Source organism: Streptomyces sp. NPDC058864 (assembly GCF_042742985.1).
Classification (GTDB): Bacteria; Actinomycetota; Actinomycetes; order Streptomycetales; family Streptomycetaceae; genus Actinacidiphila.
On sequence record NZ_JBHYMQ010000020.1, the window covers coordinates 1 to 57,671 of the forward strand.

45 protein-coding genes and 8 tRNA genes (1 of these 53 running past the window's edge) are annotated in these 57,671 nt (G+C 73.0%); 24 read left to right on the top strand and 29 right to left on the bottom strand.

Annotated elements, in window-relative coordinates; all coding sequences use genetic code 11:
* Nucleotides 1-75: 75 nt before the first annotated feature.
* A complete protein-coding gene (locus ACFW3D_RS17640; RefSeq protein WP_500505054.1) occupies nt 76-2,589 on the bottom strand; it encodes a caspase, EACC1-associated type in 2,514 nt (837 codons plus the stop codon).
* 37 nt (nt 2,590-2,626) lie between these two features.
* The gene (locus ACFW3D_RS17645) at nt 2,627-2,995 is read right to left on the bottom strand and encodes an effector-associated constant component EACC1 (RefSeq protein WP_500505055.1); all 369 of its coding nucleotides are present in this window, start codon (nt 2,993-2,995) and stop codon (nt 2,627-2,629) included.
* 193 nt (nt 2,996-3,188) lie between these two features.
* On the opposite strand from ACFW3D_RS17645, the gene ACFW3D_RS17650 reads away from it, so the two are divergent.
* From ACFW3D_RS17650 to ACFW3D_RS17660, 3 genes are read left to right on the top strand one after another with little or no spacing between them, the layout of a single operon-like run.
* Nucleotides 3,189-3,350, top strand: a complete 162-nt coding sequence (locus ACFW3D_RS17650) for a hypothetical protein (protein WP_500505056.1) — start codon at nt 3,189-3,191, stop codon at nt 3,348-3,350.
* A 35-nt stretch (nt 3,351-3,385) separates the two neighbouring features.
* On the top strand, nt 3,386-4,081 hold the full coding sequence (locus ACFW3D_RS17655) for a hypothetical protein (protein WP_500505057.1): 696 nt from the start codon (nt 3,386-3,388) through the stop codon (nt 4,079-4,081).
* Between the two features lie 59 nt (nt 4,082-4,140).
* On the top strand, nt 4,141-5,025 hold the full coding sequence (locus ACFW3D_RS17660) for a helix-turn-helix transcriptional regulator (RefSeq protein WP_500505058.1): 885 nt from the start codon (nt 4,141-4,143) through the stop codon (nt 5,023-5,025).
* A 53-nt stretch (nt 5,026-5,078) separates the two neighbouring features.
* Here ACFW3D_RS17660 and ACFW3D_RS17665 read toward each other — a convergent pair whose 3' ends face one another.
* Complete coding sequence (locus tag ACFW3D_RS17665) at nt 5,079-7,457, bottom strand: DUF8508 domain-containing protein (RefSeq protein WP_500505160.1); 2,379 nt, start codon at nt 7,455-7,457, stop codon at nt 5,079-5,081.
* 429 nt (nt 7,458-7,886) lie between these two features.
* Here ACFW3D_RS17665 and ACFW3D_RS17670 point away from each other — a divergent pair, with 429 nt between their 5' ends.
* Nucleotides 7,887-9,089 (top strand): Ig-like domain-containing protein, encoded by a 1,203-nt coding sequence (locus ACFW3D_RS17670; RefSeq protein ID WP_500505059.1) that lies wholly within the window; start codon nt 7,887-7,889, stop codon nt 9,087-9,089.
* Nucleotides 9,090-9,101: 12 nt separating this feature from the next.
* Here the strand turns inward: ACFW3D_RS17670 and ACFW3D_RS17675 are convergent, their stop codons facing one another.
* Nucleotides 9,102-11,165, bottom strand: coding sequence for a hypothetical protein (locus tag ACFW3D_RS17675; RefSeq protein WP_500505060.1), 2,064 nt, complete (start codon nt 11,163-11,165; stop codon nt 9,102-9,104).
* A gap of 307 nt (nt 11,166-11,472) precedes the next feature.
* On the opposite strand from ACFW3D_RS17675, the gene ACFW3D_RS17680 reads away from it, so the two are divergent.
* The 3 genes from ACFW3D_RS17680 to ACFW3D_RS17690 all read left to right on the top strand — a co-directional run bounded on the left by ACFW3D_RS17680 (nt 11,473) and on the right by ACFW3D_RS17690 (nt 14,692).
* Entirely contained in the window at nt 11,473-12,153 is a 681-nt protein-coding gene (locus tag ACFW3D_RS17680) for a class I SAM-dependent DNA methyltransferase (RefSeq protein ID WP_500505062.1), read from the top strand.
* A gap of 18 nt (nt 12,154-12,171) precedes the next feature.
* On the top strand, nt 12,172-14,073 hold the full coding sequence (locus ACFW3D_RS17685; RefSeq protein ID WP_500505063.1) for a SpoIIE family protein phosphatase: 1,902 nt from the start codon (nt 12,172-12,174) through the stop codon (nt 14,071-14,073).
* A 181-nt stretch (nt 14,074-14,254) separates the two neighbouring features.
* On the top strand, nt 14,255-14,692 hold the full coding sequence (locus ACFW3D_RS17690; RefSeq protein WP_500505064.1) for a hypothetical protein: 438 nt from the start codon (nt 14,255-14,257) through the stop codon (nt 14,690-14,692).
* Nucleotides 14,693-14,794: 102 nt separating this feature from the next.
* Here the strand turns inward: ACFW3D_RS17690 and ACFW3D_RS17695 are convergent, their stop codons facing one another.
* From ACFW3D_RS17695 to ACFW3D_RS17720, 6 genes are all read right to left on the bottom strand, one after another.
* Nucleotides 14,795-15,394, bottom strand: a complete 600-nt coding sequence (locus ACFW3D_RS17695; protein ID WP_500505066.1) for a DUF4352 domain-containing protein — start codon at nt 15,392-15,394, stop codon at nt 14,795-14,797.
* Between the two features lie 177 nt (nt 15,395-15,571).
* Nucleotides 15,572-16,354 carry a HEAT repeat domain-containing protein gene (locus tag ACFW3D_RS17700; RefSeq protein WP_500505068.1) on the bottom strand — a complete coding sequence of 261 codons (783 nt, stop codon included), beginning with the start codon at nt 16,352-16,354 and terminating at the stop codon, nt 15,572-15,574.
* Between the two features lie 218 nt (nt 16,355-16,572).
* Nucleotides 16,573-16,645: transfer RNA gene (locus ACFW3D_RS17705), tRNA-Lys, on the bottom strand.
* Between the two features lie 89 nt (nt 16,646-16,734).
* A complete protein-coding gene (locus ACFW3D_RS17710; RefSeq protein ID WP_500505069.1) occupies nt 16,735-18,279 on the bottom strand; it encodes an amino acid permease in 1,545 nt (514 codons plus the stop codon).
* A gap of 267 nt (nt 18,280-18,546) precedes the next feature.
* Nucleotides 18,547-21,648: an FG-GAP-like repeat-containing protein gene (locus ACFW3D_RS17715; protein ID WP_500505070.1), complete on the bottom strand. Its 3,102-nt coding sequence runs from the start codon at nt 21,646-21,648 to the stop codon at nt 18,547-18,549.
* A 318-nt stretch (nt 21,649-21,966) separates the two neighbouring features.
* Complete coding sequence (locus ACFW3D_RS17720; RefSeq protein ID WP_500505071.1) at nt 21,967-24,042, bottom strand: DEAD/DEAH box helicase; 2,076 nt, start codon at nt 24,040-24,042, stop codon at nt 21,967-21,969.
* Nucleotides 24,043-24,215: 173 nt separating this feature from the next.
* On the opposite strand from ACFW3D_RS17720, the gene ACFW3D_RS17725 reads away from it, so the two are divergent.
* From ACFW3D_RS17725 to ACFW3D_RS17770, 10 genes are all read left to right on the top strand, one after another.
* Nucleotides 24,216-24,644 carry a hypothetical protein gene (locus ACFW3D_RS17725; protein WP_500505072.1) on the top strand — a complete coding sequence of 143 codons (429 nt, stop codon included), beginning with the start codon at nt 24,216-24,218 and terminating at the stop codon, nt 24,642-24,644.
* A 384-nt stretch (nt 24,645-25,028) separates the two neighbouring features.
* Complete coding sequence (locus ACFW3D_RS17730) at nt 25,029-25,379, top strand: metallopeptidase family protein (protein ID WP_018558408.1); 351 nt, start codon at nt 25,029-25,031, stop codon at nt 25,377-25,379.
* 81 nt (nt 25,380-25,460) lie between these two features.
* Nucleotides 25,461-27,032, top strand: coding sequence for a metallophosphoesterase (locus ACFW3D_RS17735; protein ID WP_500505073.1), 1,572 nt, complete (start codon nt 25,461-25,463; stop codon nt 27,030-27,032).
* A gap of 83 nt (nt 27,033-27,115) precedes the next feature.
* Nucleotides 27,116-27,188, top strand: a tRNA-Glu gene (locus ACFW3D_RS17740).
* A 319-nt stretch (nt 27,189-27,507) separates the two neighbouring features.
* Nucleotides 27,508-27,582, top strand: a tRNA-Asp gene (locus ACFW3D_RS17745).
* Between the two features lie 4 nt (nt 27,583-27,586).
* Nucleotides 27,587-27,663 (top strand) — tRNA-Phe (locus ACFW3D_RS17750).
* Between the two features lie 75 nt (nt 27,664-27,738).
* Nucleotides 27,739-27,900 carry a hypothetical protein gene (locus tag ACFW3D_RS17755; protein ID WP_500505074.1) on the top strand — a complete coding sequence of 54 codons (162 nt, stop codon included), beginning with the start codon at nt 27,739-27,741 and terminating at the stop codon, nt 27,898-27,900.
* A gap of 169 nt (nt 27,901-28,069) precedes the next feature.
* The gene (hrpA, locus tag ACFW3D_RS17760) at nt 28,070-31,987 is read left to right on the top strand and encodes an ATP-dependent RNA helicase HrpA (protein WP_500505075.1); all 3,918 of its coding nucleotides are present in this window, start codon (nt 28,070-28,072) and stop codon (nt 31,985-31,987) included.
* 72 nt (nt 31,988-32,059) lie between these two features.
* Nucleotides 32,060-32,134, top strand: a tRNA-Asp gene (locus ACFW3D_RS17765).
* A 149-nt stretch (nt 32,135-32,283) separates the two neighbouring features.
* On the top strand, nt 32,284-32,493 hold the full coding sequence (locus tag ACFW3D_RS17770; protein ID WP_500505076.1) for a DUF6274 family protein: 210 nt from the start codon (nt 32,284-32,286) through the stop codon (nt 32,491-32,493).
* A 263-nt stretch (nt 32,494-32,756) separates the two neighbouring features.
* On the opposite strand, the gene bldC is transcribed toward ACFW3D_RS17770, so the two are convergent.
* Both bldC and ACFW3D_RS17780 read right to left on the bottom strand, forming a co-directional pair.
* Nucleotides 32,757-32,963, bottom strand: coding sequence for a developmental transcriptional regulator BldC (gene bldC / locus ACFW3D_RS17775; protein WP_003949541.1), 207 nt, complete (start codon nt 32,961-32,963; stop codon nt 32,757-32,759).
* A 483-nt stretch (nt 32,964-33,446) separates the two neighbouring features.
* Nucleotides 33,447-34,301, bottom strand: a complete 855-nt coding sequence (locus ACFW3D_RS17780) for a DUF8083 family protein (protein WP_500505077.1) — start codon at nt 34,299-34,301, stop codon at nt 33,447-33,449.
* Nucleotides 34,302-34,474: 173 nt separating this feature from the next.
* Here ACFW3D_RS17780 and ACFW3D_RS17785 point away from each other — a divergent pair, with 173 nt between their 5' ends.
* Both ACFW3D_RS17785 and ACFW3D_RS17790 read left to right on the top strand, forming a co-directional pair.
* Nucleotides 34,475-35,581, top strand: coding sequence for a Leu/Phe/Val dehydrogenase (locus ACFW3D_RS17785; protein ID WP_500505078.1), 1,107 nt, complete (start codon nt 34,475-34,477; stop codon nt 35,579-35,581).
* Nucleotides 35,582-36,015: 434 nt separating this feature from the next.
* A complete protein-coding gene (locus tag ACFW3D_RS17790) occupies nt 36,016-36,279 on the top strand; it encodes a DUF3073 domain-containing protein (RefSeq protein WP_018558402.1) in 264 nt (87 codons plus the stop codon).
* Nucleotides 36,280-36,358: 79 nt separating this feature from the next.
* Here the strand turns inward: ACFW3D_RS17790 and purM are convergent, their stop codons facing one another.
* The 9 genes from purM to purS all read right to left on the bottom strand — a co-directional run bounded on the left by purM (nt 36,359) and on the right by purS (nt 46,004).
* On the bottom strand, nt 36,359-37,426 hold the full coding sequence (gene purM / locus ACFW3D_RS17795; protein ID WP_500505080.1) for a phosphoribosylformylglycinamidine cyclo-ligase: 1,068 nt from the start codon (nt 37,424-37,426) through the stop codon (nt 36,359-36,361).
* Nucleotides 37,427-37,454: 28 nt separating this feature from the next.
* Nucleotides 37,455-38,972: an amidophosphoribosyltransferase gene (gene purF, locus ACFW3D_RS17800; protein ID WP_500505081.1), complete on the bottom strand. Its 1,518-nt coding sequence runs from the start codon at nt 38,970-38,972 to the stop codon at nt 37,455-37,457.
* Nucleotides 38,973-39,078: 106 nt separating this feature from the next.
* The gene (locus ACFW3D_RS17805) at nt 39,079-40,758 is read right to left on the bottom strand and encodes a hypothetical protein (RefSeq protein ID WP_500505083.1); all 1,680 of its coding nucleotides are present in this window, start codon (nt 40,756-40,758) and stop codon (nt 39,079-39,081) included.
* A gap of 29 nt (nt 40,759-40,787) precedes the next feature.
* Nucleotides 40,788-41,585: a maleylpyruvate isomerase family mycothiol-dependent enzyme gene (locus ACFW3D_RS17810; protein WP_500505084.1), complete on the bottom strand. Its 798-nt coding sequence runs from the start codon at nt 41,583-41,585 to the stop codon at nt 40,788-40,790.
* Between the two features lie 47 nt (nt 41,586-41,632).
* Nucleotides 41,633-41,836 (bottom strand): DUF4177 domain-containing protein, encoded by a 204-nt coding sequence (locus ACFW3D_RS17815; protein ID WP_018558397.1) that lies wholly within the window; start codon nt 41,834-41,836, stop codon nt 41,633-41,635.
* Nucleotides 41,837-41,891: 55 nt separating this feature from the next.
* Nucleotides 41,892-42,734: a hypothetical protein gene (locus ACFW3D_RS17820; RefSeq protein WP_500505086.1), complete on the bottom strand. Its 843-nt coding sequence runs from the start codon at nt 42,732-42,734 to the stop codon at nt 41,892-41,894.
* A gap of 98 nt (nt 42,735-42,832) precedes the next feature.
* Nucleotides 42,833-45,082, bottom strand: coding sequence for a phosphoribosylformylglycinamidine synthase subunit PurL (purL, locus tag ACFW3D_RS17825; RefSeq protein ID WP_500505088.1), 2,250 nt, complete (start codon nt 45,080-45,082; stop codon nt 42,833-42,835).
* Nucleotides 45,079-45,762: a phosphoribosylformylglycinamidine synthase subunit PurQ gene (gene purQ / locus ACFW3D_RS17830; protein WP_500505089.1), complete on the bottom strand. Its 684-nt coding sequence runs from the start codon at nt 45,760-45,762 to the stop codon at nt 45,079-45,081. The genes purL and purQ overlap by 4 nt, the downstream gene beginning before the upstream one ends.
* The gene (purS, locus tag ACFW3D_RS17835; protein WP_089222639.1) at nt 45,759-46,004 is read right to left on the bottom strand and encodes a phosphoribosylformylglycinamidine synthase subunit PurS; all 246 of its coding nucleotides are present in this window, start codon (nt 46,002-46,004) and stop codon (nt 45,759-45,761) included. The genes purQ and purS overlap by 4 nt, the downstream gene beginning before the upstream one ends.
* A gap of 261 nt (nt 46,005-46,265) precedes the next feature.
* Here purS and ACFW3D_RS17840 point away from each other — a divergent pair, with 261 nt between their 5' ends.
* The 4 genes from ACFW3D_RS17840 (at nt 46,266) to ACFW3D_RS17855 (ending at nt 47,417) form a co-directional block, all read left to right on the top strand.
* Nucleotides 46,266-46,583, top strand: a complete 318-nt coding sequence (locus tag ACFW3D_RS17840; RefSeq protein ID WP_319138710.1) for an Lsr2 dimerization domain-containing protein — start codon at nt 46,266-46,268, stop codon at nt 46,581-46,583.
* A gap of 155 nt (nt 46,584-46,738) precedes the next feature.
* Nucleotides 46,739-46,810, top strand: a tRNA-Gly gene (locus ACFW3D_RS17845).
* 45 nt (nt 46,811-46,855) lie between these two features.
* A tRNA-Gly gene (locus ACFW3D_RS17850) sits at nt 46,856-46,928 on the top strand.
* Between the two features lie 416 nt (nt 46,929-47,344).
* Nucleotides 47,345-47,417 (top strand) — tRNA-Gly (locus ACFW3D_RS17855).
* 122 nt (nt 47,418-47,539) lie between these two features.
* On the opposite strand, the gene ACFW3D_RS17860 is transcribed toward ACFW3D_RS17855, so the two are convergent.
* The 4 genes from ACFW3D_RS17860 to purD form a co-directional block, all read right to left on the bottom strand.
* Nucleotides 47,540-48,436 carry a phosphoribosylaminoimidazolesuccinocarboxamide synthase gene (locus tag ACFW3D_RS17860; RefSeq protein WP_500505090.1) on the bottom strand — a complete coding sequence of 299 codons (897 nt, stop codon included), beginning with the start codon at nt 48,434-48,436 and terminating at the stop codon, nt 47,540-47,542.
* 69 nt (nt 48,437-48,505) lie between these two features.
* A complete protein-coding gene (locus tag ACFW3D_RS17865; protein ID WP_500505091.1) occupies nt 48,506-50,053 on the bottom strand; it encodes a N,N-dimethylformamidase beta subunit family domain-containing protein in 1,548 nt (515 codons plus the stop codon).
* A gap of 105 nt (nt 50,054-50,158) precedes the next feature.
* Complete coding sequence (locus tag ACFW3D_RS17870; RefSeq protein ID WP_500505092.1) at nt 50,159-51,838, bottom strand: hypothetical protein; 1,680 nt, start codon at nt 51,836-51,838, stop codon at nt 50,159-50,161.
* Between the two features lie 189 nt (nt 51,839-52,027).
* Nucleotides 52,028-53,278 carry a phosphoribosylamine--glycine ligase gene (gene purD / locus ACFW3D_RS17875; RefSeq protein ID WP_500505093.1) on the bottom strand — a complete coding sequence of 417 codons (1,251 nt, stop codon included), beginning with the start codon at nt 53,276-53,278 and terminating at the stop codon, nt 52,028-52,030.
* A 201-nt stretch (nt 53,279-53,479) separates the two neighbouring features.
* Here purD and ACFW3D_RS17880 point away from each other — a divergent pair, with 201 nt between their 5' ends.
* Entirely contained in the window at nt 53,480-54,226 is a 747-nt protein-coding gene (locus tag ACFW3D_RS17880) for an SLATT domain-containing protein (protein ID WP_500505094.1), read from the top strand.
* A gap of 27 nt (nt 54,227-54,253) precedes the next feature.
* Here the strand turns inward: ACFW3D_RS17880 and ACFW3D_RS17885 are convergent, their stop codons facing one another.
* The 4 genes from ACFW3D_RS17885 to ACFW3D_RS17900 all read right to left on the bottom strand — a co-directional run.
* A complete protein-coding gene (locus ACFW3D_RS17885) occupies nt 54,254-54,907 on the bottom strand; it encodes a putative DNA-mimic protein (RefSeq protein WP_500505095.1) in 654 nt (217 codons plus the stop codon).
* A gap of 57 nt (nt 54,908-54,964) precedes the next feature.
* Nucleotides 54,965-55,651 (bottom strand): GntR family transcriptional regulator, encoded by a 687-nt coding sequence (locus tag ACFW3D_RS17890; RefSeq protein WP_500505096.1) that lies wholly within the window; start codon nt 55,649-55,651, stop codon nt 54,965-54,967.
* Between the two features lie 126 nt (nt 55,652-55,777).
* Entirely contained in the window at nt 55,778-57,136 is a 1,359-nt protein-coding gene (locus ACFW3D_RS17895) for an aspartate aminotransferase family protein (RefSeq protein ID WP_500505098.1), read from the bottom strand.
* Nucleotides 57,137-57,236: 100 nt separating this feature from the next.
* Nucleotides 57,237-57,671, bottom strand: partial view of an adenylosuccinate synthase gene (locus ACFW3D_RS17900; RefSeq protein WP_500505099.1) — the 3' portion only. Its footprint extends 849 nt past the window's final position; the window shows 435 of its 1,284 coding nt (coding positions 850-1,284); the start codon falls outside the window, past its right edge; the stop codon is at nt 57,237-57,239.

Consider the following 57,671-nt stretch of genomic DNA (forward strand, 5'->3'; position numbering starts at 1 on the left):
GGCCGGGGCCGGCGGGGCCGGCGGGGCGGCGCGCGGGCCGCGGGGGTCCGGCCGCGCCGCGGGGGGCCGTGGCGGTCATGACCCTCCCGAGGTGAGGCGGGTGATGGTCTCGGCGACCCGGTTCGGCAGGTCCTGCGTGGCGGCCAGACAGGCGCCGCCGGCCTCCGTCACGGCCTTGTTGAAGCGCAGCGAGCAGCCGTAGCTCTCCAGCGAGACCACCAGCACGGGGACGTCCACGGCGGGCGGCTCCTCGCGGGCGCTGTCCTCGTCGTCGGTGATGAGGACGATCAGGGTCCCGGGGGAGTCCGCGAGGGAGCGGGACCACCGGCGCAGGGCGGCGGCCACGGGGGCGTCCCGCTCGACCGGTGCCAGTGCCCGGATCGCGGCGTCCCGCGCGGCGGCGTCGTTCGGTCCCAGCGGCAGGAGGGTGCGGCCGGGTACCGCGGCGATGCCGTACCGGTAGCCGGAGGCGCGGGCCAGGACGGAACGCACGACGGAGACGTTGGCGCCGGAGTAGGAGGAGCTGGAGACGTCGACGGCGAAGAGGACGTCGCGCCGGGTGCCGGCGGCCTCGCCGTGGTCCCGCAGCGCGGCCTCGATGTCCTTGCGGGTGGGCGGCCGGCCGCCGGCCGGGGGGTCGGCGACGAAGATCGCGCTGTCCAGCGGGGTGTCGCCGGCCTCCGCCGTCCCGCTGACGTCCGTACGGAAGCCCTGCGCCGCCAGCGCCCGCTGTCCCGGGCGGGAGCCGAGCCATGCGGCGAGGCGGTGCACGGCCTCGGCGCGGTCGGCGCGGTCGGCCCGGCCGGTCTCCCAGGTCACCGGTACGAGGGTGAGGTCGAGGGGCGGCACGTCGGAGGGGTAGTAGGCGGTGTAGGGGTCCGACTGGTCGCCCAGGCAGGGCGGATGAGACTCCAGGGCGGGAGTGACGAGGGCGGCCAGGGTGGACTCGGCGGTGAGCAGGGCCTGTTGGGTGCCTCGCCGCTCGACCAGCCAGGTGCGGACCGAGCAGGCCAGGGCCCGGTCGTCCGCCGGGGGCACGGCGTCGGTGGTGATCCGGGTGCCCGGTGTCAGATGCAGCAGCTGGTCCAGGGCGGCGTCCGAGGAGTGCGGTTCCGCGCTGCGGACGACCACGTCCTGCGCGTGGGCGGCGTCGACGAGTTGCTGGGCGGTGCTGCCGGTGCGGCCGACGCCCTCCAGCGAGGTGGTCGCGGCGACGACGGCCGGGGAGTGCGCGAGGGTGTCCGGACGGCCGAGGGCGACGACGCTCTCCGGGCGCCGGGTCTCGGCCAGGACCTGGGTGAGCGCGGTGCCGGCCGCCGGTATCCACACGTCCGGGTGCGGCCCGACGTCCCGTAGCGGCGTCGCGCAGTCCCCGGCATCCCCGGCATTCCCGGCATCCTCGGCGCCCCCGCCGTCCTCGCAGGCGCGTTCCGGCTCGGCCCAGGCGGCGGAGGCGCGGAAGGCGGCGATGGTGCGGTCGGCCGGCGCCGCGTAGACGGTGGTGTTGATCTGGCCGCAGCCCTCGGGCCGGCCGCCGAGCGAGGCGGTGGTGCCCTCGGCCTGGCTGTCCTGGAAGGCGTCGAGCACGGAGGTGAGCGCCGCGCGCGTCTCCGGCGAGGTGAGCACCCGCAGTTCGAGCGGGGCGGGACACAGCGGTGCCGGACGGTGCGCCCACGTCCAGCCGGTGACACCGCCCGCGAGCAGGGCCAGGGCGGTGCCGAGGCCGACGGCCCGGTGCCACAACGGCTGATGGGGGCCCGCCGTCCACGTCCAGGTGAAACCGGCGTACTGGGCGAGCCGGCGCAGCGGCGCCAGCCGGCGGACCCCACGGGCGGGGCGCGGGGTCCGCCGGGCCTGGGACAGGACGGTGTCGCCCGCGCTGTTGCTGGAGCGCTCGGTCGGGAACCAGGGGTCGTAGTCCGCGCGCTCGTCGAGCGTGGCGGCGTACTCGTCGGCCAGTTCGTGCAGCCGGACCCCGAGGCGCTGCACGGTGACCGGGTCGTACGGGTCGGTGCCCTCGGTCAGCACCCGGACCAGGGCGCCGGTGAAGGGCGTCGGGTCGATGCCGTCGCCCTTGTGGATGCGCGAGCCGACCGCCGAGGAGGTGATCAGGGAGAACGGCCGCTCGGGCAGCGGCACCAGGCCGGCGTTGCCGGAGTAGCAGCAGTCCAGCACGAGGACGACGCGTTCGGCGCGCGAGGAGGCGAGCAGCCTCAGCAGGTCGCGGTACGGGATGCCGTCGAGGCGGGCGCCTTCCTTGGTGGACTCCCGGGTCATCAGGTAGAGCTCGGGCTCCCCGGTGCCCAGGTCGACGTAGCCGTGCCCGGTGAAGTGGACCAGCAGCAGGTCCTGGGCCTGGGCGGCGGCGGTGCCGATCAGCCGCAGCGCGCGGTCGCGGGTGCGCGGCTCGGTGAGGGTCTCCACGGTGCGCGGGATGAACCTGCCGAGTCCGCCGGAGACGAGCGCGGCGCGCAGCCGCGCCACGTTGGCCCGTGCGGAGGGGATGTTGGAGAAGTCACGGGCGTGCTCGTACTGGGACACCCCGATCAGGACCGCCCGCGACCGGGACGCGAACGGTTCGTACGGCATGCCCGCCGGACCTCCCCAGGGCCGTCTTCCTCCGGATCTAGTTCTCCAGCGTCTGGCGGATGCGGGCCGCCATGGCCTCCAGCTCGCCGCGGGTCAGGGCGTCCCGGCCGGTGAGGACGCACTCCACGTCCCCGGCGCGGACGGTGACGCTGAGCGAGTCGCCGGGCTGGTTGCGCAGGTGGTTGCGCAGGGCGCGGAGCAGCGTGAGGGCGGTCGCCTGAAGGGTCTCCTGGAGGATCATCAGCAGCAGGTCGTAGGCGACGCCCATGCTCTCGCCGGCGGGCCGCTCCCTCCGCACGACCAGCGGCGCCAGTTCCTCGTCGGCCCGCAGCCAGACCTCCAGTCTGCGCAGGTCCTCCGCCGCGTCCTTGCCGCCCTCCAGCTCGATGGTCACATACGTGTCCATGACGCCTCCCCTCACTCCCAGCCTACGCTGACGTCCCGTCATTCACACTGCTCGTGCACGGAGTTGTGTGTAGCGGACAGGAAGTCGCGGCGGTCCGGGCGCGCCCGAGGCGCCCTACCCCGGCGGCGGCCGGGTGCGCCATGATGCCCGAGTACCCCTCGTACGGGCGTTTCGCCCGATCTTGGAGGCCGCGATGAAGCTGGGCAGGGCACTGGCGAACGGATACGCGCAGGAGACGGACGAGGACTTCACGGGCCGGGAGCGGTTCGTGGACGAGGAGGAGGTCCCCGCCGGCCGGACCCCGGACACCGACGGGGCACCCGCGGCGGAGCCCGCCGAGGCCGCGGCACGGTGAGGTTCGCCCGCCGGTTGCCCGAGGAACGGCCGGCGGTGCCCCCCACGGGGTACAAGCTGGCCTTCCCGCTGCTGGCGCGCGACGGCGCCCGGGTGGGCTTCCGGGGCGTGTCGCTGGGCGGGCGGATCGTGTACGACGCCCTCGACGACGCCGTGTGCGGCCACGGGCGGCGGCACCGCAGCCCGGCGCGGGGCTGCGACTGCGGCTTCTACTGCCTGCACACGGCCGCCGAGGCACAGGCCCTGACCTGCGCGACCGACTGCCGGGACGCGGTGGTGCTCCAGGTGAGCGTGCTGGGCGCGTACACCCGGTACGAGCGCGGGACGCGCTACGCCCGGCAGCGGGTGCGCACCGTGCGCATGGGCGCCTGTCGCTGCGGGCGGGCCGCCCGGGTCTTCGTACGCGACGGCACCGGGCCGCCGGGCTGGCGGGCGCTGACGGCGGCCTGCCGCCGCTGCGCGGCCGGACTGCGGGTGCTGCGGCCGGCCGAGTTCGCGCGCCTGGCCGGACCCTGGGTGAACGTGACAGGGGAGCCGCCCGCACCGGGCGCCGCCGAGCCGCCGGGCGAGCGGCGGTCGCACGAGAGGCAACCGTACGAGGAGCCGCTGCGCGAGGAACGGCTGCGCGAGGAACCGCCGGCGGAGGCGGACCGGCTCAGGGAGACGCCGGACCTTTTCCAGGAGCGGCCGGAGCGGCCGGACCGCCTCTACGACAGGCCTCCGTCCGGGTAGCCGCCGGCCCGTCCGGCCGTGCCGGGCCGCCTCATGATCGGCCGCCCATACTGGAACACATGGAGCACAACGCCGAGCTCAGGGACTTCCTGCGGGCCCGCAGGAACCGGTTGAGCCCGCAGGACGCCGGTATCACCGTCAGCGGTGCGCCGCGCCGTGTGCCGGGGTTGCGGCGGGAGGAGCTGGCGCGGCTGGCCGGGGTGAGCACCGATTACTACACCCGTTTGGAGCAGGGCAGGCACCTGAATGTCTCCGAGGCGGTGCTCGACGCCGTCGCCCGCGCCCTGCGACTGGACGCGGCGGAACGCGCCTGCCTCTTCCAGCTGGCGCGGCACCGTACCCCGCCCCGCCGCAGGCCGCAGCGGCCGCAACGGGTGCGCCCGGAGGTCTACCGCGTGCTGGACCTGCTGGGCGACCGCACCCCCGTGTTCGTCGTCGGCCGCCGTACGGACGTGCTGGCCGCGAACCGGCTGGCCCGCACGCTGCTCACCGACTTCGACGCGCTGCCGCACCGCGATCGCAACCTCGCCCGCTTCATGTTCCTCGACGACGCGGCCCGCGACCTGCACCGGGAGTGGGACAAGCACGCCGCCGAGACGGTCGCCGCCCTGCGGCTGGACGCGGCACGCCACCCCGACGACCCGGGGCTGACGGAGCTGGTCGGCGAGCTGACCATCAAGAGCGCCGAGTTCCGCGCCTGGTGGGCCGACCGCAACGTGCGGCAGAAGTCGCACGGCGTGAAGCTCTACCACCACCCCGTCGTCGGCGACCTCGCCCTGTCGTACGAGTACGTGCTTTTCCCCGGCGACGGCGACCAGCTGGTGTGCATCCACACCGCCGAGCCCGGCTCCACCTCCGAGGCGGCCCTGCAGCTGCTGGCCGCGTGGACCGTATCCGACACACCCGCCGGCGGGTTCCCCGACCCGGAGCCCGACCCCAGGTGACGCCGCGAGGGCGGCACCGGCGTCGCGCCGGTGCCGCCCTCGGCGGGGATGCGTCAGCAGCCGTCCGGCTTGATGCGGACGATCTGCGGGTCGTGGTCGCTCGCCTGGTCGGCGAACTCCGCGTTGATGTGCACCACGTCGTAGTCGAAGCGGTCCAGTGCCGGGCTGAGCAGGATGTGGTCCAGCGACTGCGAGTTGCCCTCGTAGACGTAGGTGTAGCGCTCGGACTTGGGCAGCGTGGTCAGCAGGTCCTTCAGCACACCGCCCGAGGTGAGCGTGGACACCGTGCCGGAGAACTCGTAGTCGTTGAGGTCGCCGAGGACCACGACGTTGGCCTGCCGGTCGGCCGCGAGCAGCGACTTCACGAAGGTGTTGACCTCGGTGGCCTGCAGCTTCCGCTGGGTCTCGGAGCTGCGCACCGGCTGCTGGTTGACGCTGTGCAGCGGCTGGTCGCCGCCCTTGGAGTTGAAGTGGTTGGCGATGACGAAGACCGGCTTGCCGTGGAAGCGGAACTCGCCGACCAGCGGCTTGCGGCTGGCGTTCCACGCCTCGCTGCCTGGGTTGATCCGGCCCGGCGAGACCGAGAGTTCCGCGCCCTTGCGGGTCTTGACGGCCTTGACCGCTGTGGTGGCGTCGCCGCCGGCGCGGTCGGTGAACTGCACGCGGTGCGGGTTGAAGAGGAAGACCTGGCGGATGTTGCCGCCGGGCTCACCGCCGTCGGTGTCGTTCGTGGGATCGACCGCACGCCAGCTGTAGCGGGGGCCTCCGGCCGCGACGATCGCGTCGGTGAACTTCTGCAGGGTCTGGTCGGCCGCGACCGTACCGTCGTCGGTGGCGCCGTTGTTGTCCTGGATCTCCTCCAGCGCCACGATGTCGGGCGAGGAGAGGTTGGTGACGACGCCGTCGGCGAGCCGCGCGAACTTGTCGGCGGGGTCGCTGGGGTCGAGGTTCTCCACGTTGTACGTGGCGACCGCGAGCTCACCGCCCTTCTGCTTGCGGGTCACCTCGCGCTTGAGGCCGTTGTCGGTCAGCGAACCCAGCTGCGTGGCCTGGAGGGTGTAGCCGCCGAAGCCGTCGTAGTCGATCGGGCCGGTGGTGGTGCCGGTCAGCTCGTCGCCGACGTCGGCGGTCGGGACGTCGGTGCCCGCGCCGATCGACATGACCTTGATGCGACCGGTGTTGGGCCCGTCGTACGAGCCGTACACCGTGCCGCCGCGGCGGGTGGGGTTCTCGTCCGGCTTCACCGTCACCCAGACCTCGTGGTACTGGGTGGTGCCGCCGACGACCCGGGCGTCGGTGAACCGGGCCAGCTCGCCCTCGTGGGCCTCGTAGAAGTCCAGGGCGTAGCGGGCCGGGTCGAGCGGCAGGCCCTCGATGCTGCCACCGCCGGCGTCGGGCGCGTACGCGGCCGGGACGGTGGACGCGTCCAGCGTGGCGGGGGCGGGCAGGGCGTTGCCGGCCGAGAGCACGGCGGTGGTCGGGGCGGTGACCTCGGTCACCGACTGGCTGCCGGTGCCCGGGTAGTACTCGGAGACCTTGCCGGTCACCAGCACCTTGTCGCCGACGGCGACGGTGGGCGTGACGGAGCCGGTGTAGACGAACACGCCCTCGCTGGTGCGGGCGTCGGCGTCGGCCTCCGGATCCTGGATCCAGTAGCCCTTGGAACCGGTGGTGCGGACGCCGGTGACGATGCCGGGGACCCGGGTGACGGTCTGGCCCTTGAGCGGGGAGACCCGGGTGGTGCCCTGGATGTCGTGGATCCGGGTGGTGCCGGGCTCGGTCGGCTCGGGGTCGGGCGTCGGGTCCGTGGTGCCGCCGCCCGGGGTCTGCCCGGCGGCATTGACCGGGGTCGGCGCGCCGGCGGTGAGGTCGGCGGCGTTGTCGTCGGTGTCGGCCAGGGACGCGCCGCGGGCGACGGAGGCGGTGTTGCTCGCGCCGGTCGCGGGGCCGCTGCCCTCGCGCACGACCGCGGTGCCGAAGCCGACGAGGTCGACCACGCGCGGATCGGCGGTGCAGTCGGCGGCGGTGATGCAGGTCAGCGGGGTGGTGCCGTTGACGAGGGCGATGGTGCCGCTGGTGCCGCTCATCGCGATCGAGCCGCTGGCGTCGGCGGCCGGCAGGGGCGTCGTACCGCCGGTGCCGGCGGACTCCGACACGAGGTAGCGGCCGCCGGGGGCGATCGCACCGGTCAGCGCGGTCGCCTGCCACTTGGAGGACGCGGACGGGGTGCCGGGCAGGTACTGCACGCTGTAGCCGGCCAGGTCGTACGCGGCCGAGCCGGCGTTCGCGAGTTCCACGAAGTCGTTGGTCAGCGTCGCACCGGAGTTGCCGCCGCCGCCGTAGACCTCGGCGACGACCGCCTCGCCGGAGGGGGTCGCATGGGCGGCGGGCAGCCCGGTCAGGACGACGGACGCGGCGATTCCGGTCGATATGAGCGCGAGCGCCGCGACGCGGCTGCGGTGTCGGCTCGGTCTGGCGTTCGGCACGAGGATTTCTCCTATCGGGGTCCAACAGCCCGTCAAACACGGGCAGCGCACGGCGGACCGGCTCAAGTTACGCGCGTAGAAAGAGGCGTGACAAGGGCAATGAGGTTAATTCTGCGAGTTCGCCGTGGCGCAACCGCGACACCGGAGCCGCCGGCGGACCCCCGGCCCCTGTCGTCGGACTCCCTCCGCCGGCCTTCGACCGGGGGCGCGCCAGGAGGTGCCCCCGCCCCGCGCGGCGCGGGCCGCGCCACCGTTCGGGCGACCCCCCGATGGGTCACCCGGCGCGCCGGGACCGGCCGGGGTTGCCACATTGGTGACGTCCCGTCAGTAGCGCTCGCCCCACCTCAAGCCCATCTCACCCCCGCGGAGCCCGACGTGCGCCCATCCCTCGGACGGCCCGGCCGCCGCCGGCGGTCAGCCCTCGCCGCCGCCCTGCCGGCGGTCGTCGCAGTCCTGCTCACCCCGGCCCCCGCCAGCGCCGCCCCGGCGGCCCCCGGAGCCGGATGCGCCCCGGTCGCCTACGCCGGCACCGGCACGCCCGGCCGCGGTGGCGACGGTGCCGCCGCCACCGCGGCCACCCTGCACGACCCGGCCGGGCTCGCCACGGACGCCGCGGGCCGCCTCTACATCGCCGACTCCGCCAACCGCGCCGTCCGCCGCGTCACCGCGGGCGCGGCCGGCGCCGCGCCCGTCATCACGACGTTCGCGACCACCGACTTCGCCCCGTACGGCCTCGCGGTCGGCCGGGACGGCACGGTCTACGTCTCCGGCGAGGGCAAGGCCGTCTCCGTGCGCGCAGACGGCCACGGCAGCACCACGCTGCTCACCGAGGCCGGCCGGCACGACGCCGTCGCCGTCGGCGGTGACCGCTCCGTGTACGTCTCGGGCGGCCCGGACGGCGGACTGCGGCGGATCCCGCCCGGCGGCAAGGGAGGCAAGGGCGGCAAGGGTGGCAAGGCCGACAAGACCCCGGTCCGCTACTTCCCCGGCGCCACCGTCGGCGCCCTCGCCGCCGACCGGGACGGCAACGTCTACGCCGTCGTCGACGGCCGCGTCCGGCGCATCGACCACGACGGCCGGGTCACCCCGGTACCCGGCGCCGCCCGGCTCACCTCCGGCGACGTCCACGGGCTCGCGGTCACGGAGGACGGCTCCCTCTTCTACCCCTCCCCGCGCGCCCGCACCTCCGGGGCCGCCCCCCTCAACCGCCCCTGGGGCACCGCCCTCGCCCCGGGCGGCCGGCTCTACGTCGCCGACCACGCCGCGCACCGCGTCTACGTCGTAGCCCGGCCCGTCCTCGTACCGGGGCGGCTCCGCGTCACGTCCGGCCCGCACGGCCACGCCACCGGCGACGTCCTCAAGGGCGTGACCGGGAGCGGGACGACGGTCACCGCCCACAGCGAACCCGTGCGGGGGGTCCTCGTCCAGCAGGCCAACGGCCTCTTCTCCTACACCCCGCGCGAAAACTTCTCCGGCACCGACGCCTTCACCGCCACCATCACGGACGCCTGCCGGAACGCGACGACCCGCACCGTTCTGGTGCGGGTCGTCGCCAAGCCCCTGCCGCGCGCCGGGTGACGCGCGGCCCCGTCAGCCGCGAGCCTCGGCCACGGCCGCGCCCAGGGCCTCCTTGATGCGCGGGCCCAGCCGGGCGAAGCCCAGCTCCTTCATCGCGGCGCGCAGCAGTTCGTCGTCCGACCGCTTCTCGCCGTCGCCGTCGATCCACCGCACCAGCGCGGTCAGTTCCGCCGCCGAGTACGCCGTCACGGCCTTCCCCGGCGTCACCTCCGGCCTCTGCGGCCGCCCCGCCGGCTCCGCCTCAGACTCGGACTCGGACTCGGGCTCGGGCTCGGCGGCGGGCGCGGGCGCCGCCTCCGCGACGGGCTCCGCCGTCACCGGGACCTCGGCCACGGCTTCGTCCGCGACGGGCTCTGCCACCACGACCGGCTCCGCCTCGACGGGAGGAGCGACCTCGGCCTCAACGACCGGCTCCACGGCAGGGACTTCCGCCCCGACAACCGGCTCCGGCTCACCAGCAGGTGCCTCAGCCGCGGCTTCGTCCGCAACGGGCTCCGCCACCACGACCGGCTCCGCCTCGACGGGAGGAGCGACCTCGGCCGGAACAACCGCTGCCGCCGGCGCTTCGGCCACCGGCTCCGTGACCGCCTCGACGACGGGCTCGGGTTCACCGGCGGGGGCCTCCGCCTCGACGACCGGCTCCGCCTCCGCGACGGGCTCCTCCGTCACCAGGACCTCAGCCGCGGCTTCGTCCACGACCGGCTCCACCTCGACGGGAGGAGCGACCTCGGCCTCAACGACCGGCTCCTGCACGGACGCCGCGACAGCGGCCTCCTCCGCGACCGGCTCCGCCTCTACCGCAGGCGCTTCCTCCGCCACTGGCGCTTCCGCCTCTACAGGCGCTTCGGCCGCTGGCTCCGCCTCCGCAGAAACGGCCTCGGCAACCGGCTCCGGCTCGGCCGGAACAACCGCCTCCGCGGGCGCTTCGGCCACCGGCTCCGTGACCGCCTCGACGACGGGGTCGGGTTCACCGGCGGGGGCCTCGGCCTCGGCGACCGGCTCCGCCTCCGCGGAAAGCTGCTCCGGCTCCGCGGCCGGAGCCTCCGCCTCGGCAACCGGCTCGGCCTCGGCGGCCTCCGGCTCCACGATGGTCTCGGGCTCTGCCACCCGCTCCCCCTCGACCGCAGACTCCGGCTTCGGCGACGGCGACGGCTCTGCCTCCGCCGTGGCGCGCGGTTCGGGGACGACCGGGCTCTCCGCCTCGCCCAGCAGCGCGACGACCTCGGCCGTGTCCGCCCGGCGCTCCGTCAGTTCCGCGAGTACCGCGCCGAGGCCCTGTGCCTCCAGACGGTCCCGCGTGGCCTTGAGGTTGGGCAGCCGGTACAGCGTGCCCTCGTCCGCGGCAAGGCGGTCGAGGAGCTCCGCGAGCTCATCGAAGGGGAGGGCGTCCAGCGCGGCCTCGGGCCGCAGGAGGCGCCCCAGTTCGGTGAGCCCGGTGCCGGCGGCCTCGGCGGCGCGGGAGGCCTCGTCGAGGAAGTCCGCGTCCGCGGGGACGGCCGGCCGGCCGGCGCCGCCGAGGGCGGCCCAGTCGGTGCGCTCGGTGGCCGCGGAGGCCAGGGCGGAGTGCACGGCGTCGCGCCGCGGCCTCCCGGTGGCCAGCCCGCGGACGCGTCCCCGCAGCGACCGGCGGCGCAGCCAGGTGACCTTCACTCCGCGGTCCCGGCGCCAGGCGCCGTTCGCGGTGGCGGCGACGAACTCGTCCAGCTCGGCCTCGGCCACGTCGTACACGTCGGCGTTCAGCGTGCGCAGCGTCAGGCGTACGCGCAGCAGCAGCGACACGGCCCGGCCGCTCTCGGCCACCGTGCGGGGGGCGTCGATGCCCAGGGCCTCGGCCTCCTCCAGGCGGCGCGCGGCGGAGCGCAGCGCGGGCAGGTCGCGGCCGCGCAGCTCCGCGAGGACGGTGGAGGCGGCGCGCGCCTCCTCGGGGCCGGCGACGGTGTCCACGGCGGCGTACCAGGCGTGGGTGTCGGTCGTCAGCGTGAAGCCGCCGAGCTCGGCGTAGGCGCGCAGGTCGTCGCGCGCCTCCGCGGGGAGGGAGGCGATGTCGGCGGTGCTGTGCAAGGAGGGTGCGGTCATATGAGGTCCGGTTCCTGGCAAGTGCGGTGGGCGTCGGCGGCGTGCGCGCGGCGGAGCGGCCCCGGGCCGGCGTGCTCGCGGTGGCCCCACGATACGGGCGCGGTACACCCCGGCGCACGCGCCCCGTCCGTAACGGTGGGCACGGCAGCACCGCCCGTGCACGGAGAGGGATGGCCCGGATGCCCCATGTGACCCCGTTGGCGTTCCGGGACTCCTGCGATCCCCGTGGCCAGAGCGACACATGTCATCAAGAGGCGACAGAAGGACCCCGTGGGATAATTCGAAGTGGGCACGAAAGGGATTTTTCGTGATCGACAAGACCGTGTGGCGCGGTTACGAGAGCGGCCGGCCCGACCGGAGCGGTCAGGCCGAGGCCTTCGACGCCATCGGTGACCGCTACGACGAGGCCTTCCCGCACAAGGAGGGGCAGTTCTCCGCCGGCCTGTGGCTCGTGGACACCCTGCCGCCCGGGTCCCGTGTGCTGGACCTGGGCTGCGGCACCGGGCTCCCCACCGCCCGGCAGTTGAGCGACGCGGCGTTCGACGTCGTCGGCGTCGACCTGTCCGGGGGCATGCTCGAACTCGCCCGGACCTATGTCCCGGACGCCACCTTCCACCAGTTGGACATCGCCGACCTGCGCCCCGGCGGCCCGGCCGCGCTCGGCCGCTTCGACGCCGTCGCGGCCTTCTTCTCCCTGCTGATGCTGCCGCGCGCCGAGATCCCGCACGCCCTCCGCACCATCCACCATCTGCTGCTCCCGGGCGGGCTGTTCGCCCTGTCGATGGTGGAGGCCGACGTGGACGACTTCTCCATCCCGTTCCTCGGCTGCACCATCCGCGTCTCCGGCTACCTCCGGGAGGAGTTGCTGCACGTCATCGAGTCGGGCGGCTTCGAGATCGTCAAGGAGTTCTCGTACACCTACGCCCCGGCCTTCAGCGACGTACCACCGGAGGAACAGGTCTTCCTCTGTTGCCGGCGGACCGGCTGAGGCGGGACGGGCCAGGACGTGGCGCGGCACCGCACCCCCGGCGAAGACCCCGGCCCGGCCGGGGGCGGGGCGGGGCCGCCCGAGCGGCACACCACATGGCCCCGCGACGCCGACGCGCCCCGCGCGCCCGGCCAGCCGCAGACCGACCGGCTCCGCTACCTCGACGCGGCGACCCGGCGCATCGCCGCCGGCATGGACCTGGACGAGACGCTGCGCGAGCTGGACACGGCGGCCGTCCCCGCCTTCGCCGACGCGATCTTCGTCCATCTGCACGACCCGCTGCTGACCGGGGAGGGGGTGGAGGGCGGCCTGGACACCGCGGACGCCGTCGTCCTGCACCTGCACCCCACGGGGCGGCGTCCCCCGGGACGGCCGCCCCCGGGGCTGCCGTCCCCGGACGCGGAGGCCGCGGCGCCCGAGCCGCCGCAGATCGCGTTGCGGTGCGTCAACCGCCCGGGCCCGCAGGGGGTTTCGGAGTGCGTGCGGCTCAGCACCGCCGGCCGGCTCACCCGGCTGCTGAGGGAGGGCCGCCCGGTCTTCGGCGACGCCCCCGGCATCGCCCCCGCCGCCAGGGAACTGCTCGGCCCGGTGGTCGGTCCGCCCGGCACGCTGCCGCCCGGCCGCCGCCTGATCATCGCCCCACTGCACGGCCGCAACCGCCTCATGGGCACCCTGGCCCTGCTGCGCCGTCCCGAGCGGGCCCCCTTCACCGCCGACGACCTGCTGGTCGCCTCGCAACTGGCGACCCACACCGCGCTCGGCGCCCACAAGGCGCTGATGTACGGCCACGAGGCGTCCGTTGCCGACGCGCTGCAGCGCACCATGCTCCCCGCCTCCCTCCCCGAGCCCACCGGGGTCAGGCTGGCCAGCCGCTACCTGCCCGCCTCGGAGACCGCGCGGGTGGGCGGCGACTGGTACGACGCCATACCGCTGCCCGGCAGCCGCGTCGCGCTCGTCGTGGGTGACGTGATGGGCCACTCGATGACCTCCGCCGCGATCATGGGCCAGCTGCGCACCAGCGTGCAGGCCCTCGCCGGGCTCGACCTGCCCCCGGACGAGGTCCTGCACCACCTCGACGAACAGGCCCAGCGGCTGGGCATCGAGCACATCGCGACCTGCCTGTACGCGGTCTACGACCCCATCTCGCACCGGCTGCTGATCGCCAACGCCGGCCATCTGCCGCCGGTCGTCCTGCTCCCCGGCGGCAAGGGCGAGGTGCTGCCCGTGCCCGCGGGCGCGCCGATCGGGGTCGGCGGCGTCGACTTCGAGACCGTCGAGATGCCCGCGCCCTCCGGGGCCACCCTGCTGCTCTACACCGACGGCCTGGTCGAGTCCCGCGGGCACGACATCTGGACCGGGGTCGAGAAGCTGCTGGCCCGCATCCAGACCCCCGGCCGCGACCTCGTCCCGCCGCCCCTGGAGGCCCTGTGCGACCAGGCGCTCGGCGACCTCGGCCCCGGCGGCTCCCGCGACGACGACATCGCGCTGCTGGCCGCCCGCTTCGACGGTTTCCCCACGCACAGCGTCGCCTACTGGTACCTCGCCCCGCAGCCGGAGACCGCCTGCCGCGCCCGCCGCCTCACCCGGCGCGCCCTGCACCGCTGGGGCCTCGACCCGATGCTGGAGACGACCGAACTGCTCGTCAGCGAGGTGGTCACCAACGCCGTCCGCTTCGCGTCCCGTCCCATCACGCTGCGCCTGCTGCGCACCGACGTGCTGCGCTGCGAGGTCGGCGACGACTCGCCCCTGGTCCCCCGGGTGCGCCGCGCCGGGCCGGAGGACGAGACCGGCCGCGGCCTGTACGTCGTCGACCGCCTCGCCGCCCACTGGGGCGCCCGCCGCCTGGGGACGGGCAAGGTCGTCTGGTTCGAACTCCCCATCCCCGACGAGGCCCGCCGCCGCGGCGCGACCCCGGCGTAGCGGCCGTCCGCGCCGCCCGGCCTCATCGCCGCTGCGGGGAGGATGAATTGGCGCCGGCGACCGACCACCGCGGCCGCCCACCGCGGCCGCACGCCCATCCGGGCGGGCCCTCTCGGATGTCACACCGCTGCCGCGTACCGCCTCCACCACATAAGGCGGGGCGAAACGCAATAATCCCGACATGCGCACACACATCGCCGCAACCGCGTTGCTGATCGCCGTCACCGGGCCGGCCCTTGCCGGCTGCGGCTCCTCCGCCGACACCACCGCCACGGCACCCGAAGCCGCGCCCTCCCAGTCCCTGGCGGCCCGGACCGACCAGAACGACCAGACCGCCCAGGACGACGCCCTGGCCGACGCCGGGCTCCCGGCCGTCCCCACGGGGGCCGAGCGAGCCGCGCTCATCGCGGCCCTGCAGGCCGTCAACCCCGACTTCGCCAAGGACCCCGACAAGGCCATCGCCGCCGCCCGCGAGCAGTGCGGCGTCATCAACAGCAACGACCCCCAGGCGGACGCGGAGGCCAGCAAGCGCTTCACGTACCACGGCAACGCGCTGACCGAGGCCCAGGGCAAGGCCATCAACGACGCCCTGAAGCGCCTCAAGTTCTGCGGCGCCTGACCCGCCGTCCCGCGCCCCGGAACGCCCCGGGCCCCCGTCCGGAACACATCCGGGCGGGGGCCCCGCGCCGGGCGCTACGCGCGCGGCGGGCTCACCGGGTGACTACTTGATGTTCCACTGGCCGGTCTCGTCGGCGAAGCCGCTGTCGAGGGCCATCTGCAGCTTGGTGATCTTCGACGCCTTGGGGACCTCGAAGACGACCCAGCCGAGGCCCTTCGCACCCTTGGTCAGGCGCAGGTCGCTGGACATCGCGGGGCCGGCGGTCACTTCCCCGAAAGTGGTCTGGAACTGCTGGCCGTCGCCGTCGGTGACGGTGAGTCCGTTGCCAGGGCTGTCGGAGTAGACGGCGGTGCCGGTGTTGGTCAGGCGGAGCTGGGCGGCGACCCACCGCTTGCCCTTCTCCGGGGCCATGAACTCGTCGCTGCTCTTGGCCGGGTCGACCCACTTGACCAGGGTGACGTCGATCCGGGAGCCGTCGTCCATGCCGTGCAGGCTGATGGTGTCGCCGATCCCGGCCTCCTTCTCCCGCTTGTCCGCGGACTTCTTGTCCGCGGGCTTCGCGGACTTGCCGCTGCTCCCGCCCTTGCCGGCGGCCTTGGTCGCAACGGGCTTGGTGCTGACGGTCGTCGGCCCGGTGCAGGCGGTCAGGCCGGCGGCGAGGATGGCTACGGCCGCGATGGGCATGGCGAACTTGGCGTGCATTTCGTCCCCCCAGGGATGGCATATGCGGGTTGGTGAAAACGAGCATGCCACGCCTTTGATGTTGTGAACGCGGTTTACAGGCACAGTGACTGTGTCGTGACACGTCAGTGACGAGCCCAGGATGCGCCGGCCGGGCGGCCCGCGCCGCGCGCACGCCCGCGCGCTCGGTGCGCGAGGTCAGGGCCACCTCGCGACCGGCGGAGCCAGACCTTCGCGCGCGGCGTCGCGTACGTCCGCGTCCTCATCCGCGGTGAGCCGTTCGAGCGCGGCCCGGGCCTCCGGAGCCGCGCTTCGGGACAGCATCCAGGCGTGGAGCGCCCCCACGGCTTCTCTGCGGACTTCGGGCGCGGCATCGAAGGTGCCGGTGATCAGGATGGCCTGGGCCCGTGAGGGATCGCCCAAGCCGAAGAGGGTGCCGAGAGTGCGCATCACATGGGCGCGCACCCCGGGGTCGGGGTCGGAAGCCGCGTCGGCGACCAGCCCGAGGTGCTCGCGCCCGAAGTCGTCGACGCTGCACAGACCCCACAGGCCGACTCTCCGCGTTCCGGGGTCGTCGGACGCGACGTGCTCCAAGGTCAGAGCGAGCGCGGTCCCGGGCCACTCCAGGAAGAGTTCGGCGACGTCGCTCTGGAGGGTGTCCCCGTCCTCGTTGCGGTCGCTCACCATCGCGCGCAGCAGAGCGGGCAGCGCGTCCGGTCCACATGCACCGGCCAGGACGTGGGCGATCTCATCCCGCGCGAAGGAATCGTCCGCCTCGACGTAACGGGCGAGCCGCCGCTCCAGCTCCGGCCGCAGGAACGCCGCCGCCGGCGTCCGGAGTTGCTCGACCAGCGGGTCGCACCGATGCCATCTTCGGGGCCCGCGCCCGGCGTCCGCGTCGAGCCACGCGTCCAACTCACCCAGCGCGCGGCGCAGCGCCGCACACTCCGTCCCGCCCTGTGCCCGACCCGCCCCGGTCACGCCGCCGACCCTACGGGTGGGTGGTGCCAGCGGCGCCGGCCACGAGCGGCACGGCAGGCGGGCAGCCTCGAACAGCTCGCTGAGGGCGCGCCGGAGTAGCGGCCGTGCGGGCGTGATCCTCTTCACTTCGGCCGGGCCCGGGCCGAACTACCGGTCCCCAGAGCCCCGAGAACACCTCAGCCCCCTGGCCGGATGCACTCCGACCAGGGGGCTTTCGGTAGGCCGTGTGGGACTCGAACCCACAACCAATGGATTAAAAGTCCACTGCTCTGCCAATTGAGCTAACGGCCCGCACCCCGCAGCATAGCCGGACGGCGGCCGTGGCTCCGAGCGCATTCGGCCCGTGCGGCGCGGCCGCCGCCGGCGAGGGGGCGGAACGGTCAGCCGGAGGTGTCGGCCGGGGCGGGTGCGGGGACCTCGGCGGCGGGGCCCCGGTCGCGGAGGAACCAGTGGCGGGCCGAGACGAACCACCATGTCGCGGCGAAGCCGAGAACGACCAGGACGGCGATCGGTGCGTAGTTGAACGTGTCGACCGTGACCGGGCTCACCTGGGGCAGCATGAAGAGCACGGTGATGAAGGCGACCCACGACACGGCGATGACGCCGATCGGGCGGGACCAGCGGCCGAGGTGCCAGGGGCCGCGCTCGAAGTCGTCGCCCTTGCCGAGGCGCAGGAACGTCGGGATGACGTACGCGATGTAGAGGCCGATGACGGCGATCGAGGTCACGGCGGCGTACGCGGTCAGGTTGATCAGGTACGGCAGGCCGAGGACGAGCGCGCCGAACGCGGCCAGCCAGACGGCGTTGGTGGGGGTCCTGGTGCGCGGGTTGATGCGGTGCCAGACCGCGGAGAAGGGCAGCGCCCCGTCGCGCGAGAAGGCGTAGATCATGCGGCTGTTGGCGGTGACGGAGGCCATCCCGCAGAAGAGCTGGGCGCCGATCACGACGAGCAGCAGGAGCTTGCCGCCGACGTCGCCGAGGCCGTCGATGAGGATCTGCGCCGGGGGGACGCCGGTCGGCGTGCCGAGGACCTCGTCGTAGGACCGGATCGCGTACGTGAAGCCGAGCAGCAGCACGAAGCCCGCGATCCAGGAGATCCAGATGGAGCGGACGATGCCGCGCGGCCCGGCGGTGGCGGCGTCGTGGGTCTCCTCGGTCATGTGGGCGGAGGCGTCGTAGCCGGTGAAGGTGTACTGCGCCATCAGCAGGCCGAGCAGGACCACATAGAAGCTGCTGCCCCAGCCGGTGTTGTTGACGAAGTGCGTGAAGACGAACGACGTCGACTGGTGCCGGTCCGGCACGAAGGCGAGCGCGCCGACGATCAGGCCGACGCCGAGCACGTGCCACCAGACGCTGATGTCGTTGAGGAGCGCGACGATGCGGACGCCGAAGGTGTTGAGCAGTCCGTGCAGCACCAGGATCGCGGCGAACAGCACGATCGTGTGGCCCGGGGTGCTGCTGAAGCCGAACTGCAGGTCCAGGTAGGCGTTGAGGAAGCTCGCGGCGCCGAAGTCGATGCCGGCGGTGACGGCGACCTGGCCGAGCACGTTGAACCAGCCCGCGAACCAGGCCCACGCGGCGGCGCTGCGCGGCGGGGCGAGCCGGTGGGCCCAGTAGTACAGGCCGGCGGAGGTGGGGTACGAGGAGCAGATCTCGGCCATCGCCAGGCCGACGACCAGCGTCATGAGGCCGACGACCAGCCAGCCCCAGGTGATCACGGCCGGGCCGCCGGTGTTCATGCCGAAGGCGTAGAGGGTGAGGCAGCCGGAGAGGACCGAGATGATGGTGAAGGAGACCGCGAAGTTGGAGAACGCGGACATCCGGCGGGCCAGCACCTGGGTGTAACCGAGCTGGCGGAGGCGTTCCTCGTCGGAGACCGCGCCCGGAGGTCTGGCGGCCTCGTCCGGGCCTTTGGGAATTGTCATGCCCCCAGCGATTCCCTCGCCGGGGGCATGGCATGCCTCGGTCAGTGGCCGAAATCGACCGTATTTTTCCGGGACGGGCCCGGAAGACCCGTTCCGGCCGACGCCGAGCCCCTCGGGCCTTACGAGCACCATCGCCGCGGATGCGGGCCGGGATGCCGATCCCGTCGACTCCCCCCACCCTGACCCGCGCCGTGACCGGCGAGGGACGGAACGGTCAGCCGGCGGCGCCGGCCGGGGCGGACGAAGGCGACGAGTCCGTGCGGCGGATCAGGACAGCGCCCGGTAGCCGCTGTAACCGTCCCACACCCTCGTCCGGGCCCCGAAGGAACCCTTTCCGTCGCCCCGGTTGAGCCACATCCGGTTGCCGGTGTCCCGCGACAGCAGGTCCATCCGGCCGTCGCCGTTCAGGTCACCGATGCCGATGACCGCGTTGTAATCGGCGCCCCAGTCCCTGAAGACCAGGACGCGCGCCTTGAAGCCGCCCTTGCCGTCGCCGTTGTAGCGCCACACCTCGTTCGACCCGTCCTGGATCAGAAGGTCGCCGCTGCCGTCCCCGTTGAGGTCGCCCGCGCCGAGGATCTTCTTCTGCCCGCTCCAGTGGTTGAAGACCTTCTTCCCGGCCGCCAGCTTGCCGGCGCTGGTCGCGGCGAAGAGATAGACGTCGGAGGTCGAGGTCTTCCGGGCCAGCAGGTCCGCGCGGCCGTCGCCCGTCACGTCCCCGGGACTCGTCAGCACGTTGTACGCGTTGAATCCCGAGCCCAGCAGGAGCTTGGGGCTGGTCTTGTCGATGGCGCCCGCACACTTGGCGCTGAACCGGAAGAGCTGACCGGCGTTGTTCCGCACCAGCGTGTCCGCGCAGCCGTCGCCGTCGAGGTCGCCGAAAGGCACGAAGCGGTAACCGGTGTCCCAGCCCCGGGAGCTGGTGGTCCACAGATCGCCGCCGGACGTGCCGAAGGTGTCGTACCGCAACAGGCCGGAGTTCGAGAGGGCGACCAACTCGCCCACACCGTCGCCGTCGAAGTCGCGCCATGCGCTCTTGCCGCCGGCCAGCTGCGTGGTGCCGGTGCGGACCGTGCGGGATCCGCTGCCGTCGCCCGGGTCGGCCGCCAGCGTCCATGTGTACCGGCCGCCCGGGGCGACCTGGCCGCGGTCGTCCTTGGCGTTCCACGTCGTGGTGACCTGAGCGCCCTGGTGGGCCGTGCCGCGGATCGTCCGTACGGTCTTGCCCGCCGCGCTGCGGAAGGCGAGGGTCCAGGCCACCGGCGGCCGGGACAGCAGCCACGACCCGTGCCAGACGTTCTGGGTCTCCGAGGGGTAGTTCAGGTTGGTGTAGTCGTCCACGCGCGAGTCGAGGACCGTCACCGGCGAGCGCGGCACGGCCACCCGCGCGACGTGCACCCGCTGGCCGGCGTCCACATAGGCGACGTCGCCGCCGAACCGGTCGACCGTCCAGGTGATCCCTCGGTCGGAGGCCAGAGGGCCGACGGGCAGATCCGCGAACACCGAGGTGACCGCGGTCGTGCCCGCGCCCTTGTGGAAGTCGGTCAGCAGCAGCCTGCCCGCCGCGCGGTCGTGGCGGACCAGGAAACCGTCGCCGAGCAGCGCCTCGCCGGACGGCACGGCGATGTTCTTCTTCGCCGTCAGGTCCCACACGCCCGCCTTGGCGGTGGGGCCGCAGGACCAGTACAGCCAGCGGCCCACCACCTGCAGCTCCTGCGGCGTGCAGCCCGAGGCGATGGGGATGTCGGCCGAGGTCTTCTTCGTCGTCAGGTCGTAGGAGTTCACGCTGCCGGCCGTTCGGCCGGGCTTCCACAGGTTGACGCCCCAGACGGATGCGGCGGTCTTGGTGCGGGTGTTGATGACGTTGGTCTCGGTGTGGTCCCCGAAGTCGCCGACGTACTGCGTGGCGGCGCTGCCGTCGTTGATCACGGTGTACCGGCCGGAGGAGTCGATGACCCGGTTGTTCGCGTGCGGCAGCGAAACCACTTCCCGCGACGTGCTGTCGATCGGCGACTCCACGAACCCGCCGGAGGAGTACGAGGTACGGCCATTGCCCTGAGCGTGGAGCTCGATGCAGTCGGAACCGGACTGGCAGGGCTGGTACCAGGTGTGCAGAACGGAACGCCGCGTGCGCGGGCCCGGCTCGGGAGCGCCGGTCAGCGCGAGGTCGTAGTCGTACAGGGTGCGTATGGAGGAGTCGGCGACGGAGGCGACGGACAGCCGGCCGCCGCCGAGGGCCAGACCGTCGACGACGGCGGGCACCGGCGCCACGGGAGCGATCGTCGTGACCACCGGAACCTCCGCGGCGGACGCGGTGATCCGGCGGACCGCCCAGTCGGCGGAACCGCCGCCGCCCGCGACGAGGACGCCTCCGTCCGGGGCGGCCGCGAAGCGGTTCACGGCGTACTTCAGCAGTGTGCGGGACGCCCCGCCGCCGATGCGCACGGCCGAGAGTTCCTCACCGGGCTCCTCCGCGGGCCGCGATTCGCTGCGGGCGACCAGGATCCAGTCGCCGGCCAGGGCCAGGGTGACCGGTGGCTGCGTCGTGACACCGGTGAGCGCCGGGATCGCGGTCTGCGTGGGAGCCGCGGTGGGCTCGGCACGCGGGACGGTGTACGCGGTGAGCCGGCCCGTCGGGCGGCCGAGCACCTTGTCACCGGAGAGGGCCACGTCGTTGGCGCCGACCCCCAGCGAGGCGAAGACTTCGCGGGCGGTACCCGCTGCGAAGTCCACGAGCACGAGGCGCACCCCGTACGAGCCGCCTGCCAGGGTGAGGACGGCACCCTGCCGGTCCTGGGCGGCGACACCGACCACGCTGGGAGCGGTGCCCTGCAGCAGGCCCTCCGCGGGCAGCGGCACATCGGTCACCCCGTCCTCGGACCGACGCAGCAGGTGCAGCCCGGTCACGGCACCGGAGGCCGAGGTCTCGTAGGTGACGGCGGTGGACTCGCCGAAGGCCCCGGACCACTTCTGACCCTCCGGGAGGGGGATGGCCGCCGTGTCGGTGCCGGTCGCCAGGTCGTGCACGAGGACGCCGTGTCCGGCCGTGGGCGGCAACGCGTAGAGGCCGGAGTTGAAGCGTGCCCCGTTGACCACGGAGGAGAGCGAGGGCGTCGTGGTTCCCGTGCCGTAGTCCGTCCACAGGTACCCGGAGGTGCCCTCCTGCTGGTGCAGGTACCCCGTGGGGCCGGCGGTCACGAGGGTCTCGGTGCGCGGCACATACCGGCTGCCGGGCGAAAGGACGGACTCCACCGGGGAGTTGCCGTCCGCCACGGCCGTCGGCGGCACCACGGCGGGAAGGGCGGTGACGGCGAACACCACCGCCGTGGCGATCGCCCTTGATCCCCGGGACCCCATTGTTCTGCTCATGTCGTCGTCTCATCCTGTCCGGCGTCGGAGGACGCCCGTGTGTCCGGGCGGGCCGGCACGGGGGGCGCGGGTGGAAACGACGGCGCGCTGCGCCTGTCGTCTGCTCCCCTGGTCACGGATGGCGCGGCGGGCCGCCGGGCGCGGACGTCCTCGACGTCACGGCACCGCGCGCCGCCGGATCCCCCCGACCGCCGCGTACGCCCCCACGCAATCGGAGGGAGGCTAACAGCGGGCCCACAAGACGCGATAGGCGATCAAGGACACGAAAGAGCCCGGCAGACGATGTGCATCTGCCGGGCTCTTTCCGTTCACCTGGGGTCAGCCGTTGCGCTTCCAGCGCGGCTTGTCCGTACGGCGGTCGAAGCCGCCGGGGCGGTGGTCGTCACGACGGCCGTACGGGCGGCGGTCGTTGGCGTCACGGTCGCGGTTGAACCCCGGGCGGTCGTCGCGGCGGTCCCGGTTGAAGGGACGGTCGCCACCGAAGTGGCGGTCACGGGACTCGTGGGAGCGCGCCGGCCGCTCGTCGCGGCGGTCGTACGAACGCGCGGGGCGGTCGTCGCGACGGTCGAAACCACGGTCACGGTCACGGTCGCGGTTGAAGGACGGACGCTCGTCGCGGCGGTCGCGGTTGAAGGACGGGCGGTCGTCACGGCGGTCCCGGTTGAAGGACGGACGCTCGTCGCGGCGGTCCCGGTTGAACGACGGGCGGTCGTCACGGCGCTCGCGGTTGAACGACGGACGGTCGTCACGGCGCTCGTACCCGCGGTCACCACGGTCGCCGCGCTCACCGCGGTCCCGGTCACGGAAGGACGGGCGGTCGTCGCGGCGGCGCTCGTAGTTGCCCCGGTCGTCGCGGCGCTGGAAGGTGCGCTGCTCCGGCGCGGACGCCTCCGCGGCCGGGGCGGGGACGGTCGCCGCGGCGGCGACCGCCTCGGCGGCCTCGGCCTGGGCGGCGGCCACGGCGGCCTCCGGGTCCTCGCCACGCTCACGGGCGGCGCGGGCGGTGAGGCGGTCGGCCTCGTCACGCAGTTCGGCGGCCCGACGCTGCGCGCGCTCCAGGGACTTGGTGAGGTCGGCGACCTCGCGCTCGGCCTGCTGGGCGGCGTTGCCCGCGGCGTCCGCCTGCACCTCGGTCAGCGACCGGGCACCGGTGATCTTGGCCACGTCCTCGTCGAACGCCCCGGCCCCGCCGACGACGTGGCGCGAGGCGTCGACGCCCGCGTCCTCCATCAGCCGGAAGATCTGCTTGCGCTGGTGCGGCAGGGCGAGCGAGACGACCGTGCCGGACTGGCCGGCGCGGGCGGTACGGCCCGAGCGGTGCAGGTAGTCCTTGTGGTCGCCGGCCGGGTCCACGTTGAGGACCAGGTCGATGCCGTCCACGTGGATGCCGCGGGCCGCGACGTCGGTGGCGACGAGGACGTTGACGTAACCGTCCTTGAAGTCCGCCAGCGTGCGGGTACGGGCGCCCTGGGTCATGCCGCCGTGCAGGGCGTCGGCCTTGACGCCCGCGTCGCGCAGCTGCTCGGCGACGCGGTCGGCACCCATCTGGGTGCGGACGAAGATGATGGTGCGGCCCTTGCGGGCGGCGATGGCGGCGGTGACCGGGGCCTTGTCCTTGGGCTTCACGACCAGGACGTGGTGGGTCATCGTGGTGACCGCGCCCGCCGAGGGGTCGACCTCGTGCGTGATCGGGTCCTTCAGGTACCGCTTGACCAGCGTGTCGATCTCGTTCTCCAGCGTGGCGGAGAACAGCAGCCGCTGGCCGCCCTGCGGGATCAGGTCGAGGATCTCGGTGACCTCGGGCAGGAAGCCCATGTCGGCCATCTGGTCGGCCTCGTCGAGGACGGCGATCCGCACCTGGTCCAGCGAGCAGGCGCCGCGCTCGATCAGGTCGCGCAGCCGGCCCGGGGTGGCGACGAGGATGTCGACACCGCGCTCCAGGGCGTAGATCTGGTTCTGCATGGAGGTGCCGCCGCAGACGACCTTCATCTTCAGGCCGAGCACGTCACCGTACGGCTGCAGCGCGTCCGCGACCTGCATTGCCAGCTCGCGGGTCGGGGTGAGGATCACACCGCGCGGACGCTTGCGCTCGGTGTGGCCCTCGGCCAGGGAGGTGAGCAGCGGCAGACCGAAGGAGAGGGTCTTGCCGGAGCCGGTGCGGCCGCGGCCGAGGATGTCGCTGCCGGCCAGGGCGTCGGGGATCGTCGCCGCCTGGATCGGGAAGGGGGTGGTGACCCCGTTCTGCGCCAGCTTGCGGACGATGGCCTCGGGCAGGCCGAGGTCGCCGAAGGTCACGGTGGGGGTCTCGGGAGCGGTCTGCTCCTCGGTGACGGCCTCGTCGGCGCCGTCGGTGTCGATGGGCATGGCGGAACGGTCGGCAGTGTCAATAGACATGCTGAAGCTAAAACCTCTCGGAGATTTCGGCACGCGCCAGCTCCGGAGGTTGCTTACAACCGCCTCGATGCGGTCAGCCACAGGAGAAAAGGAACGCGCCAACGCGGCGCGCTTCGGTTCGGCGCCGGGCAGTGGGATCAAACGATCTGCCAGCATACGCATACGAGACCGCTTTGGCCAATTCGGTCCCCTCGGTCCCTCATGCTCCTCTCTCTCCCGCTCCCCACGCGGCACCGTTCACCGAGGGCGCGCTGGACGGCGAGGGCTGGGGCGAGCCGTCCCCGGACGGCGGAGGGGAGCTGTCGCCGGGCGAGGACGTCGCCGACGGCCGGTCCGAAGGGGGCGCGGACTGCGAGGGCCGCCCCGAGGACGAAGGGCGCCCCGAGGGCTTCGCGCTGGGGGAGCGCCCCGGGCCCTGCGTCGGCCCCGGCACCGACTCCTCCGCCGACACCGAGGGCGAACCGGCACCGGGCCCGAGCGCCCCGGGCCGCCCCGTCACCCCGCCCGGGCCGGCGCCGGGCATCACCACGCCGCCGTCCTGCCACGTCCCCCCGGCGCCGCCGGCCTCCCCGGCGACACCGGAGGAGGCACCCTTCGGCTGAGCGCCGCCGCCCGCGCCGCCCACGCTCACGCAGCCGGTCGCGGAGCCCAGGGCGAGCACGGGCAGGAGCAGCACGGCCGCCGTACGCGCGCGGGCGGTGGCAGGGGTCACGGGGGCACCTCTGATGGATCTGACGGGACGGGTGGGGCAGACGGGTCCCACGGGTCCGCGGACGGCCGTCGCGGGATCGGGTTCCGCGCTGCCCAACGGGCTCACGGCCCCCGGGGACACGCCCGTACGGGCGGGAGCGCTGCCGCGCGACGGCCGGCCCTGCCCGCTGCGGGCCGCCGAACGGCTCCCGCCCGGCGACCCCTTGGCGCGTTCCCGGCACCGGAATCCGCGTCGGACGCTGCCCGAACGGCCGTCCGTCCCGGACAATGGCGGTGTGCTGGAGATGTCACGCGAAGCGTTCGAGGAACTGGTCAGCGACGCGCTGGACCGGATCCCGCCCGAGCTGGCCCGCGTCATGGACAACGTGGCGGTCTTCGTCGAGGACGAACCCGACCCCGCCGACCCGGAACTGCTGGGCCTGTACGAGGGGACGCCGCTGACCGAGCGCGGGGAGTGGTACGCGGGCGTCCTGCCCGACCGGATCACGATCTACCGCGGCCCGACCCTGCGCATGTGCGGCACGAAGGAGGAGATCGTGGAGGAGGTCGCCACGACCGTCGTCCACGAGGTGGCCCACCACTTCGGCATCGAGGACGAGCGCCTGCACGAACTCGGCTGGGGCTGAGTCCCGGTCACACCCGCGGGCGCACGGGGGGACTCCGCCCGGCGGCGCATGCCGCGCGACGGCCCGGGGCATACGTCGGCAATGGTCCGTGTTCGATCTCGTGTGCCCCGTATCCGTGACCTGTGGCGCCGCCGCACCGCAGCACCGCCCGCCCCCTCGCTCCCCGCCTCCCCCGCCCGCCCGTACCTCGGCGCGCTCGGGCTGCTCGCGGTGACGCTGGTGGGCGGCTGGCTCGGCCTGGTGGTGCTGGGCAGCATCGAGGAACCGGTCGGCCCGATGAACACCCGGATGTCGCTGCACCCGTCCTGGACCGGGGACACCGAGGTCAACGTCTCCCCGCTGGGCTCCCTGCAGCTGGACAGCCACGACGGCCCGCTGCGCCTGGTCGTCGACGTCGACACCCTCGACCCCGACCGGGCCCGGACCCTCGTACGGCACCCCGAACGGATCAGCGGACTGCAGAGCGAGGTCACCGCCGACGTGCAGCACAGCACGGCCGAACTCGCGCTGCGGTCCTCGGTGGCCGCGCTGACCGGAGCCACCGCGCTCGGCCTCGCCGTCTACCGCAGGCCCCGCCGCGCCCTGGCCGCCGGCGGGTTGTCCCTCGCGGTGCTGGTGGCCTGCGCGGGCACCGCGTACGGCACCTGGAACCCGCGCAGCGTCCTGGAGCCCCGGTTCTCCGGGCTGCTGAGCAGCGCCCCGTCGGTCGTCGGCAACGCACGCAGCATCGTCAGCGACTTCGACATCTACCAGCAGGAACTCGCCCGGCTGGTGACGAACATGACCCGGCTGTACGACGCGACGTCCACGCTGCCCGCCTACAACCCGGACCCGACCACGCTGCGGGTGCTGCACGTCTCGGACATCCACCTCAACCCGGCGGCCTGGCAGATCATCGAGTCCGTCGTCACCGAGTACAAGATCGACGTGATCGTCGACACCGGCGACCTGATGGACCACGGCACCGCCGCCGAGAACGGCTTCACCTCCGCCATCCCCGACCTCGGCGCGCCCTACGTCTTCGTCCGCGGGAACCACGACTCCATGGACAGCCAGCGCGCGGTCGCCGCCCGCGCCAACGCCCACGTGGTCGACGACGGCCGGTCGGTGGTCGTCAAGGGGCTGCGCATCGCCGGCATCGGCGACCCGCAGTTCACCCCGGACCGCTCGGTGGAGGCGGCCGGCGACCCGTCGGAACGGCTGGCCGGGCAGAAGCTCGCCGACGCCGTCCGGCGGCAGAACGCCACGGGCGCCAAGGTCGACATCGCCGTCGCCCACAACCCGATCGCCGCCGCCCAGACGGACGGGCTCGTCCCGCTGATCCTCGCCGGGCACACCCACACCCGGGACGTCGGCGTCCTGGAGCAGGGCAGCCGGCTGATGGTGCAGGGCACGACCGGAGGCGGCGGACTGCGCGCCGTCGAGGGCGACACCCCGCAGAAGGTGGAGGCCTCCGTCCTCTACCTGGACCAGGACACCCACGCCCTCCAGGCCTGGGACGAGATCACCCTCGGCGGGCTCGGGCTGTCCACCGCCGAGGTCTCCCGCCACCTCCCGGAGGAGGTGGAGCCGGGCCGCTCGCCGTCCCCCTCCGCCACCCCCTCCGGTACGCCCGCGGGAAGGCCCTCCGCCACGGTGACGAGCAGCCCGTAAACCGTTTTGGCGATCCTCCCCCGCATCCCATATGCTGCTGACGCGTCCCGACGGTGTCGAAGATCCGCCCGGCGGGCCATTCAGCCCTCATCGTCTAGTGGCCCAGGACGCCGCCCTTTCAAGGCGGTAGCACGGGTTCGAATCCCGTTGGGGGCACATACGTCTGCGTCGTCCCGCAGACCATGCGCGTTGGCAGTGCGGCCGGTTCTCCGGCGGCGCTGCCTTCTGTGTTTTCCGGGTCCGGACGGGCACCTCACCCCCACAGGCCCGCAGGTCACACGTGCGTGGCAGCACCCGGGGTCTGATACGCTGATTCAGCGAGATCGGCCCGCCAGTGCGTGTCCGACCGGTCACCGAGAATCACCGACCGGAAGCCAGGTGTCCGGCGATCCGTCCCTCGCACAGTGCGGTCGAATCCCGTTGGGAGCACGCACGAACGTGTGGGAGACTGTCTCTCGCGCGCAGCGCAAAGCAAGGTCCTGTGGAGCAGTTTGGAGTGCTCGCCACCCTGTCAAGGTGGAGGCCGCGGGTTCAAATCCCGTCAGGACCGCGCTGGCTGGGTAGCTCAGTTGGTACGAGCGATCGCCTGAAAAGCGATAGGTCGCCGGTTCGACCCCGGCCCCAGCCACCAGCAACCCCCGTCGAGATCCTCGGCGGGGGTTTCGCGTTGCCGGTGACGACCGGGGAGCCGGGTACGTGCAGTGCCGTGCCGCCCCGCATCCGGCTCCGGACCACCTCGCCGTGGGCCGACCGGGTGGACGCCCACGGCGAACGGCGCGCCGCGGAGCCGGCCCGCGGCTTCGGCCGGGACAGGCGCGGCCACACGCCGCGGACCTCCTCGGTCACCCCCGGCCCGATCCCCTGGTGACCGGGGGCAACTGACGTCACGCGGCGCGGAGTCACGCCGCGGTGCCGGCGCCGTGACGAAGACCACCGCCGCGCCCGCGCACGGGGCCGGCCCGGGCCCACGGGACGGGCAACGCCCGGCGGTAATGCGTTCGCCCGTGGGGCGCGGCGGATGCGATGCTGGAACGCGTATGTCTACGCAGCCCCCCTCCCCCGCATTCGGCGAGCTCGGCGCCCGACTGGCCGAGCTCAGCCTGCGCGACGCGCACCGCCTCGGCCGTCGCCTGGACGGCGCACGCCGCATCCGCAAGCCCGAGGCCCGCTCGGCCGTGCTGACGGAGATCGGGGCGGAGATCGACAAGGCCGCCCTGAAGACCGAGGCGCGGCGCACGGCCATACCCGAGATCAGCTATCCCGGGCAGCTGCCGGTCAGCCGGAAGAAGGACGAGATCCTCGAGGCGATCCGCGACCACCAGGTCGTGATCGTCGCCGGCGAGACCGGCTCCGGCAAGACGACCCAGATCCCCAAGATCTGCCTGGAGCTGGGCCGCGGCGTCCGCGGCCTGATCGGCCACACCCAGCCCCGCCGGATCGCGGCCCGCACGGTCGCCGAGCGCGTGGCGGAGGAGCTGCGCACCCCGCTGGGCGGGGCGGTCGGCTGGAAGGTCCGGTTCACCGACCAGGTCGGCGACAGCACACTGGTCAAGCTGATGACGGACGGCATCATGCTGGCCGAGATCCAGACGGACCGCGAGCTCCTCCAGTACGACACGATCATCATCGACGAGGCCCACGAGCGCAGCCTCAACATCGACTTCATCCTGGGCTACCTCGCCCAGCTGCTGCCCCGCCGCCCCGACCTCAAGGTCGTGATCACCTCCGCGACGATCGACCCGGAGCGCTTCTCCCGGCACTTCGGCGACGCCCCGATCGTCGAGGTCAGCGGGCGCACGTATCCGGTCGAGGTGCGCTACCGCCCGCTGCTCGCGGAGCAGGCCGACGACGACGACCGCGACCAGATCACCGCGATCTGCGACGCGGTCGACGAGCTCCAGGCCGAGGGCCCGGGCGACATCCTGGTCTTCCTCTCCGGCGAGCGGGAGATCCGCGACACCGCCGACGCCCTGAACAAGAGGCAGCTGCGCCTCACCGAGGTCCTGCCGCTGTACGCGCGGCTGTCCTCCGCCGAGCAGCACAAGGTGTTCCAGCGCGGCACGGGCCGCCGCATCGTGCTGGCCACCAACGTCGCGGAGACCTCGCTCACCGTCCCCGGCATCCGGTACGTGATCGACACGGGATTCGCCCGCATCTCCCGCTACAGCCACCGCACCAAGGTGCAGCGGCTGCCCATCGAGGCGATCAGCCAGGCCAGCGCCAACCAGCGCAAGGGCCGCTGCGGCCGTGTCGCGGACGGCATCTGCGTCCGGCTCTACTCCGAGGACGACTTCCTGTCCCGCCCGGAGTTCACCGACGCCGAGATCCTCCGCACCAACCTGGCCTCCGTCATCCTGCAGATGACCGCCGCCGGCCTCGGGGACGTCTCCCGCTTCCCCTTCATCGACCCGCCGGACGCCCGGAACGTCAAGGACGGCGTCCAGCTGCTGCAGGAGCTCGGCGCGCTCGACGGGCAGAAGCTCACGCAGACCGGCCGCAAGCTCTCCCAGCTGCCGGTGGACCCGCGGCTGGCCCGCATGGTGCTGGAGGCGGAGCGCAACGGCGTGGTCCGCGAGGTGATGGTGATCGCGGCCGCCCTGTCGATCCAGGACCCGCGCGAACGCCCCCAGGAAAAGCAGCAGCAGGCCGACGAGAAGCACCGCCGCTTCGCGGACGAGACCAGCGACTTCATGGCGCTGCTCAACCTGTGGCGGTACGTGCGCGAACAGCAGAAGGCGCTGTCCTCCTCCGCGTTCCGCCGGATGTGCCGCACCGAGTACCTCAACTACCTGCGCATCCGCGAGTGGCAGGACATCTACAGCCAGCTGCGCACGGTCGCCAAGACGATGGGCATCCACCTCGCCGAGGGCGACCACGAGGTCAACCTCCAGCACGTCCACCAGTCGCTGCTGGCCGGCCTGCTCTCGCACGTCGGCCTGAAGGACACCGACAGCAAGAACGAATACCTGGGCGCCCGCAGCGCCAAGTTCGCGGTCTTCCCCGGTTCCTCGCTCTTCAAGAAGCCGCCGCGGTGGATCATGTCGGCCGAGCTGGTGGAGACCTCGCGGCTGTGGGCGCGGGTCAACGCCCGCATCGAGCCGGACTGGATCGAGCCGCTCGCCCAGCACCTGGTGAAACGGTCCTACAGCGAACCGCACTGGGAGAAGGACCAGGCCGCGGTCATGGCCTTCGAGAAGGTGACGCTGTACGGCGTGCCGATCGTCGCCGACCGCAAGGTCAACTACGGGAGGATCGACCCGGAGACCAGCCGCGAGCTGTTCATCCGCAACGCGCTCGTCGAGGGCGACTGGCGCACCCACCACCAGTTCTTCCACGACAACCGCAAGCTGCTGGCCGAGGTGGAGGAGCTGGAGCACCGGGCGCGGCGCCGCGACATCCTCGTCGACGACGAGACGCTCTTCGACTTCTACGACCGCCTGGTCCCCGAACACGTCGTGTCCGGCGCGCACTTCGACTCGTGGTGGAAGCACATGCGCCGCGAGGAGCCGGAGCTGCTCAATTTCGAGCACTCCATGCTGATCAACGAGAACGCCGAGGCCGTCACCAAGGACGACTACCCCGACTCCTGGCGGCAGGGGAAGCTCAAGTTCCGTGTGACGTACCAGTTCGAGCCTGGCGCTGACGCGGACGGCGTGACCGTCCACATCCCGCTGCAGGTGCTCAACCAGGTCACCCCGGACGGCTTCGACTGGCAGATCCCGGGCCTGCGGGAGGACGTCGTCACCGAGCTGATCCGCTCGCTGCCCAAGGCGATCCGCCGCCACTACGTGCCGGCGCCGAACTACGCGAAGGCCTTCCTCGACCGCGTCGTCCCCGTGCAGGACCCCCTGCCCGAGACGCTGGCGCGGGAGCTGCAGCGGATGGTGGGCGTGCCCGTCACCGCCGAGGACTTCGACCTCGCCAGGGTCCCGGAGCATCTGAAGATCACCTTCCGGGTGACCGACGAGCGCCGCCGCAAGCTGGCCGAGGACAAGGACCTCGACGCGCTCAAGCTGCAGCTGCGGCCGAAGACCAAGGCCGCGATCAGCAAGGCCTTCGACGCCGCCGGCTCCATCGGCATCGAGCGGCGCACGGGCCTGAAGCAGTGGACGGTGGGCGCCCTGCCGCGCACCTTCGAGACGCGGCGGTCCGGGCAGCCCGTCAAGGCGTACCCGGCGCTGGTCGACGAGGGCGAGAGCGTGGGCGTGCAGCTCTTCGACACCGAGGCCGAGCAGGCAGCGGCGATGTGGCGCGGCACACGCCGGCTGATCCTGCTGAACGTGCCCACGAACCCGGCGAAGTTCGCCGCGGACCGGCTGTCCAACCAGGACAAGCTCGCGCTGTCGCGCAGCCCGCACGGCTCGGTGGCCGCCCTGTTCGACGACTGCGTCACCGCGGCCGCCGACCGGCTCATCGCCGAGCACGGCGGCCCGGCCTGGGACGAGGAGTCCTTCCGGAAGCTGTACGACTCGGTGCGCGCCGACCTCGTCGAGCTGACCGTCAGGACGGTCGCCCAGGTGCGCCAGGTGCTGGCCGCCTGGCAGGCCTGTGAGCGCCGCCTCAAGGCCGCCCAGAGCCTCGCCCTGGTGGCCAACCTCGCGGACGTCAAGGAGCAGCTGGGAGCCCTCGTGGGGCCCGGTTTCGTGGCCGCCACGGGGGTGCGCCGGCTGCCGGACCTGCTCCGCTACCTGGTGGCCGTCGACCGGCGGCTGCAGCAGATGCCCACGGGCGTCCAACGCGACACCACGCGCATGGAGAAGGTCCGGGAGATCCAGACCGAGTACGCCGAACTGCTGGCCGCCCAGCCCGCCGGCCGGCCCGTCCCCGAACGGGTGCGCGACATCCGCTGGATGATCGAGGAACTGCGGGTCAGCTACTTCGCGCACGCCCTCGGGACGGCGTTCCCGGTCTCGGACAAACGCATCTTCAAGGCCCTCGACGAAGCCTGGGGCTGATCGGGTTCGCAATCACCCTCTGACCTGCTGTACAGTCTTCCTCGCGGCCAAGGAACGACGGCCGCGAAACCTGGTCCTGTGGAGCAGTTTGGAGTGCTCGCCACCCTGTCAAGGTGGAGGCCGCGGGTTCAAATCCCGTCAGGACCGCAGCAAATGCAAGGCCCGTGTCCAGCGAAGGACGCGGGCCTTCTTGCTGTCCCCGCGAGCCGTGCGTGCGGCGGCCGAAGTGGCCGGGAGCGGTTGCGGAGGGGACGGGTCCCCTGGCTCCCTCCGTTCCGGCGTGGTACGCCTGGCACATGAGCGCGACGCCGAGGGACCCGGGCCCGACGCCCCGGGACGTGACGCGGGCGATGCTGCGCGCGCACCTGGCGGCCGCGGCGGGGGGCGGGCGGCGGCACCTCACCCGGCACTGCCCGGTGTGCCACCGGCTGATGCGGCTGGCGCTGCGTCGCGAGGCCGTCCCACTACCGCACGATCCCGGAGGGGAACAAGACTCCGGCATGTGACGGGAGTCACGTGAAAAGTTCCCGCTCTGGGGGAACTTGGGGCCTCCTGTGGGACCGTCAATTTAATATGTGCAATTGCACTCACGACAGAGGGCCCAGTCCTCACAACACGGACACATCACACGCACAAAAAAGATCGCACCGGAGCCGGCGGACTCCGGTGCGATCGACGTTCCTACGGGCTTCCCTGATGGGGGCAGGGACCCTTCGGAGCGGACGTCGTGGCGGGTTGGGGGCCCCGCGCGGACGTCCGTTTGTTCAGGTCAGGCCTCGCTGCGCTGCTGCGGAATGCCCGCGAGCAGTGCACGGACCTCCGCCTCGCGGTAGCGGCGGTGCCCGCCGAGCGTGCGGATGGACGTGAGCTTGCCAGCCTTGGCCCAGCGCGTGACCGTCTTCGGGTCCACGCGGAACATCGTGGCGACCTCAGCGGGGGTCAGCAGCGGCTCGGCATCAGGGGTGCGAGCGGTCATGAGCGGCCTCCTCGAGAGAACCGAACCAACACGGTTCTTTCCTCTAAATTCTGCACCTTGACCCACGTTGCCCGAAATGGCGGACGCGGGCCGAGTCGGTAATAGGACGAACGGCTTGTCCTTGGCACTACAACTACACCATCTGTCCAGCCGTGTCGGCCAAACCGATGGATTTGCCCTCTGAGGTGTCTAAGCTCGACGGAAGCCGATGGACCGGGCCATAACGGACAGTCACACCTGAGTGACGATCAGTCACAGCCAACCCACGAGCCACAGCCCCACCTCAAGGGGATGCAATCCCGGACATTCCACCCAGAGCGAGTGGAAAGAGGTCCTTCCGGACCCGATGTCCCATATTGTCATGGGGGGTGGGGATAAGGGCAAGACCCCTAAACGTGCTTTAGGTCACGCTTAGGCCAAAGGTACCGGTCGGCCGGACTCAGGACCAAAGTCCCTCCCCCCGGACCGGCTTCCGACGGACCCTCAACTCGCGTACTGGAGCTCCCTGACGGCCCGCCACCGGTCCGTGAGCCGCTCGTACGCCTCACCGGCCCGGGTGCCGTCATCGTCCCGCAGCGCGGCCAGCGCCTCCGCCACGTCGGCGGCGGACCGGTCCCCCGCGAGGGAGTCCTGGGCGATGGCGTGGACCAGCCCCCCGTAGTCGAGTTCGACGAGGGAGCGCGGGTGGAACTCCTCCAGCCAACGCCCTACATCTACCAGGCCGTCGATCAGGGGTCCCTCTTCGAGTGAATCCTTGAGCACCCGCAGCGCCCGGGCCGTCCGCCGGCGGGCCTGCACCATGGGCGTCCGGTAACGCATCACCGGCTGCTTCGACTCGCCCGCGCCCGCGGGTTCGTACTCCCGCTCGGAATCGTCGAACAGAGCGAACCAGCGCACCGGGACGTGCCACGTCGCCCCTCGGATCCACGGCCGGGCGTCGGCGTTCTCGGGCTTCTCCGTCCGCCAGGCCGCGAAGTCGGCCTCCGCCTGCTCGCGCGCGGCCCTGGGCAGCACCGCGTCCACCACGGGGGCGGGGAACTCCTCGACCAGTTCGGACAGGGCCAGCCAGCCGCGCAGGCGGGTGCGCCAGGGGCAGACGTGGGTGACGCCGTCCACGACGGCCACGAAGGCCTCACCGCTCTCGCGGACCGGGACGGCGAGGGGCGGGACGGAGAGCAGACCGGCCAGCGACTGCCGCAGTTCGTCCTGTGCGGTCCGCCCGGCGCCCTGGGCGGCGTACCGGTACCAGTAGCCGCGGTCGGGCTCCGGGAAGGCCGCCAGCGGCTCGTACACCCGCAAATACGCCGCGTACGGGACCAGCACCGATGACAAGCCCACACCCGCTCCCTCGTGACGGCTTCCGCCCTGGCATCGTCCCACGTCGTTTCCGGCACGGGGAGTGATCCACGACACTGGGAAGATGTTCAGGGCCGGGTGGTTCTAGTCTTCTGCCAACCGGCCCTCCCCCACCCACCCGGAGGGCGACCTCTGGACATTCGGGAGTCACCACAGTGACCGACGTACGTCAGACACCCGGCATCGTCTCCACGCTGTTCCGATCGGAGCAGGGCGGGCACGAGCAGGTCGTCTTGTGCCAGGACCGCGCCAGTGGCCTCAAGGCCGTCATCGCGATCCACTCCACCGCCCTGGGCCCGGCCCTCGGCGGCACCCGCTTCCACGCGTACCCGTCCGACGAGGCGGCGGTCGAGGACGCGCTCAACCTCGCCCGCGGCATGTCGTACAAGAACGCGCTCGCCGGCCTCGACCTCGGCGGCGGCAAGGCCGTCATCATCGGCGACCCGGACATGGACAAGTCCGAGGAGCTGCTGCTGGCCTACGGCCGTTTCGTCGCCTCGCTCGGCGGCCGCTACGTCACGGCCTGCGACGTCGGCACCTACGTGGCCGACATGGACGTGGTCTCCCGCACCGCCCCCCAGTGGACCACCGGCCGCTCGCCCGAGAACGGCGGCGCCGGCGACTCCTCCGTGCTCACCGCCTGGGGCGTCTTTCAGGGCATGCGCGCCTCCGCCCAGGCCAAGTGGGGCGACCCCACGCTGCGCGGCCGCAGGGTCGGCGTGGCCGGTGTCGGCAAGGTCGGCCACCACCTGGTGGAGCACCTGCTCAAGGACGGCGCCGAGGTCGTGATCACCGATGTTCGCGGCGAGGCCGTCGACCGGATCACCTCCCGTCACCCGCAGGTAACCGCGGTCTCCGACGCTGACGTCCTGGTCCGCACGCCACTGGACGTGTACGCGCCCTGTGCGCTCGGCGGCGCCCTGAACGACGACTCGGTGCCGGCCCTCACCGCCTCGATCGTCTGCGGCGCGGCCAACAACCAACTCGCCCACCCCGGCGTCGAGAAGGACCTGGCCGACCGCGGCATCCTGTACGCGCCCGACTACGTCGTGAACGCGGGCGGCGTGATCCAGGTCGCGGACGAGCTGCACGGCTTCGACTTCGAGCGGGCCCGCGCCAAGGCGACGAAGATCTTCGACACCACGCTCGCCATCTTCGAGCGCGCCGCCGCCGACGGCATCCCGCCGGCCGCCGCCGCCGACCGCCTGGCCGAGCAGCGCATGGCCGAGCGCACCCCGGCGGAGAGCTGGCTGCGTCCGTGACCCGCGGGACCGCGGCACGGCCGCGGTCCCTCCGGCACGCCCCCCATCCGCGTGCGGTCAGGGGGCGTGTCTTCCATCACAAAGCGGACACCCGCGGGGTGCCCCCGACGTACGGTGTGCGCGCGTCCTCTCGTGTCGGGGCGGCCCCGCCGGGCCTCCGTGACGAGGACGGCGGGCCGGACATCCGACCGTTACCACGCCCCGGCAGCCAGACCGTGGCGGAAGAAGGTAAAATCGCGACTGACCAGCCAGGACGGGGCCATCGACGGCCCCTGCTCCGACGCGCGTCGTGCGGGCGACGTACCGTGCGGCCTCGGAAGCAGGTACCGTTGAAGTCCTACGGACCGGGACTCTCACCCGAGGGCCCGTTCCACATCGTGAACGCGTGTCAAGACTCGGGGCCGTCGAGCCCCACCGTTGAGGGGGTCGAGCCAATGGGGCGCGGCCGGGCCAAGGCCAAGCAGACGAAGGTCGCCCGCCAGCTGAAGTACAACAGCGGCGGTACGGACCTGTCACGTCTGGCCGAAGAGCTGGGCGCATCGTCGACACTGCCGGTCAATCCGGAGGTACAGGAAGACGACGATGACGACGAGCTGGAAGACGACCCGTACGCACGGTACGCGGATCTCTACGGCGACGACGAGGACGACGACGAGGACGACGAGTCCCAGTCCTCCTCGCAACGCCGTCGCGCTTGACGCAACACATTCCGTTCCAGCTTGACCACTGACCCGGTCCGGGCATCGTCCGGACCGGGCTTTGTGCCGTCCGCACCGGTCAGCCCGCGTAGTCCCCGGTCAGCTCGACGGCCTCGGCGTGCTCGCCGCGCTCCACGACCTCGCCGGCCACCCAGGCGTCCAGACCCCGGTCGGCCAGCGTCGTCAGCGCCGCGTCCACCGAGTCCCCGGGCACCACGGCGACCATGCCGACGCCCATGTTGAGGGTCTTCTCCAGCTCCAGCCGTTCCACGCCGCCCAGTTCGCCGACCGTGCCGAACACCGCGCCCGGGGTCCACGTCGAGCGGTCCACGGTGGCGTGCAGGTGGTCCGGGACGACCCGGGCCAGGTTGTTGGCCAGGCCGCCGCCGGTGACGTGCGAGAAGCCGTGCACCTCGGTCGTGCGGGTCAGCGCCAGGCAGTCCAGCGAGTAGATCCGGGTCGGCTCCAGCAGTTCCTCGCCGAGGGTGCGGCCGAACTCCGGCACCTCCCGGTCCAGCGCCCAGCCGGCCCGGTCGAACAGCACGTGCCGGACGAGCGAGTACCCGTTGGAGTGAAGACCGGAGGAGGCCATGGCGATCACGACGTCACCCTTACGGATGCGATCCGCGCCCAGCAGCCGGTCGGCCTCGACGACGCCCGTACCGGCGCCGGCGACGTCGAACTCGTCCTCGCCGAGCAGGCCCGGGTGCTCCGCCGTCTCGCCGCCGACCAGGGCGCAGCCGGCGAGCACGCAGCCCTCGGCGATGCCCTTGACGATGGCCGCGACCCGGTCCGGGAAGACCTTGCCGACGCAGATGTAGTCGGTCATGAAGAGCGGCTCGGCGCCGCACACGACGAGGTCGTCGACGACCATGCCGACCAGGTCGTGGCCGATGGTGTCGTAGACGCCCATGCGGCGGGCGATGTCGACCTTGGTGCCCACGCCGTCGGTGGCGGAGGCCAGCAGGGGCCGCTCGTACCGCTTGAGGGCGGAGGCGTCGAAGAGGCCGGCGAAGCCGCCGAGACCGCCCACGACCTCCGGGCGGGTGGCCTTCTTCACCCATTCCTTCATCAGCTCGACCGCGCGGTCGCCCGCCTCGATGTCGACTCCCGCCGCGGCGTAGCTGGCACCGGTGTTCTCGGACATGGCTGTGTTGTGTCCTTGCGTCGAATGCTTACGGGCGACGGAGCGCGTCGGCCGCGTCGGGGCCGCCGGCCAGCTCGGTCTCCAGCAGCTGCTTGCCCAGCAACTCCGGGTCCGGCAGCGCCATCGGGTACTCGCCGTCGAAGCAGGCACGGCAGAGGTTGGGCTTGGCGATCGTGGTCGCCTCGACCATCGCGTCGATGGAGATGTACGCGAGCGAGTCCGCGCCCAGCGACTTGCCGATCTCCTCGACCGTCATGCCGTTGGCGATCAGCTCGGCGCGGGTGGCGAAGTCGATGCCGAAAAAGCACGGCCACTTCACCGGCGGCGAGGAGATCCGGATGTGGACCTCGGCGGCGCCCGCCTCGCGCAGCATCCGGACCAGCGCGCGCTGGGTGTTGCCGCGGACGATCGAGTCGTCCACGACCACCAGGCGCTTGCCCCGGATGACCTCCTTGAGCGGGTTGAGCTTCAGGCGGATGCCGAGCTGCCGGATGGTCTGCGAGGGCTGGATGAAGGTCCGGCCCACGTACGAGTTCTTCACCAGGCCCGAGCCGTACGGGATGCCGCTCGCCTCGGCGTAGCCGACCGCGGCCGGCGTGCCGGACTCCGGGGTCGGTATCACCAGATCGGCCTCGACCGGGGCCTCCTTGGCCAGCCGGCGGCCCATCTCGACCCGGGAGAGGTAGACGTTGCGGCCCGCGATGTCGGTGTCGGGGCGGGCGAGGTAGACGTACTCGAAGACGCAGCCCTTGGGCTTGGCCTCGGCGAAGCGGGAGGCGCGCAGACCGTTCTCGTCGATGGCGATCAGCTCGCCGGCCTCGATCTCACGGACGAAGCTGGCGCCGACGATGTCGAGGGCGGCGGTCTCGGAGGCGACCACCCAGCCGCGCTCGGTACGGCCGAGGACCAGCGGGCGGATGCCCTGCGGGTCGCGGGCCGCGTAGAGCGTGTGCTCGTCCATGAAGACCAGGCTGAAGGCGCCCTGGACCTCGGGCAGCACCTGGCGGGCGGCCTCCTCGACGGAGAGCGGCTTGCCGTCCGCGTCCACCTGTCCGGCCAGCAGCGCCGTCACCAGGTCGGTGTCGTTGGTCGCGGCGACCTTGGTGGCCCGGCCGTTGCCCTGGGGCAGGGCGGCCACCATCTCGGCCAGTTCGGCCGTGTTGACCAGGTTGCCGTTGTGGCCGAGGGCGATGGACCCGCTGGCCGTGGCGCGGAAGGTGGGCTGGGCGTTCTCCCAGACCGACGCGCCGGTGGTCGAGTAACGGGCATGCCCGACCGCGATGTGGCCCTGCAGGGAACCTAGGGAGGTCTCGTCGAAGACCTGGGACACCAGGCCCATGTCCTTGAAGACCAGGATCTGGGAGCCGTTGCTCACTGCGATGCCCGCGGACTCCTGTCCGCGGTGCTGCAGGGCGTACAGCCCGAAGTAGGTGAGTTTGGCGACCTCTTCGCCGGGGGCCCAGACACCGAAGACGCCGCAAGCGTCCTGGGGGCCCTTCTCGCCGGGGAGCAGGTCGTGGTTGAGTCGTCCGTCACCACGTGGCACGGCACCGAGTCTAGGGCAGGTTCCGGCGTCGTCCGAACGAGGGAACCCGACAAAAGCGCGTTCTATGCGCGTAAACCCATGGGGCGCTTGGCCATGTGACCTTGGTCTAGGGACGCAGTCCGGGGTCGCGGACCATGGCCGTCAGCTCGGCCGCGGCGCGTGTCGCGGGGGACGGGCGACGCCGCCTCCGCTCCCACCACGGGAAGGCGACGGCCCCCAGCGGGAGGTCCTCCAGACCCCTCACGCGGCGCACGACCAGCCGGCCCTCCGGAGTGCGGACGACCCGGGTCACGTCGGCCCACGGAACCTGCCGGGTACGCAGGTACCGGCGGACCGCGAGGCCGTCGGGACCGGCGGTGATCCGCCAGGTGATCATGGACACCGCCTTGTCGGCGAGCCACAGGCTGCCCAGGACCGACAGCGGCAGGTGCCACCAGTCCCCGCCGGAGAACGCGGAGGCCGCGTCGGAGCCCATCTGGAAGACGAGGATGCCCAGCAGGAGCAGCGCACCCAGGGTGCGGCCGGCCGCACCGCCGTGCCAGCTGACGGGGGCGGTGGCGGGCTTCATGCCGGCCGCCGCCTCGGCGACCCGTGCCTCCGCCTCCCGGCGGTGCTCGCCGGACCCCTGCCGTTCGTCGTCGGGGGACGGCTCCGTCCACCGCCGCGCCGGTGAGTCCGACGTGGCGAACAGGACGTCGCCGGAGGCCGTGGCGCCCACCAGCACCAGTTCCGCCCCCTCGGCCGGCAGGCCGAAGAGCACGCACTCGCCGCGGGCCCACGCGCCGGGCCCGGCCGCGCGGTACGCCAGGACCGGCGGACCCGCGGCGCCGTCCACCGGCCGGATCACGGTGCGACCGTCCTCGCGGTCGCACAGCACCCGGAGCACGGGTGCGGGCCGACGGCGCAGCGACCGGACCCGGACCGCGGCGACCGCCCCCGACAGCAGCAGCGTGGCACCGGCGCCGCCCGCCGTGAGCGTCAGCAGCTGCAGCCCCGTGCGGTCCTCGTAGGGCTCCGCGGCGAAGCGCCGCCATTCCCCGTCGACGAGTACGGACAGCCCGGAGCCGCGCTCGTGGTCCTCCGGCCACATCACCCCGACGCGGTGCGGGGTGCCGTCGCCGAAGCGGGCGACGACGTGGTCCTCGGCGCCGTTGGCGACGACGACCGCCTCCACGCGGACGGCCGCGGCCGCGTGCGCCCGGTCCGCCCGGTCCCCGGAGACCGCGATGCCGGCGGCGACCGCCGCGACCACCAGGCCCGCCAGACCTGCGGCGATCCGGACCATGCCCCGCCGCACCGGCGCGGCCCGCTCCGGCACCGGGAGCAGCACCCCTCCCGCGGCCCCCAGGGCCAGCGCGCGCTGCCGGCGGCGCACCCGCAGCCGTACGAAGGCCGCGGCCCAGCCCCAGCAGAGCGCGGCCACCACCGCCGCGTCCACGGCCCGTCCGGCCCCGCCGTCGGCCCGGAAGGCGGGATCGGTCATCCAGAGCAGCAGCAGGGGAGCGGACAGCAGCGCCGCCTCGGGCAGCAGGAACAGCCACGCCACGTGGACGAAGAAGCCGATCGCGCCGATCGCGTACAGCCACATCGGTCCGCAGGGCGCCGCCACCGTGCACACCGGGTCCCACCCGACCGGGACGACCGCCGCGAGCACCGCCACCATCAGCGTCACCGCGGACCAGACCGGCCGCGCCCAGCCGGGCGGGCGCGCGGCGGCCCAGCGCCGGGCATCGGCGGCGAGCCATGGGCGGGCCGGCATGCCGGCCGGTGCGGTCGTCGAGGTCACCGGCGCATTATCGGGGCGCCCCGGCCGCCTCAACCCAGCAGGGGGAGGTACGGGGCCAGGTCGGCGCGCTCGCCGCTCGCGGAGACCGCCGCGGCGGCGAGGGCGTCGGCCCAGGACGTACGGCCGGTGGCGAGGCGGATCCAGGTCAGCGGGTCCGTCTCGACGACGTTGGGCGGGGTGCCCCGGGTGTGCCGGGGCCCGGGCACGCACTGCACGGCCGCGTACGGCGGGACGCGGACCTCGACGGAGTTGCCGGGCACCGCGACGGCGAGGGTGTCCGCGAGGAGCCGTACGACGGCGGCGACGGCCTGCCGTTCCAGCGCGACGGGCACGTCCGTCGCCCGGGCGAGGTCGTCGCTGTGGACGACCAGTTCGACGAGCCGGGTCACCAGGAAGTCCGTGGACCGCATCGCACCGAGCGTGATCGCCACCAGGCGCTCGGGCGCCACCGCCTCGTCCAGCACCCCGGCGAGCCCGTGGGCGGCCTCCTCGAGGCGGGCGGCGGCGTCGGTGCTCTCCGCGGCGGCCTCGCGGGTGTCGGCGTCCAGCGGGCCGGCGATGCGCGCCGTGGAGCGGGCCCACGTGGCGAGGTCGAGGTCCGCCTTGGCCGGGGCGGGCGCGGTCAGCACCCGGGCGACGGCCTCCACCTGCCGGGCGACGTGCACCACCAGGGTGTGCACGTCCCACCCCGGCAGCCCGGAGGGTGCGGCCAGCTGATCCCGCGTCAGACCGCGGGCGGCCTCCAGGACGTGGCCGACCTGCGCGGTGAGCGCGGCCCGGGTCCTGGCGGGGTCGTAGGTGCGGGCCTTGCGGGCGGTGGGCGGCATGCCCACAGCCTACGCGCCGGGCCAGGCCCGCACCCCGACCCCGGCGGTCAGGCCTGGCGCGGGCGCTCGAAGGTGAGCAGCAGCCCCTGCACGGCGCCCGGGCCGATGCGGCCCTTGACGTCGGCCGAGGTGATGGCCTTGAGCTGCCAGCCGTCCTCGGCGTGCTTGTTGAGCGTCTTCTCCAGCTTGTCGTCGTCGATGGCGTCGCCTATCAGTGACTCGCGGAAGCTGACGACCTTGTACTCGTGCATCGTTGACACCCCTTGTCGTACCGGTGGTTGCGGAACGCACAGTAGTACCGCCGGGCTACGCGGGCCGGACCGGTCCCGCCGCCCGGTCGACGAGGGTGCCGCCCTCGGAGTCGGCGGACAGCAGCACCAGTTCGGCGCCCTCGTACGGTGCCCCGAACAGCAGGGAGGGCCGCAGCGCGTCGCCGCGGGAGCCGGACGGCGGCTCGGGTTCCGGGTCCACCGGGCAGGAGAACAGCGGCCTGCGGCCCGCGTGGTCGTCGGCCGCGAACACCCATGTCCGGGCGTCCTCGTCCTCCCGGGTCAGCACGCGCAGCACCGGCTGCCCGCCGCGCCGCAGGGCGCCCGCGCGCACCCGGGCCGCCACGCCCACGGCGAGCAGCGCGACGCCGGCCAGTGCCGGCAGGCGGGTCTGCGGCGGGACGGCGGCCGCACACAGCAGCAGCCCGGACGCGATGCCGGCGAGGCCCCGGCGCAGCGGTGCGAGGGGCTCGGGGAGCGGAAGCCGTACGCCATGGGCGGCGTTGGCCGCGAGCAGCCGCTGCCTGCGGCGGACCCCCGTACGGTGCCGGGCACCGCCCCAGCACACCAGCAGCGCGGCGACGGCGGGGACCGCGGCCTGCGGTTCCACGCGCCAGAGAAGGAGCGCTGCGAGCACCGGCACCGTCACGAGCGTGAGTCCGGGCAGCCTGAAGAGCCAGTACAACTGCACGGCGGCCAGCCCGTAGTGCGCCGCCCCGAATGCCTCCGGGGCCGCAACGGCCGTGGCGGCCGCGGCCGCCACGAGTGCCAGGGCGCCCCAGCGCGGGCGGGCCCACGCGGCGGGACGGCACGCCGCCCAGCGCGCGGCGTCACGGCCGCGCCACCGGGGCAGTTCGCCGGGGGTATCGCGCTCGCTCACGCCAGGAGTATGGGGCCAACCGCCGTGGCGCGGTCACGGGCCCCGGCAAAGCGCCCCCGCGCCTGGCGGCACGGGGGCGCGTGCGGAGGGCGGACGGATCAGGCCAGAAGGGCCGGGATCGTACCCTCGTGAGCCGTGCGGAGCTCGTCCAGTGCGATGGCGAACTCGTCCTGCAGCTCGACCGCGTCGCCGTCGACGACACCGATCCGCGTCGCCGGCAGACCGCGCGCACCGCACATGTCGGTGAAGCGGAGCTCCTCGCTGCGCGGCACCGAGACGACCGCCCGGCCCGCCGACTCCGAGAAGAGGAACACGAACGGGTCGAGGCCGTCCGGCACGACCAGCCGCGCGCCGTTGCCACCGCGCAGGCACGACTCGACGACGGCCTGGATCAGCCCGCCGTCCGACAGGTCGTGGGCCGCGTCGACCATGCCGTCCCGGGAGGCCGAGATGAGGATCTCGCCGAGCAGCTTCTCGCGCTCCAGGTCCACGGCCGGCGGCAGTCCGCCGAGGTGGTCGTGGACCGCCTGGGACCAGGCGGAGCCGCCCAGCTCCTCCTTGGTGTCGCCCAGCAGGTAGAGCAGCTGGCCCTGGTCCTTGAAGGCGACCGGGGTGCGGCGCGTGACGTCGTCGATCACGCCGAGCACCGCCACGACGGGCGTCGGGTGGATGGCGACGTCGCCCGTCTGGTTGTAGAGCGAGACGTTGCCGCCGGTGACCGGCGTGCCGAGCTCCAGGCAGCCGTCGGCGAGACCGCGGCAGGCCTCGGCGAACTGCCACATCGCGGCCGGGTCCTCGGGCGAGCCGAAGTTGAGGCAGTCGGAGACCGCCAGCGGCTTGGCGCCGGTCGTGGCGACGTTGCGGTACGCCTCGGCGAGCGCCAGCTGCGCGCCCGTGTACGGGTCGAGCTTGGCGTAGCGGCCGTTGCCGTCGGTGGCGACCGCGACGCCGAGGTTGGTGTCCTCGTCGATGCGGATCATGCCGGAGTCCTCCGGCTGCGCCAGCACGGTGTTGCCCTGCACGAAGCGGTCGTACTGGTCGGTGATCCACGCCTTGGAGGCCTGGTTCGGGTGCGCGACCAGCGTCAGGACCTGGGCGCGCAGCTCCTCGCCGGAGGCCGGGCGCGGCAGCTTGTTGGCGTCGTCGGCCTGCAGCGCGTCCTGCCACGCGGGGCGGGCGTAGGGGCGCTCGTACACCGGGCCCTCGTGGGCGACGGTGCGCGGCGGGACGTCGACGATCTGCTCGCCGTGCCAGAAGATCTCCAGCCGGTCGCCCTCGGTGACCTCACCGATGACGGTGGCGATCACGTCCCACTTCTCGCAGATCTCCAGGAAGCGGTCGACGTACCGCGGCTCGACGATGGCGCACATGCGCTCCTGCGACTCGCTCATGAGGATCTCCTCCGGCGAGAGCGTCGCGTCGCGCAGCGGCACGGTGTCCAGCTCGACCCGCATGCCGCCGGAGCCGGCCGAGGCCAGCTCGGAGGTGGCGCAGGACAGGCCGGCACCGCCGAGGTCCTGGATGCCGGCGACCAGCTTCTCCTTGAAGATCTCCAGGGTGCACTCGATGAGCAGCTTCTCCTGGAAGGGGTCGCCGACCTGGACGGCGGGGCGCTTGGCCGGGCCGGTGTCGGAGAAGGTCTCCGAGGCGAGCACGGAGACGCCGCCGATGCCGTCGCCGCCGGTGCGGGCGCCGTAGAGGATGACCTTGTTGCCGGCGCCGGAGGCCTTGGCGAGGTGGATGTCCTCGTGCTTCATCACGCCGACGCACAGCGCGTTGACCAGCGGGTTGCCCTGGTAGCAGGCGTCGAAGACGACCTCGCCGCCGATGTTGGGCAGGCCCAGGCAGTTGCCGTAGCCGCCGACGCCCGCGACGACGCCCGGCAGGACGCGCTTGGTGTCGGGGTGGTCCGGCGCGCCGAAGCGCAGCGGGTCCATGACGGCGACCGGGCGGGCGCCCATGGCGAGGATGTCGCGGACGATGCCGCCGACGCCGGTGGCAGCCCCCTGGTAGGGCTCGATGTACGAGGGGTGGTTGTGCGACTCGACCTTGAAGGTGACCGCGTAGCCCTGGCCGACGTCCACGACGCCGGCGTTCTCGCCGATGCCGACCAGCAGGGCGTCGTTGGCGGGGGCCTTCTCGCCGAACTGGCGCAGGTGGATCTTGCTGCTCTTGTACGAGCAGTGCTCGGACCACATGACGGAGTACATGGCGAGCTCGGCACCGGTGGGACGGCGGCCGAGGATCTCCCGGATGCGCTCGTACTCGTCCTGCTTCAGGCCGAGTTCGGCCCACGGCTGCTCGGTGTCCGGAGTCTCGGTGGCGTGCTTCACGGAATCGAGTGTCATGACGCGTGAACCAGCTTCTTGAGGATCGAGGTGAAGAATCCGAGGCCGTCGGTGCGGCCGGTCCCGATCAGCGACTCGACGGCGTGCTCGGGGTGCGGCATGAGGCCCACGACATTGCCCGCGGCGTTGGTGATGCCGGCGATGTCCCTGAGCGAGCCATTGGGGTTCCAGTCCGCGTAGCGGAACACCACGCGGCCCTCCGCCTCCAGCTCGTCGAGGACGTGCTCGTCGGCGACGTAGCGGCCGTCGATGTTCTTCAGCGGGATGCTGATCTCCTGGCCCTGCTGGTAATCGGCGGTCCAGGACGTCGAGTTGTTCTCGACGCGCAGCTTCTGGTCCCTGCAGATGAAGTGCAGGTGATTGTTGCGGAGCATCGCGCCCGGCAGCAGATGCGTCTCGGTGAGCACCTGGAAGCCGTTGCAGATACCGAGGACCGGAAGACCGTCCTTGGCACCGGCGATGATCGACTCCATCACGGGCGAGAAGCGGGAAATCGCCCCGGCCCGGAGATAGTCGCCGTAACTGAATCCACCGGGCAGGACGACGGCGTCCACCTGGTGGAGATCCTTGTCACGGTGCCACAGCGGCACCGGTTCGGCGCCGGCGACGCGGACCGCGCGCTGGGTGTCCCGGTCGTCGAGCGTCCCGGGGAAGGTGACGACACCGATACGTGCGGTCACGACTCCACCTTCACGGTGAAGTCCTCGATCACGGTGTTGGCGAGGAAGGTCTCGGCCATCTCGCGGATACGGGCGAGGGCGGCGTCGTCGACCGGACCCTCCAGTTCGAGCTCAAAACGCTTGCCCTGGCGGACGTCGGCGATTCCCTCGAACCCGAGACGCGGCAGCGCTCGCTGCACCGCCTGGCCCTGCGGGTCGAGGATCTCCGGCTTGAGCATGACGTCGACTACGACGCGTGCCACGGTCACTCCCGGTGGTGTGCTGCGGTGAGATGTCCCCACCGTACCCCGCCGAAAAATCTACGCGGGTAGATATTCCAGAATGGTCACGTAATATCCGCTCGCCGGATTGCCGCCGGGACACCCGGAGGAAATGGCCGAGCGGTTGTGGCGAAAAAGAGGTGACCGGTAATTGGAAAAGCATTGACCCCGGCCCCGTGACTTCGGTACAACAACGGGGCCAACGCAGGCCCCAGGCCTTCTCCATTGAAAGGACCGGCATCCATGGCGCAGCGCGTAGTGGTCACGCTCTCCGACGACCTCGACGGCGGTGAAGCGGCGGAAACGGTCTCTTTCGGCCTCGACGGGAAGTCGTACGAGATCGACCTGTCCGCCGGGAACGCCGAGCAGCTCCGCGAGGCCCTCGCGCCGTACGTCGAGGCGGGCCGTCGCCGCAGCAGGCTCGGCAAGGCCTTCAAGCACACCTCGCTCGCCCCCGACCCGGCCGCGGTACGCGCCTGGGCGCTCTCCCGGGGCTTCGACGTGCCGCCGCGCGGCCGCATCCCCAAGAAGCTCTACGAGGCGTACGCCGAGGCCGGCTGAGCCCGGCCGCGGTGTCCCGGCCCGCCCGGGTGATTCCCGGGCCGGGACACCGCCCGGGAATCACCCGGAAGAATCGATTGGACAGCCACCCCCGTTGATCCGCTAGAGTCTGGAGCACGCCGAGGGCAGGCCGAAAGGCCGGGCTCCCGGGCCACGCGGGTGTAGTTCAGTAGCAGAACATCCTCCTTCCAGGGGGAAGGCGCAGTGTGCGATCCCTGTCACCCGCTCTGATTGCTCGACCGGTCCTGAGGATCGGGTAGAGTAGTCGCCGTGCGGACGTGGCTCAGTTGGTAGAGCATCACCTTGCCAAGGTGAGGGTCGCGAGTTCGAATCTCGTCGTCCGCTCTTGAAAGAAGGTCCCGGTCGGATCACCGACCGGGGCCTTCTTCGTGTTCCCGGCCGGCACCGGTGGTGTGACCGTGCCCACAGGGCGGGCACCCGAACTCCCGCTTCGGCACGCCGTGATCGCCGCCGCCCGGCGCCCTCCCGCGCTCCGGGGCCGGTCCCGCACCGTGCGTCCGCGCGCCGCGGCGGGCCCCTGCGGCCCGCCGCGGAAGCGCAGTTGGCCGTACGCCCGGGAACGCGAGAGGGCCCGCCCGAAGGTCCGTGCCGAGGTCCTCGCCCGCACCGCGCCCCCGTCGCGAGCGGTGCGCGAGCAGGGCAGGACACGACGCGGGGAACCCGCCGCGGCGGGGTGTGTGCCCAAGGCCCCGCGGGTTGGCTATAGTGGATGACGCACCGCACGGGAACGCGCGGAGCAGGCGGACGTAGCTCAGTTGGTAGAGCGCAACCTTGCCAAGGTTGAGGTCGCGAGTTCGAGCCTCGTCGTCCGCTCAAGAGAAGGCCCCGGTCGTGACGACCGGGGCCTTCGGTGTTCCTGGGGCGGACGGGCCGTCCGGCGTCGTCCGGTCGCCCCGCCGGTCGGGAGAACCGGCGGGGCCGCGGGCCGTGGTGGGCTACCAGCTGAGGCCGGTGAGCCGCTCGTACGCCTCGATGTACTTGGCGCGGGTCTGCTCCACCACCCGCTCCGGCAGCGGCGGCGGGGGCTGCTCGCTGCGGCGGTCCCAGCCGGACTCGGCCGAGGTCAGCCAGTCGCGGACGAACTGCTTGTCGTAGGAGGGCTGGGCGTGGCCCGGCTCCCACAGGTCGGCGGGCCAGAACCGCGACGAGTCCGGGGTCAGCACCTCGTCGGCGATGGTCAGCACGTCACCGTCGAAGCCGAACTCGAACTTGGTGTCCGCCAGGAGGATGCCGCGCTCGCGGGCGATGTCCCGGGCCCGGCCGTAGACCGCGAGGGTGCTCTGGCGCAGCTGTGCCGCGGTGTCGGCACCGACCCGGCGGGCGACCTCCTCGTAGCTGACGTTCTCGTCGTGCTCGCCGACCTCGGCCTTGGTGGCCGGGGTGAAGATCGGCGCGGGCAGCTCGGAGCCGTCCACCAGGCCCTCGGGGAGGGTCACCCCGCACACCGTGCGGTCGGTGTCGTACTCGAGCAGGCCGGAGCCGGCCAGGTAGCCGCGCGCCACACACTCGACGGGGATCATCTCCAGCGGCTTGCAGACCGTCGTCCGACCCGCCCAGTCGGCGGGGGCGCCCTCGGGGAGCTCGGTGGACAGCACGTGGTGCGGCACCAGGTCGGCGATCTGGTCGAACCACCACAGCGACAACCGGGTCAGGACGCGGCCCTTGTCCGGGATCTCGGTGGGCAGCACCCAGTCGTACGCGGACATCCGGTCACTGGCGACCATCACCAGCTCCCCTGCCTCGTTCTGGTACAGCTCGCGCACCTTGCCGGTGTGCAGGTGCACCAGGCCCGGCACTTGCGCGGGCTCGGGCTTGTGGACGAATCCGGACATGGGTCCTCCCCGATCGGCGGTTCGGCTCCCGATTCTCCCGTACCCGTGCCCGGAGGGCGCGACGCGGGGTCAGCCGTGCTTGCAGATGTGGTCCAGGAGGTTGGCGGTGGCGCGCTGGATGCGGGGGTCGACGTGGCCCGGGCGGTCCAGCGCCGGGGACCAGGCGAAGGTGCCCGAGGCGAAGACCAGGGCCCCGCCCGGCGCCCGGTACAGGGAGGTCTCCTGGTGCGCCCGGCGGCCCGCCGAGTCCTCGTACGGGGAGTGCGCGAGCAGGATCCGCTCCATGTAGTCGGGCAGCGGTGTGCGCGGGAAGTAACGGTCCGCCTCGCCCGCGACCAGACCGGGGATCTCGTCGCCCTCCTCGGCGCCGGTGGCCTCCCACAGCCAGTGACCGGCGTTCCGCACCACCAGCGGGGACGGTTCGGGCACCCGGCCGGCGTACTGCACGCCGATCAGCAGCTGTTCGGGCTCACCCATGTCGCGCCACAGGGCGCTGCGGCCCGGCGGGCAGCCGCGGCGCTTGCGGCAGCTGAGCAGCCGGTCGGGGTCGCCGGACGGGGAGGGGCCCAGCTCGGTCTGCCAGTACATGGTGTTGGCGGACAGGAAGACCAGCGAGGTGCCGCCGTCCCGGGCCGCCTCGACGGCGCGCCGCATGGGGACCGTCCAGTACTCGTCGTGACCGGGGAAGACCATGCCCCGGTAGCGCGAAGGATCGATCCGCCCCGCGTGCAGGTCGCGGGCGTCGGCGTAGGCCAGGTCGTAGCCGTAGCGCTCGGCCCAGCGGATGAAGTCGTAGGCGTGGCCGACGTGCAGCGGGAGCCCCGCGCCCGCGTACGGGCGGTCGAAGGAGACCGTGACCGCGGCCTCCTCCTCGCCCAGCAGCCGGCCCCTCTCGTCCCAGGCGTGGTACAGGCTGGCGCCCGTGCGGCCGTCCTCGGGGTAGAGGTTGTACGCCTGCCAGGTGACGTCGGGCAGCAGCAGGAGCAGGTCGGCCGGCCGGTCGTCGCGCACGGTGAAGGGGATGTGGCTGCGGTAGCCGTCCTGCGTGGTGAGGACGACGACATAGGCGCCGGGCTTCCAGTACGAGGGCACCTGCAGCCGCCAGGACTGCCACCAGTGGTGGCAGGAGACCGTACGCCCGGCGGCGAGCGGCGCGGGCTGGACGATCCCCGACAGCCGGGGGCTGGAGGTGAACTGGGCGGCGCCGTCCCCGCCGTAGTGCCCGATCCGGTAGACGTCGACGCCGTAGCTCTGCGGCGGGTCGACGGTGATCCGGAAGTCGATCGCATCGCCGGGGGCCACGGAGGCGCCCGGCGCGAAGCCCTTGATCTGACACCGTACGTCGTCCGCCGCGCGCGGGCCGGGCACGCGGGGCGTGCGCCCCACGGCCTCGCCCGGGGAACCCCCGGGCTCCCCGCGGCTGGCTGCCAGGTCGACGTACCACGGCACGACCTGGCCGGTGTCGTCCAGATACTGCACCGCGCCGCGCAGCCACGGCACCGGGCCCTGCCCGAAGGGGTCGGTGACCCCGTGCGCCAGTGCCCCGGACTGCCAGCGGCGGACCTGCTCCTTCACCACGATGGTCCCCTCCTCGTCGTCCCCCGAGGTGGTGTGCATGTGCGCACGTCCAGCACATCACACAATGCGCTCTCTTGGTTACTGTTCGTGGCGCATTGTCGCCGGGATTTCACGCCGGGGCGGACAAACCCCGCCAATTTTCCGTCAGATGAGCCGTATCGGCTTCTCGGGGCGCACGCCCACGGCACTGAGCCAGGAACGCAGCGGAGCGGCGTCGCCGTTCTCCACCAGCCGCAGCACCGGCCAGGTCAGGTCGCCCCGGCGCACACCGCCGACCAGCAGGGCCGGTCCGTCCAGCCAGTCCAGACCGGGGGTGGCGCCCGCGGTGTCCACCGCGGCGCAGCAGATCATCGCGGTCACGTGGTCGGTGAGCAGCTCGCGGCCGGTCCGTGGCGGGAGCAGCTGGTAGACGGGCGTGAAGGCGCCCTCGGGCGTGACCTGGCCGGCGGACTCCTCCCGCGCGGTCTCCTCGCGCACGGCCTCCTCACGGGCGACGTGGCGGGTGATGCGGGCCGCCAGTTCCTCGCCGCCACCCGCGGAGAGCCGCTCCAGCACCCGGGCCAGGGTCGCGCGTCCCGGCTCGTCGCAGTCGTCCACCGCGCTCCTCGACCCGCCGGAGGCCACGGATATGCGCCGGCTCCCGGTGACCCCCGCGGGCTCGTGCACCTCGTCCAGGACGGTGACCAGGCGGGAGGCGTCGCTGCGCCAGATGCGGTCGACGACCTCCTGCGGGTAGGTGTCCCAGCCGACCGGGGACCACTCGGGGCCGGAGCGCTGCGGGCCGCCGTGGAACAGCCGGGCGGCGAGCAGCGAGGCCGCCTCGTCCACCGTGCCGGGCTCCTCCAGCAGGTCGCATGCCGGGCGCTCGCCGAGCCGGGTCTCGAAGCCCTCGGCCAGCCGGTCCCGCCGGGACAGCTCGGTCAGCGCCGCCACCACGCCCGCGTCGAGCCGGGACGGCCAGCGCCCCATGCGCCAGGCCGGCAGTGCCACCCGGGTCAGCAGCCGGTCCCAGCCCGCGTAGGCCAGGCCCACCTGTTCCTGGGCGACGATGCGCAGCCCGTAGTCGACGGCCTGGGCCCGCTCGGAGGCGGAGGCCGCCACCGCGCGTTCCATCTCCGCCGCGTGCGCCCGGCAGCCGCGCAGCAGGAGCTTGGCGACCCAGCCCAGGAAGCCGTACGCGGGACGGCGCAGGAAGCCCGCCACCGATGACTCCCGCGGTGCGGTGGCCACGCCCACGGCGGCGTCCAGGCCGCGCACGAAGCGGCGGGCGGCCGCGATGTCCGGATCGGCGGCCGGGCCCGTGCCCGCCACGACGGGGGCGAGCAGGGCGCGCAGCTCGGCGACCCGCATCCACCACATGAAGGGCGATCCGATCACCAGCGCGGGCGCCTCGGAGGGCGCGCTGCGCCGCCGCCGGTGGGTGCGGTCCTCCAGCCAGCTGTCGCAGTCCGGGGTCAGTTCTATCGCCGAGGGGGCCGGCACCTGCAGGCGGACGGCCAGGTCACGCACCATGCGGTACAGATCGGGGGCGGACGCCTCGGAGACGGCCACGGTCGGGCTCACGGCCGGCCTGGCCCGTACGATCACCGCCGCGACACCGGCCGCGAGCAGCAGCACGAGCAGCGCGCCCGCGACCACCGCCCAGCGCAGCACCTCGGAGGCGTCGCCGACGATGCGGCCCGTCGCACCGCCCACCAGCAGGACGACCGCCACCGCCGCGGGCAGCAGCGCGACCGCCAGCGCGGCGCTGCGGATGCGCAGGACGGCGAGCGCGCGTGACCGCGCGTGTCCCTCACCTGCTTCCCCGGCCAACGGTGTGCTCACCCCCAAGCTGCTGACGCGACTGCATGCCCCCACTGTCGCACCGCCCACCGACACCGCAATGCCGGTAGGGCCGATAGTGCAGTGCTCGCGGGGTTCCACAGTGCGCTTGCCGGGCACAGTAGTTGGGCTCGGGGCTCACGTCAGCAGGATGGCGAAGGCATCACCCCTTGGAGTGGCCTTGCCGCTGATTCAGGCTTGGGCGGCCTTCTCTGCGATATCCGAACGGTGGTGCGAGCCCTTCAGCCCGATCCGTCCCACCGCCCGGTAGGCGCGTTCCCTGGCCTCGGCCAGATCCGCACCGGTGGCCGTCACGGACAGTACGCGGCCGCCGGCGCTCACCACACGGCCCTCCGCGTCCGCCTTGGTGCCCGCGTGCAGCACGTAGGCGTGCTCGTCCTGCTCCGCGACCTCGTCCAGGCCCGTGATCGGGTCGCCGGTGCGCGGGGTGCCGGGGTAGTTCTCGGAGGCGACGACCACCGTCACCGCGGCGCCGTCGCTCCAGCGCAGCGGCGGGAAGTCGGCCAGCCGGCCGGTGGCCGCGGCACGCAGCAGTCCCGCCAGCGGGGTCCGCAGCCGGGCCAGCACGACCTGGGTCTCCGGGTCGCCGAAGCGCGCGTTGAACTCGATCACCCGCACACCGCGCGAGGTGATGGCCAGCCCCGCGTACAGCAGTCCGGCGAACGGGGTGCCCCGGCGGCGCAGCTCGTCGACGGTCGGCTGGAGCACCGTGCGCTCCACCTCCTCGACCAGCCGCGGATCGGCCCACGGCAGCGGGCTGTACGCGCCCATGCCACCGGTGTTGGGGCCCTCGTCGGCGTCGTGGGCGCGCTTGAAGTCCTGCGCGGGCTGCAGCGGCACCACCGTCTCGCCGTCGGTGACGGCGAACAGCGAGACCTCGGGGCCGTCCAGGTACTCCTCGACGACCACGCGCTCGCAGGAGTTGGCGTGCGTCCGGGCGGCCTCCAGGTCGTCGGTCACCACGACGCCCTTGCCCGCGGCCAGGCCGTCGTCCTTCACGACGTACGGGGCGCCGAAGGCGTCCAGCGCGTGGTCCACCTCCGCGGGGGTGGTGCACACGTAGGAGCGGGCGGTCGGCACGCCGGCCGCGGCCATCACGTCCTTGGCGAACGCCTTCGAGCCCTCCAGGGCCGCGGCCTGCCCGGACGGGCCGAAGCAGTCGATGCCGCGGGCGCGCACGGCGTCGGCCACACCCGTCACGAGGGGGGCCTCCGGGCCCACCACGACGAGGTCGGCGCCGAGCCGCCGGGCCAGGTCGGCGACGGCCGCACCGTCCATGGCGTCGACCGCGTGCAGCTCCGCCACCTCCGCGATGCCGGCGTTCCCGGGCGCGCAGTGCAGCGACTCCACGTCCGGGTCGAGGGAAAGGGCACGGCACAGGGCGTGTTCGCGGGCACCGCCGCCGATGACAAGCACGTTCACGGTGCCAGGGTATCGGCTGGCGGCGACCGCCCCGCGGGCCGGTCGCCACGACCACCGGCTCACTCTTTCGGGTGGCCCCCAGCGGGGCCCATACCTGATCAAGCGACTCGTAAGGGCGGAAAAGGCTCCGCGACCCTCGCGGGGTCAGCCGTTCGGCGGTAAGAAAGTGTCCGTCATCGGAAGTCGCGAGGGAGCGTGCAGGTGAGCCAGCCGGACATGTATCCCGAGGAGGTCCCCCGGGAGAAGCCGAAGCGGCGGGCGCTGCACGGGCAGGAGGACCTGCGGGCGCTGCCCTTCCCGCTCGGCGACTGGGGCGAGCCGGCCGAGCGGCTGGAGGAGCTCTACCGCTGGGTGGAGGCGGACGCCCTGCGCACCGTCGAGTGGTATCTCGCCGACCGCCTGCGCAAGCGCCGCTGGGCCCGGTCGCTGCGGGTCGGAGCGGCCCTCTTCGCGACGACCGGCGCCGTCCTCGCCGTCACGGGAGCGGGCGGCCGCATCCGCTGGGCCTACGCCGCGCTGGTGCTGGCCGTGGTCTGCGTGGGCCTGGACCGCTACCTCGGACTGACGGCCGGCTGGATGCGGGACATGGCGACCGCCCAGGCCGTGCAGCGCCGGCTGGAGGCGCTGCGCTTCGACTGGGCGTCGGAGTCGGTCCGCGAGGTCCTGGGCCCCACGGAGGGCACCGCGGCCGAGGCCGCCGAGCGCTGTCTGTCGGTGCTGCGCCGCTTCAGCGAGGACGTCTCGGAACTCGTGCGCTGCGAGACCGCCGACTGGATGGTGGACTTCCGGGCCGGCGCCGCCCCGCTGCGGACCCAGTCCCTGACCTGGGCGGGGAGCACCCGGAGCACGGAGAGCGCCGGGTCCGGCGGCGGCCGGTTCCCGCTGCTGCCCGGCGGACGGCCGAGCATGCCGCGGCAGCGCCCCCCGGAGGGCCCCCGGGCGAGCTGACCGCCGCCCGGGAGCGCCCGCCGGGTCCTAGCTGAAGACGATCATCGAGCCCTGGCCCAGCGCTCGCGTCGCCGCCGCGTGCAGCCCCAGCCACACGTGGCGCTCCCGCGCGAAGGGACTGCCGTCGTGGTACGCGGGCGGCGCCGCCGGCTCCTCCAGCTCGGTGGGCCCGGCGGGCGGCGCCGGGGTGGGCGGCGGGTTCTGCGGGTCGATGCCGATCACCGGGGCGACGAACTCGAGCTCGCGCAGCAGGCCGTGCGCGGAGCCCAGCGGGCCGCCGGCGTCGAGGAGTTCGTCGTTGACCAGCGGGTGGGCGAAGTCGAGGGGGACGTACGCACCGGCGTGGTCGTAGTGCCAGACGAGGTGCGACTGCTGGGCGGTGGTCTCGAACATCTCCAGCAACTGCTCGTAGTCGCCGCCGAGTTCGTCGATCGGGGCGACCGCCAGGCCCTGGATGTGCAGCAGGTAGGCGCGGCGCAGGAAGTGCAGCGCGTCGTAGTCGAAGCCCGCGACCGGGGCCACGTCGCCGGACAGGCCCGGCATGTAGGAGTAGACGGGCACCGGGGGGAGACCGGCGTCGTTCAACGCCTTGTCATAGCGGGCGATCTCCTCGGCGAACGGGTTGTCGGGGCTGTGGCAGAGCACGTCCACCAGGGGAACCAGCCACAAGTCGCAGGCCACAGGCGCTCCAAGTCCTTCCGTGCGTGGTCGGACCAGCGTAGTGGGCGGCGGCCGTTCCTACTGGCCCGCGGCCAGTCGCCGCATGAGCGCGAGGGAATGGCCGTCGAACTCCTCGACGACGCGCTGGGCGGTCTCCGTGTCCCGCTTCTCGATCGCGGTGACGAGGGCGACGTGGTCCGACCAGCACAGACCCGCCAGGTCCGGCCGGCCGCGCAGGTAGGGAACCGCGTACACCCAGGTCTGGGTGCGGATCCGGTCGAGGAACTCGCCGACGTGGGCGTTCCCGGCCAGCGCGGTCAGTTCGCGCCAGAAGCGGATGTCGTAGCCGATGAGGACGTCCAGCTCGCCGGCCCGGGAGGCGCGCGCGGCGGCCTCGGCCCGGCGCCGTACGGAGGCCAGCTCCGTGGGGTCGACCTCGCGCATGCCGCGCGCGGCCATGCGCCGGAAGATCCCCTCGACGACGAGGGTGCGCGCCTCGACCATGGAGCGGAACTCGGCGTCGGTGAAGCGCCGCACCTGGAAGCCGCGGTGGTGCTCGACGTCGAGCAGTCCCTGCGCCGCCAGGTCGACCAGTGCCTCGCGGACCGGGGTGGCGGACACGCCGTACAGCTCCGCGATCTCCTTGACCGTGAAGTGCCTGCCGGCCGTCATGCGCCCGGTGAGCACCTCGTCGCGGAGCGCGTCGGCTATCTGCTGCCGCAGACTGCTCCGTCGGACGGTTCCGCCCGCTGGGCCTTCCGGCATGCCGGTGCCTCCCTACAGATGTGGCGGTGCGCTTACGGCTCCGCCACACCTTATGCGAGGCCGGGTCGCGGGTGGTCCACACCTGTGGTGCGCCTCACCCGCGGCCCGGGCACGCGCCGGGCGCGCTCAGCGCGTGTGCTCGTCGGCGACGGCCAGCGCCGCGTCGAGGAGTGCCAGGCCCTCCTTGGCCTCGGCCTCGGTGATGTTGCAGGCGGGCACCACATGGGTGCGGTTCATGTTGACGAACGGCCACAGGCCGCTCTTCTTGCAGGCCGCCGCGAAGGCCGCCATGGGGGCGTTCGCCTCACCTGCCGCGTTGTAGGGGACCAGCGGCTCACGGGTCTCCCGGTCTCGCACCAGCTCCACCGCCCAGAAGGCGCCCAGGCCCCGCACCTCGCCGACCGAGGGGTGGCGTTCGGCGAGCTCCCGCAGGCCCGGGCCGATCACGTTCTCGCCGAGCGCGGCGGCGTGCTCGACGACGCCCTCGTCCTCCATCACCCGGATCGTGGCGACGGCGGCGGCGCAGGCCAGCGGATGGCCGGAGTAGGTCAGACCGCCCGGGTAGGGGCGGGTGGCGAAGGTCGCGGCGATCTCCTCGCTGATCGCGACACCGCCGAGCGGCACGTAGCCGGAGTTGACGCCCTTGGCGAAGGTGAGCAGGTCGGGGGTGACGTCGAACTGCTCGGCGGCGAACCAGCTGCCGGTGCGGCCGAAACCGGCCATGACCTCGTCGAGGACGAAGACGATCCCGTACCGGTCGCAGATCTCGCGCACCCCGGCCAGGTAGCCGGGCGGCGGCACCATGATGCCCGCCGTGCCGGGGACCGTCTCCAGGACGATCGCGGCGACGGTCTGCGGGCCCTCGAAGACGATGGTGTCCTCGAGGTGCTGCAGCGCGCGGTCGCGCTCCTGCTCCTCGGTCTCCGAGTGGAACGGGGAACGGTAGAGGAACGGCGCCCAGAAGTGGACGACGCCGGCCGAGCCGTTGTCGGAGGGCCAGCGGCGCGGGTCGCCGGTCAGGTTGATCGCGGCCGAGGTGGCGCCGTGGTACGAGCGGTACGCGGACAGCACCTTGTGACGGCCGGTGTGCAGGCGGGCGAGCCGGACCGCGTTCTCGACGGCCTCGGCGCCGCCATTGGTGAAGAAGATCTTGTCCAGGTCGCCGGGGGTGCGCTCGGCGATCAGCCGGGCGGCCTCGGAGCGTGGCTCCACGGCGAAGGCCGGCGCGAAGGTGACGAGCTTCGCGGCCTGCTCCTGGATGGCGGCGACGACCTTGGGGTGCTGGTAACCGATGTTGGTGAACACCAGGCCGCTGGTGAAGTCCAGGTAGCGGTTGCCGTCGTAGTCCCAGAAGTACGCGCCCTCGGCCCCGGCGACCGCCAGCGGGTCGATCAGGCCTTGCGCGGACCAGGAGTGGAAGACGTGGGCGCGGTCGGCGGCCTTGACGGCGGCACCGGTCCCGGGGTCGGCGAAGGGAGGGGTCATGCGCCCAGGCTAGGCAAACGGCCCGGGCGCACGGCATTGGCACCCTGTATGCGGGTGGCGGCGCGCGCCGACAGGTTGTAGCGCGCGCCGCCGCCGTCCCTCAGAGGAAGGAGTTGATCTCGATGGTCTCGGTGCGGCCGGGGCCGACGCCGATGGCCGAGATCGGGGCGCCGGACATCTCCTCCAGCGCCCTGACGTACGCCTGGGCGTTCTTCGGCAGGTCGGAGAAGGTCTTCGCCTTGCTGATGTCCTCGCTCCACCCGGGCAGGGTCTCGTAGACCGGCTTGGCGTGGTGGAAGTCCGTCTGGCTGAACGGCAGTTCCTCGACGCGCTTGCCGTCGATCTCGTAGGCGACGCAGACCGGGATCTGCTCCCAGCCGGTGAGCACGTCGAGCTTGGTGAGGAAGAAGTCCGTGAGGCCGTTGACCCGGGTCGCGTAGCGGGCGATCACCGCGTCGAACCAGCCGCAGCGGCGGTCGCGGCCGGTGGTGACGCCCCGCTCGCCGCCGATGCGGCGCAGCGCCTCGCCGTCCGC

Excerpts from the sequence above, each read along its gene's own strand:
- ACFW3D_RS17640 (WP_500505054.1), bottom strand. The coding sequence starts at position 2,589 with ATGCCGTACGAACCGTTCGCGTCCCGGTCGCGGGCGGTCCTGATCGGG.
- ACFW3D_RS17645 (WP_500505055.1), bottom strand. The coding sequence starts at position 2,995 with ATGGACACGTATGTGACCATCGAGCTGGAGGGCGGCAAGGACGCGGCG.
- ACFW3D_RS17650 (WP_500505056.1), top strand. The coding sequence starts at position 3,189 with ATGAAGCTGGGCAGGGCACTGGCGAACGGATACGCGCAGGAGACGGAC.
- ACFW3D_RS17660 (WP_500505058.1), top strand. The coding sequence starts at position 4,141 with ATGGAGCACAACGCCGAGCTCAGGGACTTCCTGCGGGCCCGCAGGAAC.
- ACFW3D_RS17675 (WP_500505060.1), bottom strand. The coding sequence starts at position 11,165 with ATGACCGCACCCTCCTTGCACAGCACCGCCGACATCGCCTCCCTCCCC.
- ACFW3D_RS17690 (WP_500505064.1), top strand. The coding sequence starts at position 14,255 with ATGCGCACACACATCGCCGCAACCGCGTTGCTGATCGCCGTCACCGGG.
- ACFW3D_RS17695 (WP_500505066.1), bottom strand. The coding sequence starts at position 15,394 with ATGCACGCCAAGTTCGCCATGCCCATCGCGGCCGTAGCCATCCTCGCC.
- ACFW3D_RS17710 (WP_500505069.1), bottom strand. The coding sequence starts at position 18,279 with ATGACAATTCCCAAAGGCCCGGACGAGGCCGCCAGACCTCCGGGCGCG.
- ACFW3D_RS17715 (WP_500505070.1), bottom strand. The coding sequence starts at position 21,648 with ATGAGCAGAACAATGGGGTCCCGGGGATCAAGGGCGATCGCCACGGCG.
- ACFW3D_RS17720 (WP_500505071.1), bottom strand. The coding sequence starts at position 24,042 with ATGTCTATTGACACTGCCGACCGTTCCGCCATGCCCATCGACACCGAC.
- ACFW3D_RS17735 (WP_500505073.1), top strand. The coding sequence starts at position 25,461 with ATGGTCCGTGTTCGATCTCGTGTGCCCCGTATCCGTGACCTGTGGCGC.
- hrpA (WP_500505075.1), top strand. The coding sequence starts at position 28,070 with ATGTCTACGCAGCCCCCCTCCCCCGCATTCGGCGAGCTCGGCGCCCGA.
- ACFW3D_RS17770 (WP_500505076.1), top strand. The coding sequence starts at position 32,284 with ATGAGCGCGACGCCGAGGGACCCGGGCCCGACGCCCCGGGACGTGACG.
- bldC (WP_003949541.1), bottom strand. The coding sequence starts at position 32,963 with ATGACCGCTCGCACCCCTGATGCCGAGCCGCTGCTGACCCCCGCTGAG.
- ACFW3D_RS17790 (WP_018558402.1), top strand. The coding sequence starts at position 36,016 with ATGGGGCGCGGCCGGGCCAAGGCCAAGCAGACGAAGGTCGCCCGCCAG.
- purM (WP_500505080.1), bottom strand. The coding sequence starts at position 37,426 with ATGTCCGAGAACACCGGTGCCAGCTACGCCGCGGCGGGAGTCGACATC.
- ACFW3D_RS17810 (WP_500505084.1), bottom strand. The coding sequence starts at position 41,585 with ATGCCGCCCACCGCCCGCAAGGCCCGCACCTACGACCCCGCCAGGACC.
- ACFW3D_RS17815 (WP_018558397.1), bottom strand. The coding sequence starts at position 41,836 with ATGCACGAGTACAAGGTCGTCAGCTTCCGCGAGTCACTGATAGGCGAC.
- purL (WP_500505088.1), bottom strand. The coding sequence starts at position 45,082 with ATGACACTCGATTCCGTGAAGCACGCCACCGAGACTCCGGACACCGAG.
- ACFW3D_RS17840 (WP_319138710.1), top strand. The coding sequence starts at position 46,266 with ATGGCGCAGCGCGTAGTGGTCACGCTCTCCGACGACCTCGACGGCGGT.
- ACFW3D_RS17860 (WP_500505090.1), bottom strand. The coding sequence starts at position 48,436 with ATGTCCGGATTCGTCCACAAGCCCGAGCCCGCGCAAGTGCCGGGCCTG.
- ACFW3D_RS17865 (WP_500505091.1), bottom strand. The coding sequence starts at position 50,053 with ATGCACACCACCTCGGGGGACGACGAGGAGGGGACCATCGTGGTGAAG.
- ACFW3D_RS17890 (WP_500505096.1), bottom strand. The coding sequence starts at position 55,651 with ATGCCGGAAGGCCCAGCGGGCGGAACCGTCCGACGGAGCAGTCTGCGG.
- ACFW3D_RS17895 (WP_500505098.1), bottom strand. The coding sequence starts at position 57,136 with ATGACCCCTCCCTTCGCCGACCCCGGGACCGGTGCCGCCGTCAAGGCC.